General features: G+C 29.8%; 51 protein-coding genes and 1 pseudogene (2 of these 52 only partly in view). 23 read left to right on the top strand and 29 right to left on the bottom strand.

The window, feature by feature from the left end:
- Positions 1-836 carry the 5' end (the start) of a TonB-dependent receptor gene (locus CSUB8523_RS03990; protein WP_039663447.1) on the bottom strand. It extends 1,285 nt beyond the left edge of the window, so only the first 836 of its 2,121 coding nucleotides appear in the window; the start codon lies at positions 834-836; its stop codon lies off the left edge, out of view.
- A gap of 174 nt (positions 837-1,010) precedes the next feature.
- On the opposite strand from CSUB8523_RS03990, the gene CSUB8523_RS03985 reads away from it, so the two are divergent.
- Positions 1,011-1,760 (top strand): HugZ family heme oxygenase, encoded by a 750-nt coding sequence (locus tag CSUB8523_RS03985; RefSeq protein ID WP_043019693.1) that lies wholly within the window; start codon positions 1,011-1,013, stop codon positions 1,758-1,760.
- A 13-nt stretch (positions 1,761-1,773) separates the two neighbouring features.
- Here the strand turns inward: CSUB8523_RS03985 and CSUB8523_RS03980 are convergent, their stop codons facing one another.
- On the bottom strand, positions 1,774-2,097 hold the full coding sequence (locus CSUB8523_RS03980; RefSeq protein ID WP_039663442.1) for an ArsR/SmtB family transcription factor: 324 nt from the start codon (positions 2,095-2,097) through the stop codon (positions 1,774-1,776).
- Between the two features lie 8 nt (positions 2,098-2,105).
- Complete coding sequence (locus CSUB8523_RS03975; protein ID WP_043019692.1) at positions 2,106-3,071, bottom strand: arsenic resistance permease; 966 nt, start codon at positions 3,069-3,071, stop codon at positions 2,106-2,108.
- A gap of 154 nt (positions 3,072-3,225) precedes the next feature.
- On the opposite strand from CSUB8523_RS03975, the gene tatB reads away from it, so the two are divergent.
- The 3 genes from tatB to queA are packed head-to-tail and all read left to right on the top strand — an operon-like array spanning position 3,226 to position 5,376.
- Positions 3,226-3,618, top strand: coding sequence for a Sec-independent protein translocase protein TatB (gene tatB / locus CSUB8523_RS03970; RefSeq protein WP_039663436.1), 393 nt, complete (start codon positions 3,226-3,228; stop codon positions 3,616-3,618).
- A 2-nt stretch (positions 3,619-3,620) separates the two neighbouring features.
- Positions 3,621-4,361, top strand: a complete 741-nt coding sequence (tatC, locus tag CSUB8523_RS03965) for a twin-arginine translocase subunit TatC (RefSeq protein WP_039663434.1) — start codon at positions 3,621-3,623, stop codon at positions 4,359-4,361.
- Positions 4,354-5,376: a tRNA preQ1(34) S-adenosylmethionine ribosyltransferase-isomerase QueA gene (gene queA, locus CSUB8523_RS03960; RefSeq protein ID WP_039663431.1), complete on the top strand. Its 1,023-nt coding sequence runs from the start codon at positions 4,354-4,356 to the stop codon at positions 5,374-5,376. Before tatC ends, queA begins: the two co-directional genes overlap by 8 nt.
- Here queA and mrdA read toward each other — a convergent pair.
- The 12 genes from mrdA to CSUB8523_RS03900 all read right to left on the bottom strand — a co-directional run bounded on the left by mrdA (position 5,373) and on the right by CSUB8523_RS03900 (position 16,061).
- On the bottom strand, positions 5,373-7,193 hold the full coding sequence (gene mrdA / locus CSUB8523_RS03955; protein ID WP_043019691.1) for a penicillin-binding protein 2: 1,821 nt from the start codon (positions 7,191-7,193) through the stop codon (positions 5,373-5,375). The genes queA and mrdA overlap by 4 nt on opposite strands.
- Positions 7,194-7,550 carry a hypothetical protein gene (locus tag CSUB8523_RS03950; RefSeq protein ID WP_235362571.1) on the bottom strand — a complete coding sequence of 119 codons (357 nt, stop codon included), beginning with the start codon at positions 7,548-7,550 and terminating at the stop codon, positions 7,194-7,196.
- 124 nt (positions 7,551-7,674) lie between these two features.
- Entirely contained in the window at positions 7,675-8,274 is a 600-nt protein-coding gene (gene yihA, locus CSUB8523_RS03945; protein ID WP_039663425.1) for a ribosome biogenesis GTP-binding protein YihA/YsxC, read from the bottom strand.
- Positions 8,271-8,729 carry a lipopolysaccharide transport periplasmic protein LptA gene (gene lptA, locus CSUB8523_RS03940; RefSeq protein WP_039663423.1) on the bottom strand — a complete coding sequence of 153 codons (459 nt, stop codon included), beginning with the start codon at positions 8,727-8,729 and terminating at the stop codon, positions 8,271-8,273. The genes yihA and lptA overlap by 4 nt, the downstream gene beginning before the upstream one ends.
- On the bottom strand, positions 8,711-9,217 hold the full coding sequence (locus CSUB8523_RS03935) for a hypothetical protein (protein WP_039663421.1): 507 nt from the start codon (positions 9,215-9,217) through the stop codon (positions 8,711-8,713). The genes lptA and CSUB8523_RS03935 overlap by 19 nt, the downstream gene beginning before the upstream one ends.
- Complete coding sequence (locus CSUB8523_RS03930; protein ID WP_039663419.1) at positions 9,208-9,696, bottom strand: 3-deoxy-D-manno-octulosonate 8-phosphate phosphatase, YrbI family; 489 nt, start codon at positions 9,694-9,696, stop codon at positions 9,208-9,210. The genes CSUB8523_RS03935 and CSUB8523_RS03930 overlap by 10 nt, the downstream gene beginning before the upstream one ends.
- A gap of 4 nt (positions 9,697-9,700) precedes the next feature.
- Complete coding sequence (locus CSUB8523_RS03925) at positions 9,701-10,537, bottom strand: septal ring lytic transglycosylase RlpA family protein (protein WP_043019690.1); 837 nt, start codon at positions 10,535-10,537, stop codon at positions 9,701-9,703.
- On the bottom strand, positions 10,476-11,624 hold the full coding sequence (locus CSUB8523_RS03920) for a membrane-bound lytic murein transglycosylase D (protein WP_043019689.1): 1,149 nt from the start codon (positions 11,622-11,624) through the stop codon (positions 10,476-10,478). Before CSUB8523_RS03920 ends, CSUB8523_RS03925 begins: the two co-directional genes overlap by 62 nt.
- Entirely contained in the window at positions 11,624-12,421 is a 798-nt protein-coding gene (locus CSUB8523_RS03915) for a TatD family hydrolase (RefSeq protein WP_043019688.1), read from the bottom strand. Before CSUB8523_RS03915 ends, CSUB8523_RS03920 begins: the two co-directional genes overlap by 1 nt.
- Entirely contained in the window at positions 12,412-13,656 is a 1,245-nt protein-coding gene (gene cbrR, locus CSUB8523_RS03910) for a bile resistance response regulator CbrR (RefSeq protein WP_043019687.1), read from the bottom strand. Before cbrR ends, CSUB8523_RS03915 begins: the two co-directional genes overlap by 10 nt.
- 60 nt (positions 13,657-13,716) lie before the next feature.
- Positions 13,717-15,231 (bottom strand): DNA repair protein RecN, encoded by a 1,515-nt coding sequence (locus tag CSUB8523_RS03905; RefSeq protein ID WP_043019686.1) that lies wholly within the window; start codon positions 15,229-15,231, stop codon positions 13,717-13,719.
- Positions 15,231-16,061, bottom strand: coding sequence for an NAD(+)/NADH kinase (locus CSUB8523_RS03900; protein WP_039663406.1), 831 nt, complete (start codon positions 16,059-16,061; stop codon positions 15,231-15,233). Before CSUB8523_RS03900 ends, CSUB8523_RS03905 begins: the two co-directional genes overlap by 1 nt.
- An 85-nt stretch (positions 16,062-16,146) precedes the next feature.
- On the opposite strand from CSUB8523_RS03900, the gene aspS reads away from it, so the two are divergent.
- The 9 genes and pseudogenes from aspS to CSUB8523_RS03855 all read left to right on the top strand — a co-directional run bounded on the left by aspS (position 16,147) and on the right by CSUB8523_RS03855 (position 26,508).
- Positions 16,147-17,898, top strand: a complete 1,752-nt coding sequence (gene aspS / locus CSUB8523_RS03895) for an aspartate--tRNA ligase (RefSeq protein ID WP_043019685.1) — start codon at positions 16,147-16,149, stop codon at positions 17,896-17,898.
- Complete coding sequence (locus CSUB8523_RS03890; protein ID WP_039663402.1) at positions 17,895-18,467, top strand: adenylate kinase; 573 nt, start codon at positions 17,895-17,897, stop codon at positions 18,465-18,467. Before aspS ends, CSUB8523_RS03890 begins: the two co-directional genes overlap by 4 nt.
- A gap of 10 nt (positions 18,468-18,477) precedes the next feature.
- Positions 18,478-18,996: an inorganic diphosphatase gene (gene ppa / locus CSUB8523_RS03885; protein ID WP_043019684.1), complete on the top strand. Its 519-nt coding sequence runs from the start codon at positions 18,478-18,480 to the stop codon at positions 18,994-18,996.
- A gap of 38 nt (positions 18,997-19,034) precedes the next feature.
- Positions 19,035-20,147, top strand: coding sequence for an OmpA family protein (locus tag CSUB8523_RS03880; protein WP_043019683.1), 1,113 nt, complete (start codon positions 19,035-19,037; stop codon positions 20,145-20,147).
- 74 nt (positions 20,148-20,221) lie between these two features.
- Positions 20,222-22,834: a valine--tRNA ligase gene (locus tag CSUB8523_RS03875; RefSeq protein ID WP_039663397.1), complete on the top strand. Its 2,613-nt coding sequence runs from the start codon at positions 20,222-20,224 to the stop codon at positions 22,832-22,834.
- Positions 22,835-22,838: 4 nt separating this feature from the next.
- Positions 22,839-23,795, top strand: coding sequence for a methionine ABC transporter ATP-binding protein (locus CSUB8523_RS03870; RefSeq protein ID WP_039663395.1), 957 nt, complete (start codon positions 22,839-22,841; stop codon positions 23,793-23,795).
- A gap of 23 nt (positions 23,796-23,818) precedes the next feature.
- Positions 23,819-24,454, top strand: a pseudogene (locus CSUB8523_RS03865) (methionine ABC transporter permease); the annotation flags it as partial.
- 9 nt (positions 24,455-24,463) lie between these two features.
- The gene (locus CSUB8523_RS09520; RefSeq protein WP_052243667.1) at positions 24,464-25,669 is read left to right on the top strand and encodes a glycosyltransferase; all 1,206 of its coding nucleotides are present in this window, start codon (positions 24,464-24,466) and stop codon (positions 25,667-25,669) included.
- Between the two features lie 68 nt (positions 25,670-25,737).
- Positions 25,738-26,508 carry a MetQ/NlpA family ABC transporter substrate-binding protein gene (locus CSUB8523_RS03855; protein WP_039663392.1) on the top strand — a complete coding sequence of 257 codons (771 nt, stop codon included), beginning with the start codon at positions 25,738-25,740 and terminating at the stop codon, positions 26,506-26,508.
- A gap of 28 nt (positions 26,509-26,536) precedes the next feature.
- Here CSUB8523_RS03855 and CSUB8523_RS03850 read toward each other — a convergent pair whose 3' ends face one another.
- Together CSUB8523_RS03850 and pta are read right to left on the bottom strand one after the other, a co-directional pair.
- Complete coding sequence (locus tag CSUB8523_RS03850; RefSeq protein ID WP_039663390.1) at positions 26,537-27,721, bottom strand: acetate kinase; 1,185 nt, start codon at positions 27,719-27,721, stop codon at positions 26,537-26,539.
- Between the two features lie 14 nt (positions 27,722-27,735).
- Positions 27,736-29,199: a phosphate acetyltransferase gene (gene pta / locus CSUB8523_RS03845; protein ID WP_082019366.1), complete on the bottom strand. Its 1,464-nt coding sequence runs from the start codon at positions 29,197-29,199 to the stop codon at positions 27,736-27,738.
- Between the two features lie 85 nt (positions 29,200-29,284).
- Here pta and flgH point away from each other — a divergent pair, with 85 nt between their 5' ends.
- Positions 29,285-29,986: a flagellar basal body L-ring protein FlgH gene (flgH, locus tag CSUB8523_RS03840; protein ID WP_039663388.1), complete on the top strand. Its 702-nt coding sequence runs from the start codon at positions 29,285-29,287 to the stop codon at positions 29,984-29,986.
- An 11-nt stretch (positions 29,987-29,997) separates the two neighbouring features.
- Here flgH and CSUB8523_RS03835 read toward each other — a convergent pair whose 3' ends face one another.
- From CSUB8523_RS03835 to CSUB8523_RS03810, 6 genes are read right to left on the bottom strand one after another with little or no spacing between them, the layout of a single operon-like run.
- Positions 29,998-31,398, bottom strand: coding sequence for a Mur ligase family protein (locus CSUB8523_RS03835; protein ID WP_043019682.1), 1,401 nt, complete (start codon positions 31,396-31,398; stop codon positions 29,998-30,000).
- Positions 31,395-32,135: an alpha/beta fold hydrolase gene (locus tag CSUB8523_RS03830; RefSeq protein ID WP_043019681.1), complete on the bottom strand. Its 741-nt coding sequence runs from the start codon at positions 32,133-32,135 to the stop codon at positions 31,395-31,397. The genes CSUB8523_RS03835 and CSUB8523_RS03830 overlap by 4 nt, the downstream gene beginning before the upstream one ends.
- 2 nt (positions 32,136-32,137) lie before the next feature.
- Positions 32,138-32,353 (bottom strand): type II toxin-antitoxin system Phd/YefM family antitoxin, encoded by a 216-nt coding sequence (locus CSUB8523_RS03825; protein WP_043019680.1) that lies wholly within the window; start codon positions 32,351-32,353, stop codon positions 32,138-32,140.
- A gap of 2 nt (positions 32,354-32,355) precedes the next feature.
- Entirely contained in the window at positions 32,356-33,396 is a 1,041-nt protein-coding gene (locus tag CSUB8523_RS03820; protein ID WP_043019679.1) for a D-alanine--D-alanine ligase, read from the bottom strand.
- Positions 33,397-33,411: 15 nt separating this feature from the next.
- Complete coding sequence (gene ruvA / locus CSUB8523_RS03815; protein ID WP_043019678.1) at positions 33,412-33,963, bottom strand: Holliday junction branch migration protein RuvA; 552 nt, start codon at positions 33,961-33,963, stop codon at positions 33,412-33,414.
- The gene (locus CSUB8523_RS03810) at positions 33,947-35,815 is read right to left on the bottom strand and encodes a flagellar assembly protein A (protein ID WP_043019677.1); all 1,869 of its coding nucleotides are present in this window, start codon (positions 35,813-35,815) and stop codon (positions 33,947-33,949) included. The genes ruvA and CSUB8523_RS03810 overlap by 17 nt, the downstream gene beginning before the upstream one ends.
- A gap of 121 nt (positions 35,816-35,936) precedes the next feature.
- Here CSUB8523_RS03810 and murJ point away from each other — a divergent pair, with 121 nt between their 5' ends.
- From murJ to rseP, 9 genes are read left to right on the top strand one after another with little or no spacing between them, the layout of a single operon-like run.
- Positions 35,937-37,391, top strand: coding sequence for a murein biosynthesis integral membrane protein MurJ (murJ, locus tag CSUB8523_RS03805; protein WP_052243666.1), 1,455 nt, complete (start codon positions 35,937-35,939; stop codon positions 37,389-37,391).
- Positions 37,391-38,773 carry a cysteine--tRNA ligase gene (gene cysS / locus CSUB8523_RS03800; RefSeq protein ID WP_043019676.1) on the top strand — a complete coding sequence of 461 codons (1,383 nt, stop codon included), beginning with the start codon at positions 37,391-37,393 and terminating at the stop codon, positions 38,771-38,773. The genes murJ and cysS overlap by 1 nt, the downstream gene beginning before the upstream one ends.
- The gene (locus tag CSUB8523_RS03795) at positions 38,766-40,529 is read left to right on the top strand and encodes an ABC transporter ATP-binding protein (RefSeq protein WP_043019675.1); all 1,764 of its coding nucleotides are present in this window, start codon (positions 38,766-38,768) and stop codon (positions 40,527-40,529) included. The genes cysS and CSUB8523_RS03795 overlap by 8 nt, the downstream gene beginning before the upstream one ends.
- 50 nt (positions 40,530-40,579) lie before the next feature.
- On the top strand, positions 40,580-41,638 hold the full coding sequence (locus tag CSUB8523_RS03790; protein ID WP_043019674.1) for a quinone-dependent dihydroorotate dehydrogenase: 1,059 nt from the start codon (positions 40,580-40,582) through the stop codon (positions 41,636-41,638).
- A complete protein-coding gene (locus tag CSUB8523_RS03785) occupies positions 41,635-42,876 on the top strand; it encodes a M16 family metallopeptidase (protein WP_043019673.1) in 1,242 nt (413 codons plus the stop codon). Before CSUB8523_RS03790 ends, CSUB8523_RS03785 begins: the two co-directional genes overlap by 4 nt.
- A gap of 2 nt (positions 42,877-42,878) precedes the next feature.
- Positions 42,879-43,775 (top strand): 4-hydroxy-tetrahydrodipicolinate synthase, encoded by an 897-nt coding sequence (dapA, locus tag CSUB8523_RS03780; RefSeq protein ID WP_043019672.1) that lies wholly within the window; start codon positions 42,879-42,881, stop codon positions 43,773-43,775.
- A complete protein-coding gene (locus CSUB8523_RS03775) occupies positions 43,775-44,554 on the top strand; it encodes an enoyl-ACP reductase (RefSeq protein WP_043019671.1) in 780 nt (259 codons plus the stop codon). Before dapA ends, CSUB8523_RS03775 begins: the two co-directional genes overlap by 1 nt.
- Positions 44,555-44,603: 49 nt before the next feature.
- Positions 44,604-45,134 carry a CDP-diacylglycerol--glycerol-3-phosphate 3-phosphatidyltransferase gene (gene pgsA / locus CSUB8523_RS03770; protein WP_043019670.1) on the top strand — a complete coding sequence of 177 codons (531 nt, stop codon included), beginning with the start codon at positions 44,604-44,606 and terminating at the stop codon, positions 45,132-45,134.
- 1 nt (position 45,135) lies between these two features.
- The gene (gene rseP / locus CSUB8523_RS03765; RefSeq protein WP_043019669.1) at positions 45,136-46,242 is read left to right on the top strand and encodes an RIP metalloprotease RseP; all 1,107 of its coding nucleotides are present in this window, start codon (positions 45,136-45,138) and stop codon (positions 46,240-46,242) included.
- Here the strand turns inward: rseP and CSUB8523_RS03760 are convergent.
- The 6 genes from CSUB8523_RS03760 to CSUB8523_RS03735 form a co-directional block, all read right to left on the bottom strand.
- Positions 46,239-47,069 carry an inverse autotransporter beta-barrel domain-containing protein gene (locus CSUB8523_RS03760; RefSeq protein WP_043019668.1) on the bottom strand — a complete coding sequence of 277 codons (831 nt, stop codon included), beginning with the start codon at positions 47,067-47,069 and terminating at the stop codon, positions 46,239-46,241. The genes rseP and CSUB8523_RS03760 overlap by 4 nt on opposite strands.
- A 148-nt stretch (positions 47,070-47,217) precedes the next feature.
- Positions 47,218-49,065, bottom strand: coding sequence for a ShlB/FhaC/HecB family hemolysin secretion/activation protein (locus CSUB8523_RS03755; protein ID WP_043019667.1), 1,848 nt, complete (start codon positions 49,063-49,065; stop codon positions 47,218-47,220).
- A gap of 137 nt (positions 49,066-49,202) precedes the next feature.
- Complete coding sequence (locus CSUB8523_RS03750; protein WP_043019666.1) at positions 49,203-52,205, bottom strand: two-partner secretion domain-containing protein; 3,003 nt, start codon at positions 52,203-52,205, stop codon at positions 49,203-49,205.
- A 19-nt stretch (positions 52,206-52,224) separates the two neighbouring features.
- A complete protein-coding gene (locus CSUB8523_RS03745; protein WP_052243665.1) occupies positions 52,225-54,831 on the bottom strand; it encodes a hypothetical protein in 2,607 nt (868 codons plus the stop codon).
- A gap of 230 nt (positions 54,832-55,061) precedes the next feature.
- Positions 55,062-56,897 (bottom strand): bifunctional tRNA (5-methylaminomethyl-2-thiouridine)(34)-methyltransferase MnmC2/FAD-dependent 5-carboxymethylaminomethyl-2-thiouridine(34) oxidoreductase MnmC1, encoded by a 1,836-nt coding sequence (gene mnmC, locus CSUB8523_RS03740; RefSeq protein WP_043019665.1) that lies wholly within the window; start codon positions 56,895-56,897, stop codon positions 55,062-55,064.
- Positions 56,894-57,671, bottom strand: partial view of an N-acetylmuramoyl-L-alanine amidase family protein gene (locus tag CSUB8523_RS03735; RefSeq protein WP_043019664.1) — the 3' end only. 1,082 nt of this gene lie beyond the right edge of the window; 778 of the gene's 1,860 nt are visible here — the last part of the coding sequence; its start codon lies off the right edge, out of view; its stop codon occupies positions 56,894-56,896. The genes mnmC and CSUB8523_RS03735 overlap by 4 nt, the downstream gene beginning before the upstream one ends.

Raw genomic sequence — 57,671 nt, 5'->3', positions numbered from 1 at the left:
CTATTAGTTTGTGTGATATTCTCCGAACTACCTTTTTGTCTAGGGTTACTTTCAATTTGTGCTTTAGTTAAATAACCGCTATTATTATTTGTACTTTTAAAATGATTATAATTTAATGCAATATTGCTATTTTCATTAAGATCACTCATTATGCCTGTATTAAGATGAAAGCCTTTTTCATTGTAACCTTCTTGAAAGCCATTTTTGTCAAATTTTTGCGCACTCAAAGACAAAACCACATCATCATGAAAAACCCTATTAAAATTAAAGCCAAAATTACCTCCATCAATGACATTTTGGTAAGATTGTGTTTGACTAAAAATAGAAAAATGATCTTGTTTTTGCTTTTTGCTTATGATGTTGATCACACCACCTCTTGTGCCATTTCCATATAAAATTGACCCTCCACCTGGTATGATTTCTATACGTTCAATATTGTTTATATTGATCCCATTTAAAGGGGTAACGCCATGAGAATTATCTAGCATATTAATTTGGCGACCATCTAGCATTACCTTAACAGCAATATTAGATTTACTTCCTTGTCCTCTTATATCAACATTACGACCTAGTCCAAAATTAACAAAATTGATTTCAGGTATGCTTTCTAGCACTTGCTCTATAGAACTAAAACCTTTTTTCTTTAAAGATGAATCATTTATAACAATGACATTTCTCAAATTCTTATCCGCATCTTGCTCAAATCCACTCGCAGAAACCACAAGTTCATCTAAATATACTTTTCCATCTTTTGCATTTAGTGCATTAGCCCACGCATGATTTAAAAACAATACGGTATAAAAAGAAAATGAAATAATCCTACTTGTAGAATTCATTATACACACTCCTTAGTGATTACTATATAATAATGATAATTCATATCATTATTAAAAAAAGAGAAATATACTCTCATTTAATTTAAAAAAAGATAAAATAATAAGCGATTTAAGATAAAATTAATTTGATAATTGATATTGTTTTTCAAAATTTTATAAAAAGGATATTATTCAATGAATTTTAATACTATCATAGATCATATGAACTCACATCATCAATCCAACCTTATAGATTTATGCAAAAAATTTTCTAACTCCAAGAAAATCGAAAAAGCTATACTTCAGAGTGTAGACTTTGAAGGGCTAGATATAATCTATAATGATGATCAAACACTACGCATTAATTTTCCAATAAAAGCTGATGTAAACACCATTAAAGATATCATCATCGAGCTTTGTGTGAATGCAAAAAGCGATGATTTAGAAAACATTCATCAAGAGATTGATGAATTTATCGCACAATATAATTCCATCATTTTAGCAACACTCACTGAAAATGGCGAAACCACTTGCTCTTATGCTCCATTTTTTAGATTTCAATCTGAAAATTATATTTACATTAGTCAAATCAGTGAGCATTTTCATAATATCAAAACAAATCCAAACAACATTGAAGTAATGTTTTTAGAAGATGAATGCAAAGCAAGTTCAATCACCCTAAGAAAAAGACTACGCTATAAAGCAAGTGCATCTATTCTTGAAAGAGGTGCAGAATTTGACAAAAAATACGATGAGTTTGAAAAACAAACAAAAAATGATAAAGCAGTAAAGATGATTAGATCTATGCTTGATTTTCATTTGATTAAACTTGATTTTCACAATGGACGCTTTGTGAAGGGATTTGGCAAAGCTTATGATATACAAGATGGAAAAATTATTCACATCGAAGGCAAACACCCTCATCAATTCTCACACAAAAAATAGCTTGCTAGGTAAATTACCTAGCATTAGCACATTCACAAGAAAATCTTTTTAATTCAGGAAGCTTCAAAGAAAGACTGTTGATATTTTTCAATATATCTTTACAAAAAATATCCAAATTCTCCCTAACCCCATAATATGCCCAAACGCCTTGTCTATCTACTTCTAAGAAGTTAGCTTCTTTTAAAATTTTTAGATGTCTTGAAAGTCTTGATTGACTCATATTTAACGAACTTTGTAGATCACACACGCAAAGCTTTCCGTGTTTTTGTAAAAAAGCTAAAATTAAAATTCTACTTTCATCATTAATCGCACTTGTTATTTTTAAAAATTCTTGCATAAAATTCCTTATATAAAAAACATTAAAAATCCAAAACTAATAGCAATGACAACAATCATACTTGCAAATAAAACTAAAAAGTTTGTTTTAAAAATTCTTTTAAGTAAAATAAGTTCAGGTAAAGAACACCCAGCCCCTGCTATTAAAAAACTCATCATTATACCAAGTGGAATTCCACTAGCGGTTAAAGCTAGTGCCACAGGAATCATAGCTGTGCAGTTCATATAAAGCAAAACTCCTATAAAAGCTGCTATAAATACACCTAAAACTCCATAATCTGCAAGATATGTTTCAAAGAAATTTTGCGGAAAAACACCATTTATAATGGCTCCTATAGCCATACCCACAAAAATATAAGGAAAAATTTTTTTGTATTCTTTAAAGCTTTGAGTGAAGTATTTTTTGAATTTAGTTTCAGATTTCACAAACTTAAAAGGTGGATTATTGATCAAACAACAAGCACTTTGTGTGGTAGGCTGAGCTATTTTAGAACTAGAGCAGCAAGAATTTACTTGTCCTTCTTTAATATCATTGCTTAAAAAATCATCATTAAAAAATACTTTTGTGTTGATTTTTGATATTCCCAAAGCAAGAAGTAAAATAATCCCAAACAAAAAACCCACATAAGACAAGGTAATCTTAACCCCAAAACTCACTATAAACATCACAATAATGATAGGATTGATTAAAGGCGATGTGATTAAATATGCCATACATACACCAAGCGGAACACCTGCTCTTAAAAAAGCATTTAAAAGTGGGATACTCGAACATGAACAAAAAGGCGTCAAAGATCCTAAAAATATAGCTTTAATATAACTACCAAATCCATCACTTTTCAAATGATCTTCAAAAAATTTAGAATATCTTTCATTCGCAAAAGCAACAAGCATACTCACAAAAATAAATAAAATAGAAATTTCACCAAAAAGAACTAAGAAATCTTGCAAAATAATTAAAATTTTATCCCACATATTTTTCCTTTCGAAGTTTTATTTTTATGATTGTAATTAAGATATATTAACATGTCAATATATCTTGATATATTAATATTATAAAAGTAATAATATTTTTAAGTATTTTTATGTAAAATGCAAACCATATATTCAAGCGAAAGAAGATAAAATAATGAGTTTTGGTGAAATTTTAGTTATTTTAGTTGTAGCTATTTTAGTGCTTGGACCTGAAAAATTACCTTCAACCATAGTTGAAATTGCAAAAATTTTAAAAGCTATCAAGAGTAATATCGATGAAGCAAAAGCAAGCATTAATAAAGAACTAAAAATAGCAGAGTTAAAAGATGAGGCACAAAAATACAAAGATGAATTTTCACAAACTAATGAAAATATTAGAAAAAAACTAAGTTTTGAAGAATTTGATCAACTCAAAGAAGGTATTTTAAATAATACCAAAGAGTTAAAAAACGAAATTAATGATTTAGAAAAAGATATACAAGAACTTTCTAATCTCGAAGAAAAAACTCAAAAAGATGAAAAAAATACTCAAAAAATGGAAAGCTAAGCATGTTTGAAGAATTAAAACCACATTTAGTAGAACTTAGAAAAAGATTATTTATAAGCGTAGCTTGTGTTATTGTAATGTTTTTTGTATGTTTTAGTTTTAATAACTATATTATCGATATACTTAAAGCACCTGTTGAAGCAGCTTTACCTGAAATTTCTAGACAAATGACTTTCGTTGAATTACAAGAGCCTTTATTTACAGCGATGAAAGTTTCATTTTTTACTGCTTTTTTAATTTCTTTACCGGTTATTTTTTGGCAATTTTGGAAATTTGTAGCACCAGGACTTTACGACAATGAAAAAAAACTAGTAGTGCCTTTTGTAAGCTTTGCGAGCATTATGTTTGCACTTGGAGCTTTGTTTTGTTATTATATAGTTATACCTTTGGCTTTTAAATTTTTGATTGATTTTGGGGTGCAAACTCAAGATTTTAAGCCTTTAATTAGTATAGGTTTATATGTAGGCTTTTTTACTAAATTAGTAATAGCTTTTGGTTTAGCTTTTGAAATGCCGGTTATAACCTTTTTCTTTGCTAAACTTGGACTAGTTGATGATGCTTTTTTAAAAAAGCATTTTAGGGTTTCAGTTTTAGTGATCTTTGTTTTTTCTGCAATGATGACACCTCCTGATGTGATTTCACAATTTTTAATGGCAGTGCCTTTGTGTGGGCTTTATGGAATTTCTATTTACATAGCTAAAAAAGTTAACCCAAGCAAAAAAGAAGATGACACAGATGAATGATAAAGATCTTTTGCTCTCTAGCTATGACTATAACTTACCTAGCGAACTCATAGCAAACTTTCCTATTTTACCTAAGGAAAATGCCAAGCTTTTAGTATATAAAAGATGTAAAAATCAAATAACACATTTGCATTTTAAAAATCTCGCTCAAATTTTACCACCTTGTGAGATCATTTTCAATGACACCAAAGTCATCAAAGCAAGAATTTATGGAAACAAAGAAAGTGGTAGCAAAATAGAACTTTTCATCAACCACCCTTTAAAAAATAATGATTTTTTGGTTCAAATTCGCGGTAAGGTAAAAGAAGGTCAAATTTTATACTTTGAAAATAAATTACAAGTTAAGATTAAAAAACTTCATCAAGATGGCACCAGGGAAGTAGAATTTTATAATGAGCAAAAAACACTTACACATCATGAAGTTTTTAAAATACTAGAAGAAATTGGCCATGTACCTTTGCCTCCATATATCAAAAGAGCAGATGAAGCACAAGATAATATTAACTATCAAAGTATTTTTGCAAAAAATCAAGGAGCAGTCGCTGCACCCACCGCTAGCTTACATTTTGATGAAGCAATGATCAATGAGCTTAAAAAAAATCATAGTATTCATACCATAACCCTACATGTTGGTGCAGGGACTTTTAAAAGTGTAGAGTGTGAAGACATCAGAGAGCATAAAATGCATTCTGAATTTTTTTACATCAGCGATGCGACACGCGCCTTGATTGACTCCTCTAAAAAAATACTAGGCGTAGGTACTACTGTAACTCGTTGTATAGAGTATTATTATCAAAACAAAATTCAAGAAGGTTATTGTGATTTATTTTTACATCCACAAAATACCCCGCAAAGATTAGATTACCTGCTGACTAATTTTCATCTACCTAAATCAACCCTCATCATGCTAGTGGCTTCTTTTATAGGAAGAGAAAAAACTTTAGAGCTTTACCATGAAGCTATAAAAAATCAGTATCGCTTTTATTCTTATGGCGATGGAATGCTAATCATTTAGTTTTTCTTAATATATTTTTTATCAATATAGCCTAAATCTATCAGCTTTTCATAAATTTTAGCAAGCATAGGTCCACCTGCACTACTTCCACTTTTACCATGCTCAATCAATACCACGACAACATACTGTGGTTTTTCATAAGGTGCATACGAAGTAATCCATGCATGAGATCTTAAAAAATACTCCAAATCTTCTTCTTTAATACGTTTTTTTTCACTTTGTGAAATTCCTACCACTTGCGCTGTTCCTGTTTTAGCTGCTATGGTTATAGGAGAATGCTTTAAAAATCTTGCCGTAGTTCCCCCATCAACATTAGCTACTTCATACATAGCACGTCTTAAAAGCGGGAGTTTTGATAATTCAAAAGTCGTAAATACACTTTCATTGTTTTCAAAACTAATCTTAGTTATATTATCATCCACACTGTGTAAAAAATGCGGTGTGATATTTTTAGAGGTAGCTATCATAGCCGTAAATTTAGCTACTTGCATAGGTGTTGCAAGGAAATTCCCCTGCCCTATGCTTGTGTTTAAAGTTTCACCTTGATACCATGGTTGGTTGTATTTTTCTTTTTTCCAAATTCGACTAGGCACTGTGCCTATAAATTCATTTGGCAAGTCCACTCCTGTTTTTGCTCCAAAACCTATTCTTTCAAAAACCGAACTAATTGTATCAATACCTACTTCCAAAGAACCTTTGTAAAAATACACATCACAACTTTCCTTAATGGCATCATTCATATCTACATAACCATGGCCTATGGTTTTCCAGCATCTAAATTTTCTATCTCCAAGTTCAAAATTTGAATCACATAAATATTTATGATTTTCATGTACTTTACCACTATCTAAAAAAGCTAAAGCTGTACCCATTTTAATAACTGAACCTGGAGGATAAAGTCCATTGATAAGCTTATTTGTAAAAGGGTGGTTTAAATCATTTGACAACTTATCCCATTCTTCTTGAGTAATACCTGTTACAAATGGATTGAGATTGTATTCAGGAAAACTACCTGCTGCTAAAATAGCCCCAGTTTTAACATCCATGACAATAGCAGCCCCTGCTAAATTTTTAAAAAGCGAGGTAAGGTATTCTTGTAAATCAAGATCAATACTTAAGGTAATATTGCTTGAAGTAGGTTTTTTATAAGAAAGTTCTTCTATTTCTTTATTGAGTGCATTTACCTTACTAACCTTTTCGCCTTTTTGTCCTTGTAAAATTTCATTATAAGAACGCTCAATACCACTACGACCCACATAGCTTGTTAATCTTGCAATTTCATTTTCATTCATATCATTTAAATTAGCCTTACCTACATAACCTATAACATGGCTAGCTAAGGCATTATAAGGATAAAATCTTTGTGTGGTAGATTTTACCTGCATATTTTCACGTAAATTTAACTTAGTAAAATGCTTAATCATTGCATCATATTCTATAAATGGCACCACTTCAATATAATCTTGATTATAGTAAGAATCAGCTTTTGCGTAAGCTCTTTTTAATCTAGTAATATTCAAATCAGGAAAAGCATTTACAATCGCTTGTAATTCTTGATCTAAAAGTGGTCTATTTTTCTTTTTAATATACAAATAAGGCTTAACCGATATGGAAAACCCTAGCTTATTAACCGCTAAAGGTCGGCCTTTAACATCTAAAATTTGTCCCCTTACAGGTGCTAAAAACTGAGTTTTTATAGCATTTTGCTTGGCTATTTCTTCATAGTATACATTAGATTTTATACTAATATAATACACTCTAGCGAGTAATAATATAAAAAAACAAGCTATAAAGCCCATCACCAAGCGCATACGCATTTAAATTTTTCCTCTAAAAATAACAAATGATATCAATGCTTCAATAGTAAAAAACCACAAATACTCTAAGCCAAAATTTAAAATTTGACTATTATCTAAATATGCCAAAAACACATCAAAAAAATAAATAAAAATATACGCACAAAAAGTAAATATAACGAGCAAATAAGGCCCTAACTTCAGCTTACTTTTAAACCAATACACAAAAAAATGATAAAAAATAAAAAATGCAATCCAAGAGCTAAAAAGATAAAAACCGTGTATGATATCTATAATAATGAGATAAAACAAAGAAAAATACCATCTAAAGTCAAGCTTATTCAGTGTTTTTTCTTTTTCTTTTAAAAGTACAATCATATAACAAAAAAATACACCAAATAAAGGTGGCATCCAGTAATATACCGAACTTAATACTTGATAAAAAATCAAAGATAGATAGAAAAATAAATAAGAAAAATCAAATCTATTTTTTACTAATCTCCTACTCCTCATTCAAACCCAAACTTTCTAAAATAATTTTTTCTTCTAGTTTTTCAATACCTATTTTTTTTAAATTTGAAACCATAATAGCATTTTTATGAAGATTTAAAATTTTAGCTTTTTGACTTTGATTGAGCTTGTCTGATTTTGTGAAAACAGTTATTTTTTTTTGATCTGCTCTTATAAAAGAGTCTAGATATGCTTCCGAATTTGCGTCAATATCTAAATTTTCATGCCTTGAATCAACAAGATGTATAAAGAGTTTGATAGAACTGCGTTCTTTTAAAAATTCATCTAAATTTTTATTCCAAATAGCTTTTGTTTTTTTGCTTACCTTTGCATAACCAAAACCAGGTAAATCAATAAACATCAGTTTAAATTTATCCTCATTTTTTTTGCAACTTACTTCAAAAAAATTAATCAACTGGGTTTTACCCGGAGTTGATGAGCTTTTTGCTAGATTTTTATTTTTACAAAGTGCATTGATCAAAGAACTTTTGCCTACATTAGAACGACCCAAAAATGCAATCTCTGTATATATAGGCTGTGGTGCTTCACTAACCTTGGAAGCCGAAGTTAAAAACTGCGCATTAAGGATCATTCCTTAACCTCAAATACAAATTTTGCAGGTTTTTTGTCTTTACTAAGCACCCTATAAGTCATATTTTTTCTATCTACGATGATTTTATCCCCTGTTAGTTCTTTTTTGCTTTGCACTTCGATGATTTTTGCATGACCATTGATTTCATAGGTATCTTTAGCTACATTATAAACAAACTCATCTCCGCTTCCATGATAAGTTTTATCTTTCATACTAATTTTAAACTTAGCATTGTGAGTGGCAATATACTTCACAGGTTGTTTATTTTTCATATAAATAACTAGTTTTTGAGAATTTAAAATATCCCCGCCTTTTTTTACTTCCACATCACCTGTTAAAGTGCTAGTTTCATTTTTCTCATCTAAATAAAAATCTTTAGCATATACTTCTATTTTTTGCGCACCCAATGCAAATAAATTCAACAAACACAAAAAAATTACTGTTCTAAAAACCATGCTTTTATTCCTTGAATTTTTAATTCTTTTTGATCTACATTATATAAAAAGCTATTTCCAAATACCTCATTAACTCCTATATAAGCTTTAAAGGTATCATTAGAAAATAAAATTTTATCTTTCATGTTATAAACTGCTTTTTGGGTAAAAATAGAAGTTTGATTTTTATCAAAATAACTAACATTACCTTCTAAAATAGATTTTTCATCGTTTCTGATTAATAATTTTGAACTTAAATTATAATCAAGTGCTTGCACTTTAAAATCATCAAAAATATCTTTATCTTGGTATTTAACCCAACGACTAGCTTGATAACTTGCCTTTGTAGTGGTGGTATTAAGCTCATAATCAAGCACATCAAAAGCTTGCATATTTGCCACATCAACCTTTTGTGGTTTTATAGCAAAAAGATAAGGATCTTGCGTACTTAAAATCACCATCACAAAAGCAAACAATCCCATTAAGATTGCAAAAATTTTTATCGCCAAAGCTTATCCCATTGCGCTTGCATATTGTTGTATTCTACTAAAATTTCTATCATTTCACTCACCGCACCATTGCCGCCTTTTCTATTTAAAACCTTATCGGTTTTTAAAGCCTTGTGTGCATCTTTTGGTTTAAAACTATACTCCACCGCTTCAAGTAAACTCATATCATTATAGTAATCTCCAATAGCTGCGCATTGAGAGAAATCTAAATTTAATTTTTCTAAAATTTCTTTTGCACAAGCAAGTTTATCGCTAATACCTTGATATACTAAATCAATCTTTAAATCCCTAGCTCTAAAATACACGCACTCACTTGTCCTACCTGTAATGATAGCAACTTTTTTGCCAAGCTTTTGCCAAGCTTCAATCGCAGCACCATCTTTTACATTAAATTCTTTAATCTCGCCATAATTTTGAGTGTAGATGATTTTACCATCTGTTAAACAACCATCTACATCTAAAAAAATCAATTCTATCATTATTTTACTCTCTTACTATAAACGCACCTGGAAAAGATCCATTATCAACAAAGTCTCTTGCTTCTTGCTCGCTTCTAAAGCCTTTTAGAAATACTCTATGTAAGCCATCTTTAACACTTGTTTGTATTGTTGAAGTGTAAGAATTATAGTTTTTATATCTACTTGCTATTAACTCTGCACCGTTTTTATTTCTAAATGCTCCAATTTGCACCATAAAAGATCCGCCTTGGAAAATATGACCACTATCAGTAATCTCTCCACTACTACCTAAATTAGAATTAGTATGAACTGAACCCGAACTTGCACTTGTTCCAAAGCCAATTACTTCAAGTCTTACAGGAGCTGTTCCTGCTTGTATCATATCTATATCTCTTGCAGCCATATTAGATAAATCAATAATCCTACCTGCGACAAAAGGACCTCTATCGTTAATTCTAACTGTAGTTTGGCGGTGATTTTTCAGGTTAGTTACTTTTACAATAGTATTCATTGGTAAAGTTTTATGTGCAGCAGTGTATGCATGCTGATCATAAGTTTCACCATTAGAAGTTTTTTTTCCATGAAAACCTGGACCATACCAACTAGCTATACCATCAGCAGTTTCACCTACTTCTACTACAGTTGGATAATATGTTTTACCATTAATAGTATAAGGCTTCATAGTTCCTTTTAAATTCGTGTTATTATGCTTTACGCTTTTAAAATCTCTTTCCGGATAATACACCGTAGGCGTACTAATAGGCACCACGCTACAAGCACTAAATAAAACACCAACACAACTAACGACTAACGACTTTTGTATGAGAGTCTTTTGGTAATTTTTGAGTTTTGATTTTTGCATTATTATTCTCCTTAATTTTTAACACAAGTTTTTGATTGATATTGATCAAATTTCCTTTGATTTTATTATACTCTTTTATGCTTTCTACACTGATTTTGTGTTTTCTAGCAATAGCATAAAGACTATCTCCTTGTTTTACTATATAAATTTTAGTATGCGGGATAGTTGTATCCACCTTAGCTAATTTGACTTTTTGCATTGCATTTTCTACTGCTACACTTTTACTTAAAGGCACATACATGTAATAGTCTTTTTTATCAGGTGGTGTAAAATCATGGTTAAAATGTGGATTATAGCGTTTAAACTCACTATAAGATATTTTAGCAACTTTAGCTAACTGCCTTAAAGAAACACTAGGTGGTACAGGTATTTTTTTAACTTCACTTGATAAAGCATAATTTAGCAAGGCACTATCTTGTGAAATTAAAAAATCATTATTATTAGCCAAAAACGCCATGGTTAAAATTTTTCTAATAAAAATTCGTGTTTCTAAAGGCAAATATTTTTTATCAGGATCAAGTAAAACTCTTAAATCATCACTTTTTGCCTTTTTTATAGCTTGACGCAATTTACCATCGCCACAATTATAAGCCAAAATAGCTAAATACCATTTCCCAAACTGCTCTTTTAACTGCTTTAAATAAGCAATCGCAGCATGAGTAGATTTCACCAAATCTCTTCTTTCATCAACATAAGGATCGATCCTTAAACCTAAAGTTTGCGCTGTTGGTTTCATAAACTGCCATACACCCACTGCCTTAGTTCTTGAAACACTATGAATTTTTAAACCTGACTCTACAACAGCAAGGTATAAGAATTCTTGCGGGATATTTTCTTTTTCTAAAATTTTACGAATAATTGGAGTAATTTTGTAAAATTCCCTCATCGTATCCACTAAAGTTTTAGAGTGCATATCCATAGAAGATTCTTTAAATTCTAGAAAAATCATATCACTTAAATAGTTTGCTTCGATATCTAAATTTCTTAAAATTTGAGCTTGCTGAGTGTAATGCTCTGGTGTAAACTGCAAAGCTTTAGCATTTAAACACAACAAAACTAAAGTAAAGAATAAAAACTTTTTTTTCATTACAAACCTTGAAAAAATAAACGGTTAGCGTTTAAATTAGTCAGCTTAATAATTTCACTTTTGCTAAGATTTAAAAGATCAGCTATTTTTTGTGCAACAAAATGCGTTAAAATAGGATCATTAACTTTACCACGATGTGGCTCTGGGGTCAAGTATGGACCATCTGTTTCTAAAACAAGCTTTTCTTTTGGTATCTTAGGTAAAATTTCTACAAGCTTTTTAGCGTTTTTAAAGGTTAAAACCCCACCTATACCAAAATAAAACCCATCATCTGCCAATGAAAGCAAAAGCTCACTTGCATTAAAGCAGTGTAAAACACCGCCTTGTAAATCTTTTACATAATTTTTTAATATCTTATAACTATCTTCATTTGCATCACGCACATGTACAATCAGTGGTTTTTTGTATTCAATAGCTAGCTGTATTTGAGCGATAAAAACTTCTTTTTGTTTTGCCTTTACCGCCTCATCATCAGCATTTAAACGATAATAATCAAGCCCGCATTCACCAACCGCGATACATTTTTTATCGTTAATAAATTCTTTCAAAATATCTAAATCAAAATCATCAATATCATAAGGATGCACCCCGCAAGAAAAAAACACCTTTTTATAACGATGTGCAATCTCCCTTGCTCTTGGTAGATCCTTAATATCTGCACCTGGTATAATGATTTTATCTATTCCATTATCAAAGGCATGATTGAGCATTTCATTTAAACACCCAAAATAAGCTTGGCTGTCTAAATGACAATGCGTGTCTATGATTTTTTCAGAAAAATCACAATCTAAAAACATACCTCTACCCTATTTTTTCCATTTGCCTTTGCTAAATCCAAAGCTTTTTGGGCATTGTTTAATAGTTCTTGCATTTGACTAGATTTACCTCCAAAAGCAACACCCACAGAAACACTATAATCTACTTCATCTAGTGTTATCAATACGCTTTCTTTAGCAATGTTAACTCTAATATTTGAAAAAGCTTTTAGTGCTTCTTTATTGCCCGTATTTTTCAAAAGTACATAAAATTTACCATCTTCGATTTTTGTAGCCAAGTCCATACCGCGAATTTGATCCTTGATTTTTTTGGCAGTATATTTAATCACACCATCACCACAATCATAACTTAACTCATAATTAATAGTCGCCAAATTATCAATATCTATCAAAGCTAATGCTAATTCTTCACTCTCTTGCATATCTTCTAAATAGTCTAAAAATCTTTTTTCAAAGCTAGCATAATCATCAAGTCCGGTTAATAAATCCTTACCCAAACTATATTCATCTAATAAAACACATTTTTGCATATAGTCTAAGCAGTTATTTACCCTACAATTGAGTGATTCTTTTTGAAAAGGTCTAATAACATAATCATTCACGCCTTTTCTAAAAGCTCTTGCTTCTAAAGCATCATCTTTATCTCCAACCATAATCACACCAAGTTCTATTTTGGAGTACTTTGAGCGAATTTCAACAAGCAAATCTTCTCCATTAATTACTGGCATAGTCGCATCACAAATAACCAATCTAGTATCAGGATTGTCACTAAGATAACTCAAAGCTTCTTCTCCATGTGCTGCTGCTAAAACGTTAAAAAGTTGGTTATTTAGATTTTTTTTCATTTCTGCACGTAAAGTCACATTAGCAATTGCTAGAATAATTTTAGTTTTATTGTTTTTTTGCAACATTCTAATAGAACTTAACATCTCATCGATACAGCTTTCGCTCTCTTTTTGAATATAACCTATGATGTCTTTTTCCATAAATTTTTTACGTGTTTGCCCATCGCTACTTCCTGTAAGAACAATAGCAGGGATATTTTTTTCTAATATCACATCCACCACTTCTCCATTAGGAGCATCTGGCAAACAAAGATCCACAAAAGCCATAAAATAATTATTCTTTACTAATTCTTTAGCACTATTCATATCAAAAGCAACATCTACTTTTAAACCTAAGGTACTCTCTACTTTTTTTGCTAAAAGTTTTGTAAGCATTTTATTATCATCAATAATTAAAATTTTTTCTTCCATAGCTAACCTCTTTATGACTTAAAATTATAATTATAGCATATAGAAATTTACTTTTTGTTTTTAAAGTAAAGTTCTAGTAAATTCTAAAGCTTCTTGGGTAATATTTTCTCCGCTTACCATTCTAGCAAGCTCTCTTACCCTCTCTTCTTTTTCAATTTTTCTCACTCTACTTTCATCACCTATTTTTTCCACTAAAAAATGATTACTTGCTTTTGATGAAAGCTGTGGTAAATGTGAAATGGCAAAAATTTGATAAAAACACGCAAGTTCTTTTAGTACTTCAGCAATACTCATTGCTTCTTTACCGCTTAAGTTTGCATCAATTTCATCTAGAAAAATTATTCCGCTAGCTTTATTTGTTATATTGCATTCAGTGGCAATAAATGAAAGTCTTAAACGATTGATCTCACCTGAACTTAAATTTTTTAAACTAGCCTCGTTGATATTTAAACCAACTTCATCTTTCCCCAAAAGATTTAAAGCACACTCTTTAAGCTCTAATTTTACTTCTTTCATATACAGTTTTTGGAGGTAAAAATTTAGTAACTTTTCAAGCTCTTTTAGCTTTTTTTGGCGTATAAGAGTAAGTTTTTGACATTTTTGCTCTAAAATACCTTGAGTATTTTGTACTTTTTCTTCTAATGCTTTTTTTTCAAAACTTAAATTTTCATAATGAGCCAATTCTGTTTTTTTCTTTTCTAAAGCTTCTAAAGCTTCTTCTATACTCCCATATTTTGAAATCAAAGAAGAAAGCTTTTCTATCCTATCAAGCACTTCTTCAATATCAAAATCAAAATCATCAAAACTTTGATTTTCCCAAACTACTCTTAACTCATTAAGGCATTCTGAAAAAAATGAACTATCAACATCACTAATTTGTAATGCATCGATTACCGCTGATTCTAGTTCAAAAATTTTACTCGCTTTATTCCATGCTGCATCAATTTTATCTTTTTTTGAAAGTCTTTTTTTAAGACTCATCAATTCATCAAATTCACCTATTTTTGGATTAATACTTTGAATTTTTTGTATTTCAAAGCTAGTAAATTCTTTTAACTCTTCTACTTTTTTTTCTTCTTCTTGAATTTGCTCTAGTTTACTTTTATTTTCTAAGTATTCCTTATAAGTGTTTTTATATTCACTTAAAAAATCTTGAAAATTTTTATCTTCTTTACTTTGCATAAAATCAAGCACATTCAAAAATCTTTCATTGCTAAATTCGTTATTTTCCTTGGCAGAGAGATATTTCACAAAACCTTTAGATAATAAGGCTAAATTTTTCTTTGATATCATTTGATTATTGATAAAATAGCGTGTGCTTTTATCTTTTAAAAGTTTAAATATATTTATTTCTTCATTTTCTATACCAAACTCATCTAGTTCAAGTTTATCATTAAGTAAAATTTCTACCATTTTTGCTTCACTTTCACTAAGTGCAAAGGCAGCCAAGATAGCTTTAAACAAAACCGACTTTCCAGCACCACTTAATCCAGTAAAAACTGTCAGTCCTTTTTCAAGATCTAATTTTGCTTGTTTAAAACCTAAATTTTCTTTTATTAAAATACTTTCTATCATCACTTACCCCAATTTAACTTTTCTTTTAAAACTTGGAAATAATCTCTATCTTTTTGGTGTATAAAACTAAGTTCTTTTTTACTAAGGCCTATAAGAATTTTATCATATTCTTTAGGATTAATCACTTCTTGTCCATCTAAATACAACAAACATTGCTCCACTTTTAATTCAAGCTCAAAACCATAAGGCAAAACAATAGGTCTTTGGGTTAAAGAATGCGAACAAACCGGTGTTAAAACAAAAATTTCACTCCAAGGATGCACGATAGGACCGCCTGCGCTGATATTATACGCGGTAGATCCACTTGAACTTGCAATGATTAATCCATCTCCATAATAAGCGTTAAAAAGCTTATTTTCAAAAAATACTTCCACATTTGCCATTAAGGCATTATCGCGAGAAAAAACCGCGTCATTAAAGGCGAACTTTTTAATGATTTTATTTTTTTTATATAAGGTAATCTGAAGCATTTTTGCCGTTTCTATTTTAAAATTACCCCTAAAAAAATCTTCAAAAAAAACTTCCACTTCACTCAACGAAAAAGCAGTCAAAAAACCTAAATTTCCAGCATTTATCCCTAAGATAGGTTTTTTAGCTTGATATGCTTGCCTACATAAAGATAGAAGTGTTCCATCTCCACCAAGAGAAATAAGAAAATCCAAATCTGATAAATCTTTTAAATGAATTTTATCTTGGCTTAACAAAACCACTTCAATATTTTTTACATCAAAAATCTTTCTTAATAAAGCAATTTGCTCATTTAGGTTGGTATTTAATCTACAAAATAAGCCAACTTTTTGAATTTTTTCTATATTAATCTGTTTTTTCATAGAAAAATTATAACAAAACTTAGCTAAGCAAAAGAATAAAATACTATAATTACAAAATTAAACAAAATTAATCTAAGGAAAAATTTTGAGAACACATTATAATACAGAGCTTAACATACAAAATGTTGGCGAAGAAGTAACATTATGTGGTTGGGTAAATTCATACCGCGACCATGGAGGTGTAATTTTCATCGATCTTAGAGATCGTAGCGGATTAATACAACTAGTATGTGATCCTACAGATAACCAAGAAGCACACCATATCGCTTCAACCGTAAGAAACGAATACGTTTTAATCGCGCAAGGTAAAATTCGTCCACGTGGCGAGGGATTGGCAAATCCAAAACTTAAAACCGGAGAAATAGAAGTTGTTATAAACAAACTTACTATTGAAAATGAAAGCGCAGTGATACCTTTTGCTATAGGCGATGAAAGTGTTAATGAAGAATTAAGATTAAAATACAGATTTTTAGACTTAAGAAGTAAAAAACTTTATGATAATTTCGCACTCAGATCTACAGCATGTATTGCAACAAGAAACTCTTTAGCTAAAATGGGATTTTTAGAGGTTGAAACTCCTATTTTAACTAAAGCTACTCCAGAAGGTGCAAGAGATTATCTAGTCCCATCGCGTGTACACCAAGGTGAATTTTATGCCCTACCTCAAAGTCCTCAACTTTTCAAGCAACTTTTAATGTGTTCAGGCTTTGATAGATACTTTCAAATAGCAAAATGCTTTAGAGATGAAGATTTAAGAGCAGATCGCCAACCTGAATTTACTCAAATAGACATAGAAATGAGTTTTTGTGAGCAAAAAGACATCATAACCATGGCTGAAAACCTACTTAAAGATATCTTTCAAGCTTGTGGAAAAGAAATTAGCATTCCTTTTAGACAAATGAGTTATAAAGAAGCGATGGAGTGTTATGGTTCGGATAAACCTGATTTAAGGTTTGATATGAAATTGATCGATGTAATCGATATTTTTGCAAAATCAAACAATGAAATTTTTGCAAATATCGCAAAAGATACAAAGAAAAATCGTATCAAAGCCTTAAGAGTTCCAAAAGGAGATACGATTTTCTCAAAACGTCAAATGCAAAGATTTGAAGAATTTGTACGCAAATTTGGAGCAGCAGGACTTGCATTTATTCAAATGAAAGAAGATGGTCCTAAGGGTCCACTTTGCAAATTCTTTAACGAAGAGGATTTAAATGCTTTAATCCAAAGATGTGAATTAGAAGTGGGCGATGTGGTATTTTTTGGTGCAGGAGCTAAGAAAACTGTGCTAGATTACATGGGTAGATTTAGATTATTCCTTGCCGATGAAATGAAAATTATCGATGAGGATAAATTAGAATTCTTATGGGTTGTTGATTTTCCTATGTTTGAACAAAACGATGATGGTAGTTATTCTGCAATGCACCATCCATTCACAATGCCAAAAAATATTGACGAGCAAGATTTAGAAGAGATTAACTCAATCGCACACGATGTAGTTTTGAATGGTGTTGAATTAGGTGGCGGTAGTATAAGAATTCACAAAAGTGCTATCCAGCAAAAAGTTTTCAAACTGCTTAATATTGACGAAGAAGAGCAAAAAAAGAAATTCGGTTTCTTACTAGATGCGTTAAGTTTTGGAGCTCCTCCACATGGCGGTATAGCAATAGGCTTAGATAGACTTATCATGCTTTTAACTAAATCATCAAGCATTAGAGAAGTAATTGCCTTCCCTAAAACACAAAGAGCACAATGTCTTATGACTCAAGCTCCAAGCGAAGTAAGCAATGAACAAATGAGAGAATTAGGTATAAGATTAAGGGAGAATACTAAATGAAACAATTATTTTTAATCATAGGCGCACCAGGCAGTGGTAAAACAACTGATGCAAGCATTATTGCAGCAGATGATGCAAACATTACTCATTATTCTACAGGAGATTTATTAAGAGCAGAAGTTGCTAGTGGTAGTGAACTTGGAAAAACCATTGATAGTTTTATTTCTAAAGGGAATTTAGTCCCACTAGATGTAGTTGTAAATACCATTATCACGGCTTTAAAAAACGCTCCAACTAACACGATACTTATCGATGGTTACCCAAGAAGCGTGGAACAAATGCTCGAGTTTGATAAAGTATTAAAAAATCAAAATGAAGTAAATTTAAAAGGTGTTATAGAAGTAAAAGTTAGTGAAGAAGTTGCCAGAGAAAGAGTTTTGGGGCGTGCTAGAGGTGCTGATGATAATGAAGAAGTTTTCAACAATAGAATGAAAGTTTATTTAGAACCTTTAGAAGAAATAACAAATTTCTATACCAAAGAAAATATCCACCATATAATCAATGGTGAAAGAAGTATCGAAGCTATCGTAGCGGATATGAAAAATTTAATTAATGATTTATTAAAATAAAGGATAAAAAATGGATATTAGCAAAATTAAAGTTGGAGAAGTACCAAACAAGCTAAATGCGGTTATTGAAATTCCTTATGGATCCAATATCAAATACGAACTTGATAAAGAAAGCGGAGCTATTATGGTTGATCGTGTGATGTACTCAGCGATGTTTTATCCAGCAAACTATGGTTTTATACCAAATACTCTTGCAGATGATGGTGATCCTATTGATGTTTTAGTATTAAATGAATACCCTATTCAAGCAGGTGCTGCAATCCCTTGTCGTTTAATAGGTGTGTTGCTAATGGAAGATGAAAGTGGTATGGATGAAAAATTACTAGCTGTTCCTGTAAGCAAAATCGACCCAAGGTATGATAGCATTAAAAGTCTAGATGATCTTCCAAAAGCAAGCTTAGACAAGATCAAAAATTTCTTTGAAACATACAAAATGCTTGAACCAAACAAATGGGTAAAAGTAAAAGAATTTGCAGGTATCGAAAAAGCAAGTGAAATTTTAGAAAATTCTATTAAAAATTACAAATAATCAAAGTCCTTTAAAAAAGGACTTTTAAAAGGATAAAAATGAAAAGTATTATTGCTTTAAGTGTAGCTTTTGTTGTATTACTAGGTGCTAGCATAGGATTTTATATATGGTATTTTGATGATTCTTCAAATACTTATGTATATGATTATAAGAAAAATAATTCTTATCAAAGCTATAGTTCATCAACCAACCAATATAATCACGAAGAAAATTACTTAAGTCATAATACTTATGAAAATCACACTCAAACAAACGAAGAAAAACCTTATGAAAGTCAGGCTAACTCTTTAGCTAATAACACAATTACATCAGAGCCAAACACCACTAATGTAAATATACAAAAAGAAAATACCACTACACAAAAAGAAAGCGTTAATACACAAGATAACAACACTAGCACACAAGAAAAAAACACAACCGCTGAAGTAAAGAAAGAAAAAACTCAATCTCATGCTCAAATAATCCAAACAAAAACAACCCAAACTATACAAAACAAAAACACACAAGATGTAAAACAAACTCACAAAAAAACCAATACTTATAAAAATACCATGCAAGAATACATAGCAAAAGGTAAAACAAGTCGCTATGAACCACAACTTAGTAATGATTTTGTCAAAGTTTATGTTTTAGATGGTAAAAATTTAAGTGATTATAGGATTGGGGTTTTAAAAGAGATGATCAACCCTATCAAAAACAACTCTCAAGATTACAATCTAACTATTTTTATTGATATGCTTTCTAATGATAATATGAAACTAAGTATATATAATAAAGACATCGTATTTGAAAAAAACAAGAAAAAATATAACTACGTAGATGTAAAAATTTCAAATCTGAAATTTTTATTTGACAAAAACGGCTATAGCGAATATAGCAATGAAGATTTATTAGAAAAAATCAATCAAAATCTAGCTAGAGAAGATATCATTAAAAAGGTTAAAATTCAAGGTTATGCAGATGATAGAGGAAGCGCTTTTGCAAATTATATGATAGGATTGAATAGAGCAATGAATGTAGCTAAACACTTCTTTAGTTTTACCGAAGTAATCGAGATCGAATCTTTGGGAAAAGATACTTATCCTACTAAAGATAAATCTGACTCTCAAAGACAAAACAACCGTAAAGTAGAAATTAGTTTTTATAACTAATTTCTAAAATTAAAAACTTCTTTAACAATTTTAAGCTAACATAACAATTTATTTTCATTCTCAAGGTAATAATCATGTATGATAAATCACTAGAAAAAGAATACTATAAAATTTGCGAAGAACGCGGATATTTTGAAATCAACGGTAATGAGAAAATTCAAGAAAAAGGCAAAAATTTTTGTATCATGATGCCACCACCTAATGTAACAGGTGTTTTACACATAGGGCATGCGCTTACTTGTACTCTACAAGATATCACCACACGCTATAAAAGAATGGATGGTTATAAAACACTTTACCAACCAGGACTTGATCATGCAGGTATTGCTACACAAAATGTCGTAGAAAAACAACTTTTAGCTCAAGGTATAAAAAAAGAGGAGCTTGGAAGAGAAGAATTTATAAAAAAAGTTTGGGAGTGGAAAGAACAAAGCGGTGGTACTATAGTTAAGCAAATGCGAATTTTAGGCATTACTCCTGCTTGGAGTCGCTTACGCTTTACTATGGATGATGGTTTGGTTAATGCGGTTAAAAAAGCTTTTGTTGATCTTTATGATAAAAAGCTTATTGTGCGCGGCAACTATATGGTAAATTGGTGCACCCACGATGGAGCTTTAAGCGATATAGAAGTAGAACATAAAGAAAATAAAGGAAAATTATATCATCTTAAGTATTTTCTAGAAGATTCTCAAGAATACATCGTAGTAGCCACAACAAGACCTGAAACTTACTTTGGCGATAGTGCTGTGATGGTTAATCCAAATGATGAAAGATTCAAACATTTAATTGGTAAAAATGTTATTTTACCTTTAATAAATAGAACAATTCCTATTATTGCTGATGAGCATGTAGACATGGAGTTTGGAACAGGCTTTGTAAAAGTAACACCTGCACACGATCACAACGACTATGAGGTAGGTTTAAGACATCAGCTAGAATTTATCACTATCTTTGATGAAAAAGGTATTTTAAATGAACATTGCTTGCATTTTAAAGGCTTAGAAAGATTAGAAGCAAGAGATGTTATCATCAAAGAATTACAAGAAAAAGGTTTTGTTGAAAAAATAGAAGATTATACCAATCAAGTAGGATATTGCTATCGTTGTAAAAATGTAGTAGAACCTTACATCTCCAAACAGTGGTTTGTAAAAAATGAAATTGCAAAAGAAAGCATAGAAAAAGTAAATCTTGGCGGAAGTCAGTTTTACCCTGCACATTGGATTAATAGCTTTAATGCTTGGATGAGAGACTTAAAAGATTGGTGTATTTCAAGACAACTTTGGTGGGGTCATCAAATTCCTGTGTATTATTGTGAGTGTTCTCATGAATGGGCAAGCGAAGAAACTCCAAGTCAATGCCCAAAGTGCCAAAGCACTAATTTCAAGCAAGATCCTGATGTTTTAGATACTTGGTTTTCTTCAGGTCTTTGGGCAATGAGCACCCTAGGTTGGGGCAATAAAGACTGGGGTAAAAATACACTTTGGTCTGAAAATGATTTAAAAGATTTTTATCCTAATTCTTTATTAATTACCGGTTTTGATATTTTATTTTTCTGGGTTGCTAGAATGATGTTTCAAAGCACTAATGCCTTAGGTGAACTTCCTTTTAAAGATATATATTTACACGCTTTGGTTAAAGATGAACAAGGTAGAAAAATGAGTAAATCTCTAGGTAATGTCATCGATCCAGTGCAAAGTGTGGATGAATACAGTGCTGACATCTTGCGCTTTACTCTTGCGCTTTTAGCTATCCAAGGTAGAGATATAAAACTAAGCAATGACAAACTCATACAAGTTAGAAATTTCACCAACAAACTTTATAACGCAAGTAAATTCTTGCTTTTAAATGAGGAAAAATTTGAAGATTTAGACAAAAACAAAATTCAATCCAATTTAGCAAAATACATGCTATCTCGTTTTGAAACATGTGTAAAAGAAGCAAGAGAAAATCTAGACAACTATCGCTTTAACGATGCAGCAAATACTTTATACAAATTCTTTTGGGATGAATTTTGTGATTGGGGTATTGAACTTAGCAAGGCTGAAAAATCAAGCATAAAAGAGTTAGGAAGTATCTTCAAAGAAGCTTTAAAACTTCTCAATCCTTTTATGCCATTTATTAGTGAGTATTTATATCATGAGTTAAGTAAAACTTCTATCCATACTCACGAATCTATCATGGTTTCAAGATATCCTCAATGTGACATCAAAGATGAAAAAATTGAAAAACTATTCAACATCATTATAGAAAGCATAGTTAGTTTACGTCGTGCAAAAACCTTAGTAGAGCTTGCAAATACAAAAATTCAAAAAGCTTGTATAAAATTAAATGATAAAAGTTTAATAGCTGAATTAAAACATTATACCAATTTCATCTCTATGCTTGCAAAATGCGAAAATATTGATTTTATCACTACAAATTTAGAAAAATCCATTAGAGATGTAAGTGAGAATTTAGAAGTATTCATACCAACTCAAGATCTTGACTTAAGTAGGGTTTTAAATAGACTTAATAGCCAAAAAACAAAACTTGAAAAAGAATTTAACAAACTTGATGCTATGATGAAAAATGAAAAATTTGTTTCTAATGCACCTGCTGCGGTTGTGGAGCAAAATAAAACTCAACTTGAAAACATCAAAGCCCAACTTGAAAAAATTAACGATGAAATTTTTAATTTAAAAGGCTAGATCAGTGATAAAAATACAAAATCTAAAAAAATACTATGGCAAAGAATTAGTCATCAATGATGTGTCATTAGAAGTAAAAGAAGGTGAAATTTACGCCCTTGTTGGACACAGTGGGGCAGGAAAATCCACCCTATTAAGATGCATCAATGGTTTAGAAAATTATCAAAGTGGTAGCGTACAAGTTTTTGGTAAAGAAATAGCTACTCTAAAAGAAAAAGAGCTTAGAACTTTTAGAAAAGATATTGGAATGATCTTTCAGCACTTTGCGCTTATGAGTAGAAAAAGTGTATTTGAAAATGTTGCCATGCCTTTAGAAATTCACAATTATGATAAAAGTAAAATCCAAAAAAGAGTTAATGAACTTTTAGATCTTGTGGGGCTTTTAGCTAAAAGCAAGGCTTATCCCAATGAGCTTAGCGGTGGACAAAAACAAAGAGTTGCCATAGCTAGAGCCCTTGCTTTAAATCCCAAAATATTACTAAGTGATGAGGCTACTTCTGCATTAGACCCAAACACCACTAATAATATTTTAGAACTTATTGCTAAAATCAATCAAGAATTTAACATCAGCGTAGTATTAGTAACCCATGAAATGGAAGCAGTAAAACAAATCGCACAAAAAGCAGTTTTACTAGAGCATGGGCAAATCATAGGCCAAGGAAATATAGAAGATTTATTTTTAAAACCGAGTGAAAAAATGCGTGAATTCTTGGGAGAAAGTGAGTTTTTACCACAAAGTGGGATTAATGTACGTTTATATTTTTGCAAGGAAAAGGCAAACCAAAGCATTATTACCCATATGGCCAGAAATTTAAACATTGATTTTAATATCGTTTGGGGTAAAATAGAAAAATTAAATAATAATGCTTTAGGAAATTTAGTTATTAATATAGAACCTAAAGATCAAGAAAAAGTTTTAAACTACCTACAAGAAAATGGTGTTATTTGGGAGCTTGCATAATGAACATAGAGGCAATTATAAGAAATTTTGAAAATATATTATATCCAGCATTATTAGAAACTCTTTATATGAGTTTTACAGCTACTTTTTTAGCATTTTTAATCGCACTAATCCCTGCAATTGTGCTTACTGTTACCGATAAAGGTGGTTTATGTGAAAACAAAGGTATTTATAGTGTTTTGGATTTTATCATCAATATCTTAAGATCTTTTCCATTTTTGGTCCTTATTGTGGTTTTAAGTCCTTTTACAAAATACCTCATTGGCATTAGCATAGGCACAACTGCTACGATAGTACCACTTACTATAGGAATTGCACCTTATTTAGCTAAAATGATAGAAAGTGCATTTAAAGAAATAGATCCTGGTATTATAGAGGCGGCAAGATCTTATGGTGCTAGCAAAACTCAAATTATCTTTAAAGTAATGTTTAGTGAGGCTTTGCCAAGCATTATTAACGGTATCACTTTAATTTTAATCATCGTAATAGGATTTTCTGCTATGGCAGGAACTGTTGGTGGCGGTGGCTTAGGGGATGTGGCTATCCGCTATGGTTATGAGCGCTTTAGAACTGATATTATGATTCAAACTGTTGTGATTTTAATTGTCTTAGTGCAAATCATACAATTTATAGGAAATATGCTTTATAAAATCACAAAAAGATAAAACATGAAATACGAATTAGGTATCTTGTTAGCAGCGACTAAAAATTCAAGCTTTACCATAGGGACTTTGCTTATTAACATTATGGATGTGATGAAGCAACATGTAGATGTATTTTACATCCTACATGATGGTTTTAGCTTAGAAGATCAAAACATTATGCGCAAAATAACTCAAGGCAAAAACATACACTTTATCTCTTTTACCCAAGAAGAGTTTTTACATTCGCTTGGAAAAAATCAAAAAGACGCTGCTAGTTTATTTTTTCTAAAAAGATGGACTCATATGGCTTTTGCTAGATTTGAAGCCTTTAAATTCTTACACGAGTGCAAAAGCATTATTTATCTTGATTTTGATGTTTTATTATTAAAAAGTATTCATGAGTTAAAAAAATTACAAAATAAAAAATACCACTTTGGCGCAAGATTAGGTAAAACTTTACTCCAAACAGCCCTGCCCTTAGAAAAAGAATACTCTAAGGAACGAGTTTATCAAACAGGAATTTTAGTCTTTACCGATCATATATCTAATCCTTTACAATGTTATCAATTCATTTATAACCAACTATCACAACACACAAAAAACTGGCAAGATCAGGGTATTTTTACTCTTATGGTTTTAAAAAATCATTTCAAGGTTAAAGATTTCAAAGACAAATACACAGGAAGTACTCATTATCTTACCAATTTAATGCAAAATGCCTCTATTGTCCATGCTTGTGGCACTAATAGTCGTTTTTGGAATAGTAAATTTTGCAATCAGACATGGCCTAGATGGCAAGAATATTATGAAAAATGGTTAAAACTTGGAGGAAGTAAATATATAGGTTCTTTTCACAAAGACAACAAGCAATCCATCCAACGCACAAGATATCATTTATCATACAAACTGGGTTACGCCTTTATAGAGTGTACTAAGGATAAGAAAAAAATTCCTTTTTTACCTTTTACTCTACTAAAAATTTATTACAAACACACAAAACTTGCCAAGCAATACCAAAAAGATTTAAAAACAAAACCTTACCTTAAGCTTCCACCTCTATCAAGCTATGATGATTACAAAAGTGAGGGTATTAAAAATCAAAATACTTATTCTTACAAAATCGGACAAGCCCTCATTAAGGCTCAAAAAAATTGGCACAAAGGTGGTTATATAAAATTTATAAAAGAACTTAAACATCTTGCCAAAGAATACAAAAACAAACAAAAATAAAATTTTTCTTATTTTATTAATATTTTTATAATATAATCAAGCATTTTAAACTATAAAAAGGAGTTAAAATGAAATTGTTAAAATTGCTCACTGCAAGCACAATTTTAGGTGCAAGTTTATTTGCTAATGAAGTTATCACTGTAGGTGCGACACCTATTCCACATGCTGAAATTTTAGAACAAACTAAAGATTTGCTAAAAAAAGAAGGTTATACTTTAAAAATCAAAGAATTTAGTGATTATGTTTTACCAAATCTTAGCACAGATAGCAAAGAACTAGATGCAAATTTCTTCCAACACCAACCTTATTTAGATGAATTTAATGCCAACAAAGGAACCAAACTTATAAGTGTAGCAAAAATTCATATCGAACCTATGGCTCTATACTCAAAAAAATACAAAAATATTCAAGAGCTTCCGCAAAATGCTACTATAGCTGTACCAAATGATCCGACAAATGAAAGCAGAGCTTTGGATATTATCGCTAGCACTAAGCTAGTTAGTTTTGACAATGCTGCATTAAAAACTCCACTTGATATTAAAGATAATCCAAAAAATATCAAATTTAAAGAGTTAAAAGCAGCACAACTTCCAAGAGCTTTAGATGATGTTGATTTTGCAGTGATTAATTCAAATTATGCCTTATCAGCAAATTTAAATCCTGTAAAAGATTCTATTTTAATAGAAAGCAAAGAAAGTCCTTATGCAAATATCTTAGTAACCACCCAAGATAATAAAGACAATCCTAAAATCAAGGCTTTAGTAAAGGCTTTACAAAGTCAAAAAGTAAAAGATTTTATCAATGAAAAATACCAAGGTGCAGTAGTCCCTGCATTTTAAAGCAAACCTTGAGTTTTAAAACTCAAGGTTATTTATTTTTAATAAGCTCTGTGGTAATTTTAGCTATTTCTAATTCTTCTTCTGTTGGAATAATTAAAATTTTAATCTTAGAATCTTTTTTACTGATTTCACAATTTCTCGATTGTGCATTTTTTTCTAAATCTATATCAAATCCTAAATGTGCCAATCTTTGACAAACTTTTTCTCTCACAATGCAATCATTCTCGCCAATACCCGCAGTAAAAATCAATGCATCAACCCTAGGTAAAATCGCAAAATATGAGCCGATATATTTACTCAAACGATAACAAAACATATCAAGAGCAAGTCTTGCTTTTTCATTATTTTGTTCAATTTGGGCTTCAATATCTCTAAAGTCATTAAATCCACAAATTCCATAAACACCACTTTTTTTATTCATCATAGTATCTAAATCAGATGGATTTAAATTTAATTCTTTTGCTAAAAATGGCAATACAGCAGGATCAATATCTCCACATCTAGTTCCCATGATTAAACCTTCTAGCGGAGTAAAACCCATAGAAGTATCTACACATTTTCCATTTTCTATAGCACAAACACTCGCACCATTTCCAAGATGAGCACTAATTGCATTAAATTCATTAATATCTTTGCCAAGTATATATGCAGCTTGCTTGCTTACATAAGAATGTGAAGTACCGTGAAAGCCGTATTTTCTTACTTGGTGTTTTTCGTAAAACTCATAAGGCAATGCATACATATAAGCATAATCAGGCATACTTTGATGAAAAGCTGTGTCAAAAACTGTCACATTAGGAACTTTTGGAGCTGCTTTGATCATAGTTTTAATACCTATTAAATGTGCAGGATTATGTAAAGGTGCTATGTGAGCAACTCTATCAATTTCTTTTAAAATTTCATCATCTACTAAACAATGCTTGGTTAAATTTGGCCCCCCATGAACTATCCTATGTCCACATCCATCAAGCTCATTTAAATCATGTAAAATTCCACTTTGAGCAAATAATTCATTTACTAATTCAATACCTTGTTCATGATCTTTAATTGCCAATTCTTTTTTGTATTTTTGACCACTTTTTAGATCTTTTAATTCTATTTTAGAGCTTTGCTCGCCTATTTTTTCCACCAAACCAGACGCTAAAGCCTCATCTTTTTCAAAAAGCTTAAATTTAATCGAAGATGAACCTGAATTTAAAACTAATATTTTCATTTTTCTCCTTATTCTTATGCTTGAATAGCACTTAAAATCACAGTATTAATAATATCTTCCACCAAACAACCTCTACTTAAATCATTAATTGGTTTTTTAAGTCCTTGCAAAATAGGACCAATCGCCAAAGAATTAGCAGTTCTTTGAACAGCTTTATAGCAAATATTTGCTGCATTCAAATCAGGAAACACATATACATTTGCCCTTCCTGCAACTTTAGAATTTGGCATTTTACTTTTTGCTGTGAGTATATCATAAGCAGCGTCAAATTGTATAGGTCCTTCTACTTCAAGTTGTGGGTATTTTTCTCTAGCTATTTTAGTAGCTTCTTTGATCGCATCTACACTAGCTCCGCTTCCGCTATCTCCGCTAGAATACGAAAGCAAAGCTACCTTAGGATCAAGTCCAAAAGACTTTGCACTATTTGCACTCACATAAGCAATTTCAGCAAGTTGCGCAGGAGTTGGATTTGGCATAACAGCACAATCAGCAAAAACCAATACCTTATCTTCTAAAGACATAAAAAACATACCAGAAACCAAACTCACATCAGGCTTTGTTTTGATAATTTGCAAGGCAGGACGAATTGTTTCAGCAGTAGTTGTACTTGCACCACTTACCATAGCATGTGCTTTTTGCGTATGCACAAGCATAGTTGCAAAGTAGGTTTTATCTTGCACAAGCTTTTTAGCTTCTTCTTTGCTCATTCCCTTGTTTTTTCTTGCTTCATACAAAAGTTCTTCAAATTCTTCATTATACTGAGAATTTTTAGGATTTATAATGTGCACGCCATCGATGTTGATATTTAAACTATTTGCTTTAGCACAAATTTCATTGCTATCACCTAGCAATATCAAATCAACAATTTCATTTTGTATCAAAAACTCACTTGCCTTTAAAACTCTCTCATCAAAACTTTCAGGCAAAACCACTATTTTTTTATCTGCCTTAGCTTTTTCAAAAAGCTCATATGAAAATCTTGCTTGGGTTTTATAATTGTATTCTTGTAACAATTCTTGATCAAATGTCTCATTTTCTTTTAATAAAACATATTGATTTAGTTTTTGGCTTAATAAAAAATTCAACATAATATAGTTTTTATCTTGGCATTTTGCATACACTGGAGTATTTAGCTCTTTAGCCAAACTGATATTTAAATTTAAATCTCCCATTAAACCAAAATCATCAACACCAAGCACTACAATAAAATCATTTTCTTTTTTTATTGCTTCAAAATCTTCAATAATTTTTTTGAAAAAATCATTAGAATTTTGAGTTATTTTGGCTTGATAATCATTTTTTTCAAAGCTATAAGAAAAATCTACCTTCAGCTTTTTCTCTGCACTAAATAATGCAATCTTTTCTTTGTTTTTTTCACTAAAAACAGGAAAGTAAAAAGCTATTTGACCCTGCACTCTCTCCAAGCACTGCTGCAAAAAATGCATATCAGTACAATCTAATAAAAACATGGATTTCATTTTTTCCTCTTTTTTAATAAATTAATTGTTTTTTTGTAATATAATAATTTTAAAATTCATCACAATAATATAAGGTTATAAAGCCATGAAATTTAAAAATGTTAATTTTTACTTGTTACCTTTTGTAATGTTTGGTTGTAGTGCTACAGTTGACCCACATATCAATATGAAGCCCCCAACTTATGTAGAAGAACTAGCTCCTAAACAAAATAACAATACTCAAAGCAATCCTGGATCTTTGTTTGGCAAGGGTGACAATCCTTTATTTTCAGATAAAAAAGCTATGAATGTAAATGATTTAGTAACAGTAGTTATTAGAGAAAACGCCACACAAAACTCGCAAGGATCTAAAGCTACAAGTAAAAACAATAATGTCAATTTAGGTGGCGGACAAATCACTACTGGTGCTGGACTTAGCAAAGTTAGAGATTTTGTAAATGACTATACTAACATAGGTTACACTTCATCAAGTACTTCACAGTATCAAGGAACAGGTTCTCAAACTAGAAGTGAAAATTTCCAAACCACCATTTCTGCTAGAGTAATTAAAGTTTTATCTAATGGAAATTATTTCATCGAAGGAAGTAGAGAACTTTTGATCAATGGTGAAAAACAAATCATTCAACTAAGCGGGGTAATAAGACCTTATGATATTTCCCAAGATAATATGATAGACAGTAAATATATAGCAGATGCAAAAATTCTTTATAAAACAGAAGGCGATATTGATAAGTCTACACGTAAGCCTTGGGGGACAAAATTCATGGAAACCATTTGGCCTTTTTAAGCCAAATGGATCTACATAAAACTTGGCGCATCATTAGAAAACAAAATCAAATCTCCATTATGAGTCAATCGCGCTAAAGCTTCTACAAGTTGAGCTTTTTCCTTTAAAACAAAAATTTCCACACTGATATATTTTTGCAAGATCGCACTATTAACCTGCGAAGTAATAATAACAAAATCAAAGCATTCGTTGATGATTTTACATAGTTTTATATTTTCTTCTTCATTTACTTCAACAATACCAGGAGTCACCAAAACTCTTCTTCCCTTATAGCTTTTACAAAGCTCATAGCTTTGACTCATACCTTTAAAATTTCCATTAAACCCATCATCAATAATAAATTTTGGTTCTCTAGAAATTACTTGTAATCGATGCTCCACAGCCTTTAACTTAGACACACTTTGAGTAACTTTTTCAATATTTACATTTAAATAATGTGCAAGCAATATCCCCACGCTGATATTATAAGCATTAAAAGCGCCTAACAAATCAGCATGAAAAGGATAAATTTTGTCATCTAATCTAACTTTAAAGTCTAAACCCTCCAAGCTTGCACAGACATCGTTTAAACACATATCATAAAATTCATTTTCATATAAAGTACTTGAATGTAAAAAGTATTTTTCTAGGCGCTTAGATTTTAACGCCTGCAATTTTGCCTTTCGGATATTATCCTGGGTTTTAAAATACTCCAAGTGAGCCAAACCTATTTCACCCACTATACAAATTTGAGGATTTAAAAATTCTGTAATCTCCAAGATGTCGTTTTTTTCACGCGCACCAGCTTCCACGATATAAATTTGCGTATCATTTTGTAAATTTTCATTGATATCTTTAATTATACCCATGAAAGTATTAACACTTCTTGGGGTTTTATAACACTTAAATTCATCTTTTAAAAGATCATATAAGAAATTTTTAATACTTGTTTTCCCAAAACTTGCAGTAATCAGGATAATTTTTAATTTTGAATTATCTTGAATTTTTTTAGCAGCTTGTTTTATAAAATACTTTTGATTTATTTTCTCTACTATCAAACTTAGCAAAAAAGCTCCAGTTAAAGCTTCTAAACCCGTATAAAAAAAAGGTATAAATACTAAAGTCAACAATATTAAAAAAATAAAATACCGCTTCACTCTAGCAGTAAAAACAAGTTTTTTATCTAAATTTTTATATAAAAACCCACCATAAACTAAAGCTAAAGCCAAAACAACAAAATAAGGATAAAAATTTCCACTATACAAAAAATAAGCAAATGCAAAATATGGAATGATCACAAAATACAAATGCCACCAAGGCTTAGCATAGTGCAATATAATGCGCGAAAACTTATAAGAATACCACTGCAATGCCAAAATCAAATAAAAACCGAGCAAAAAATTTAAACACAAAAACGCTAACATGTTAATCATTGTTTTAGAAATTCCTCGTGTATTTTTTCACCTATAAAATTTGCATGTTTTAAAAAGAAAAAATGATCTCCTTCTAATGCAAAAAATTTTCCTTTTTGTGCTAAAGAGTGTATAATCGCGCCACTTTTTAAAGGTGTAGCTTTGTCTTCATTACCCCAAAAAATCAAAATGGGATTTTTGATTTTTTGAAATTCATTTTCTAAATTTTCATTCACAACTTTTTTAAAAGTTTCATACATCACCTCACTCATACCTTGAGCGTCTTTGCTTATAAAAAACTTTCTCCAAAAATCCCCATAAGGAAGATTTTTTAAGATCTTAAACAATGCTATCTTAAAACGCACCTTAAAACTCTTTGGCAAAACCACACCTGCGCTTGAAAGCAAGATTAAACCTTGATACTGGACATTTTGACACATAATAGTCGCAATTTTGCCCCCAAAAGAATGCCCCATTAAATAATCTATTTTATGATCAATAGTGATTAAAAAATCTTCAACAACTTTTGCATAAGCATATGAGTCCATCGGTGCTTCTATGTTTGAATTACCAAATCCAGGTAAGTCTAAATAAATTTGCTTAAAATTTTTCAAAGGCTTTTCGAAAGCTTGTTTCATAAGCTCTTTATTAGCACCCCAACCATGTAAAATAAGAATCGTTTTTTCACATTTTGGATTGATTAATTCATAACTTAAATTATAAAAATATCCATTTGAATATACTCTAGTTTTTGCCATTTCTAGCCTTTTTTATCCTTATAAATCTTCTCTAAAAGTGCAACAGCCTCGTTTAAACGCTCATATTCTTCAAAACTCAAAAGCACTGCTTCAAATTTATTGTTTTTTACGATCACAAGTCTACCATTTTCACTCTTTTTTGTTTTTTCAAGCATAGTGCTGAAATTTCTTACCACTTCAGTAGCAGTATAAATTTCATCTTTGCTAAAAGTCGCCATGATTATAACTTACCTTTTTGCCCATTAATACTATGAATAAAAGCATAATCAATTTTTATTTGTCTTTCTAGTTCTATATTTTCAGCCAAATTATTAATCACGCTAGTAAAATCTTCAAACAAATAATTTGCTAAAGATCCTGGGTTTGAATTAATCTCATTTAAATAAACCTCATCATCTATCACAAAAAAATCACAACGTATTAAAGCTCCTTTAAATAAAGGATTGTAAATTTTCATAAAATTATCTTTTAGTTTTTGTTTTAATTCTTCGCTAATATCAGCCTCGCCTACTTTAGAACTTTCTGAAAAACCTAAGTACTTTTGCTCAAAATCTAAGATTTCATTTTTTCTAGGTTCTTCTATGATAGAAAATTCCATCTTATTATCTATCATACAACCTGCAAGATTGTATTCTTTGATATTACTCACAAATTTTTCTACCACAATATCCTCATCAAATTCAAAAGCAACATCTTTAGCATACTTAAAATCTTCCTCATCTTTTACAACACTAATGCCTATACTACTACCCAATCTTGCAGGTTTTAAAATACAAGGAAATTCTAAAGCGACATCTTGCTCTTGATGCAAATTAAATACTGTATAATCTAGTGTTTTTACTCCTACACTTTGGGCATAAAGTTTAGTTAAGATTTTATTAAACGATAAAACACTAGCTTCTAAACGCGGTCCAATGTATTTTACACCATAAAAATCAAGCAAGGCAGCTATTTTGCCATCTTCGCCATCTTTGCCATGTACGATATTAATCGCCACATCTATTTCTATTTTTTTTTCACCTAGCATTGTTTTATAAAAAAACCCACCTTGCTTTAACACCAAAGCTTTTTCTTTTTTATAAGCACCACTGCTAAAAGTTTTTGCATTCATTTTTTCATCATCTATTAGAAAAAATTCCTTATTTTTATCACAAAATATAAATTGCTTTGGAGCCTTAAGTACTTTTTTTAGCACCACCGCACTTACAATACTAATTTCATGCTCATAAGAATTTGCACCAAAAATCACACCATATGTCATTATTTTTCCTTTTTATTATCCTAGTTTCTTTAAAGCTTCTTTGATTAATTCGCTAGTATTTTTACTTTCACAAGTTCGTAAAACTTTTAAAATGTTTTCTTGTTTAAACCCTAACGAAAGCAACGCTGCTAAAGCTTGCGCTTGATCTTGATTAGAATTTTCTATATGAATTTTAGCATCGCTTAACTCAGCGATAATTCTCTTTGCGCTTTTTGGACCAATACCAGGAACTTTTTTAAACACACTTTCATCGCCATTTTGCAAAGCTGCGTAAAAAGTATTGGTATCTAAGCTTGAGCAAAGCGCCATAGCAGTCGTCGCCCCTATACCGCTTATTTTAATTAACAATTCAAACATTTTTTGTTCATTAATATCTAAAAAACCATACAATTTATGCGAATCTTCTTTTATAATTTGTGTGATAGATAATTCTATCTTTTGATTTACTTCAATACCACTTGAGCAAAATAATGATACATAAACACCATAACTTACACCATTAGCAGTTTTTAATACTATAAAAGTAAGTTCTTTTTTACTTACAACACCTTCAATTGCCACTATCATCTACCTTTTCCTTATAGTTACTTATAGACTGAATTTCATAAGCACTCACGTCTTCTTCGGTTTCAATTTTTTCAAGTGTAAAGCATTGGATTTTTTCTTCATTATTTGGGTGATAACTTAACTCTTTTCTAGGATTAAGCAAGTTAAATTTAACCTCATTTAAATCCAACCATTTTCCACTTTTATTGATGATTTTTGATTTTAAAAGCTCTTCCTGAATTTGTTTTAACTTTTCTACGCTTGCTTTTTCTTCTTCTTTTAATACCTCTACTTTATTACTTAAAATACTTAAGCTTTCAACTTTTTGATTAAAATCTTTAATAGTGGCTTTATAAGCTTGCGGCACAGCTCTTTTTGTACTTAATAATTCTTTGGCTTTTTGTTGCAAAATTCGCACAGAGTCTTTACTTACTTGAATAGTATGCTTAACATCTTCTATTTCTTTAGCTACATTTTCTTGTTCTTTTTTTAACTCATCAATATGAACCAAAATTTCCTCACCACTTTTTTCTTCTCCAAAAGCTTTAAGATCTTGGATTATAAGCTTATTTCCACTACCTTGAATTTTCTCAATATGTATCAAACTTTTAGCACTACAAATACAATTATCCACAAGCTCTTGTATATAAACTTCATCAGCAATAATCTCGCCACCAACTGCTTTTTTGATATTTACTTTTTTAGCTCTAATTACTCCATTTTCTAAAGTTTCAACGTTTAATTCTTGCGCTTGGCAATAACCCCTTAAAATATTTACATCAACCTTTTGTCCTATAATGGTGCTTTTGTGATGCATATTACCTTTAAGAGTTACTTTTTTACCTCTTAAAACAGAATCTTGAGCCATATTACCCACAACTTCCAATTCCTGTGCTTCAACAGTGATCCTAGGTCCTATAGCATCTTCTAAGGTATTTGTGTTTTTTATCACGATGATTACTTGTTTATCAAAACCCGCCCAAATAGATCCTGTACTTTTAAAATCAACCTTATTAAATTCCAAATAATTTTCTATTTCATAAATAGACTTTCTTTGTATAATAAAACCATCTTTTTTGGCAATGTATTTCACGCTCTCATCATCTTCTTTGATTTCAAATTTGTCTGAACAAATTACCTTGTCTTTGTTAGATTTAGGCGGAAGTGCTTTTAAAATTTTAAATCTTAAATCCTTACCATCACTCCCCTCTTTGGGTTTTATCTTTTCAATAGCCACCTCATCTTTTCCTATAGGCGCTACATAATTTCTATTCATCACGTCATTGTGTTTTTTTAATTTATCCAAATAATGAAATTTAATCTCTTCATTAGTAGGTTCTTGAGGGTCAAGCCCTTTGCTTACTTCAAATTCAACTTCAAAATCAAATTTTTGCTTTTCTTTGACCTTAGCGTTAAAATCTATAATTTGTTTTTTAAAATCAAAATTTCTAAAGCCTAGTAAAAATTTCTCTTTAATCATCGCTTTATATATGGCTTCTAAAAGCTCCAAAGCTAATTTATCATAAAATGCAATACTATCTTTAGGTTTAACATTTGCTTTTAATAAAGTACAAAATTCATTTGTTTGCAAGCTAATATCAAATTCTTGAAGATGAGCCATTTTTTTAAAAAAAATCTCGATTTTATATTCTTGTTTGATATTTAAATTTTGAATTAAAAACTTCTCATCTTCTTCAAAAATTTTTAATTCCTTTTCATTTGCCTTTATCCATTCTTGATTATCATAGGTATAAGAAGTGCTAAAACTCAATAATCTAAAATCTAACTCTTCTACCTCGCATTGATTTTCAGAAGCAAATACCAAAAGCTCTTTATAGGGATCTTTAGTGTATAAAATTTTCTTTTCTTCCATATCCTAAGCTTCCTTATTGTATATAAAATTTTGATTTTAGCAAAAATAAAATCAAAATTTCGTTAAAATTATTATTAAAAATTTTATAATATTCAAACTAATATAAAAAGAATGAAATCACATGAAAAAAAATATTATTTTTAAAAATTTTATCATTAATGCTTTGGGAATTTTATTTTCTAGAATAATGGGAGTTTTAAGAGATATTGTTTTAGCTTTATACTTAGGAGCTGGAATTTATAGCGATATTTTCTTTGTGGCCTTAAAAATGCCTGCATTTTTTAGAAGAATTTTTGCCGAAGGAGCTTTTGGGCAAGCATTTTTGCCTAGCTTTATTAAAGCAAGTAAAAAAGGTGCCTTTTGTTTAAATGTATTATTGCAATTTAGTATAATTGTCTTTTTAACCTGTGTGTTAGTAAGTTTTTTTGCTGAATTTTTTACAAAGATTTTTGCTTTTGGTTTTAACAAAGAAACAATTATTTTAGCCGCTCCTTTGGTTTCTATTAATTTTTGGTATTTATTTTTTATCTTTTTGGTTACCTTTTTAGGCTCTTTACTAAATTATAAACAAAATTTTTTCATTACATCTTTTTCTGCTTCTTTTTTTAATCTTTTTGTTGTGATTGCGGGATTTTTTGTTAGCCAAGATCAACCACTAGAAGCCTTGTATTATTTTTCATATGCGACTGTTTTAAGTGGTTTAGCTCAGCTTATATGGCATATTTTTGCTCTAAAAAATACTAAAATTTTAAAAAGCATGTATTTAAGTATCAAACTAAAAAAAGCTAAGGCAAAATTAGATCAATTTCACTCCACATTTACCCATGGACTTTTAGGCTCTTCAGCTAATCAAATCAGCTCTTTACTAGATACTACCATCGCGAGCTTTTTAATGGCTGGTAGTATTTCCTATTTATATTATTCTAATAGGGTTTTTCAGCTTCCTCTAGCACTTTTTGCAATCGCCCTAAGTCAAGTAAGTTTTCCAAAAATACTAAGACATTTAAAAGCAAATGAAGAACAAAAAGCCTTAGCTTTTATGCAAAAAGCCTTTGAATATTTAAGCGTGCTTTTAATTTTAGCTAGTATAGTAGGGATTATTTTAGCAAAGGAGATTGTTGAGTTTTTATTCCAAAGAGGAAATTTCAACCAAGAAGACACGAAAATCACTGCATTTTTATTACAAGCTTATCTTTTGGGACTTTTACCTTTTGGTCTACAAAAATTATTTTCATTGTGGCTTTATGCTAAATTTAAACAAAAAATAGCCGCTATAATAGCCTTTAAAACACTTTTTATATCAGCATTTTTTAGCATAGTAATTATTTTACTTATCAAAGAAGAAGCTTATAAGAGTTTAGGTATTGCACTTGCTTCGTCTATCAGTGCTTTTTATTTATTATATGCTAATATTAAAGAATTTGGCTTTAAAAATCTTTGGGGCATTTTTAGGGTTAAATTTTGGCTTATTAGTATAATGTTTTTAAGTTTATTTGCTTTAGGCTTATTTGAAATTAAAGATATTTTAATACAATTTTTAATTGAAAATTATCATTTTTTTAAAGGTTTATTTTAATGGTTTTTTTTGATAGTGTTTTAAAAAAGAAGTGCGAATTTATCCCACATGAGACAAAAAAAGCAAATATTTATTTATGTGGGCCTACCGTGTATGATGATGCACATTTAGGGCATGCAAGAAGTAGTGTGTGTTTTGATTTTTTAAGAAGAGTTTTATTAGCAAGTGATTATGAAGTAATTTTTGCTAGAAATTACACTGATATTGATGATAAAATCTTAAAAAAAATGCGAGAGAGTGGTAAAAGTTTAGAAGAAATTACAAATTTTTATATTAAAAGATATGAAGAGGATATGCAAGTACTTAATATCTTAGAGCCTGATTTTAAACCAAAAGCTACAGCTTATATTGAGCAAATGATTACTTATATAGAAAAACTTTTAGAATTAAACTTAGCTTATAAACTTGAAGATGGAATTTATTTTGATACTAGCAAAGATGATAAATACTTTTATATCTCTAAAAGAAATTTAGAAGATAATCAATCGCGCCTAGAAGAAAGTGTATCTAAAAAAAATGATAGTGATTTTGTTTTATGGAAATTTGATGAAAAATTTTATCCTGCAAACTTTGGCAAAGGAAGACCGGGCTGGCATACTGAATGCGTTGTGATGATAGAGAGTATTTTTAAAGATAAACTTGATATTCATGCAGGGGGTATAGACTTACTTTTTCCTCATCATGAAAATGAAGCTTGTCAATGTCGGTGTAAAAATAATCATGAATTAGCTAATTTTTGGCTGCATAATGGCTTTGTGCAAATTAATGGTGAAAAAATGAGTAAAAGCTTGGGAAATAGCTTTTTTATAAAAGATTCTTTAAAACTTTTCAGTGGTGAAGTTTTGAGATTTTATCTTTTAAGTGTACATTATAGAGCACATTTTAACTATGCTTTAGAAGACTTACAAGCTGCTAAAAAAAGACTTGATAAATTTTATCGCTTAAAAAAACGCTTAAATTTAAATGCTTTTATAGATGAAAAAACTATTATAGAAAGTGAAGTGGCCCAAAATATCTTAGAAGTTTTAAATGACGATTTAAATGCCTCTAAAGCCTTAGCTTTGCTTGATGAGTTTATCAACGAAAGTAATATTTACTTAGATCAAAATCCAAAAGATAAAGTTTATAAAATACAATTAGAAAAAACCCTAAAAGAACTAGCTTTTATTTTTGGTATAGGTTTTATAGATACTATAAAATATTTTCAATTTGGTATTAGTGAAAAAAAATGTCAAGAAATAGAAGAAAAAATCACTCTACGCAACAAGGCAAAACAAGAAAAAAACTATGCCCTAGCAGATCAAATTCGTGATAATTTAGCTAAAGAAAATATTCTTTTAATGGATACATCAAATGGTGTGATATGGGAGAAAAATGGATAAAAATTACAAAGAAATGAAGCTTAAAGAGGTTTTTACTCGCTTTAAGCCTTATTATAAAGATTATTGGTTTTATTTTGTTTTAGCTATCATTGGCATGCTTTTAACTAGTGGTGGCACAGCTGCTAGTGCTTACATTATAGAGCCGATTTTAAATAAAATTTTTATTAAAAAAAATGTTGAATTGCTTTATTATATGCCTTTATTAGTGATTTTAATTTATGTATTAAAAAACCTTGGCGCTTATATGCAAGTTTATTATATTTCTTATGTTGGAACAGATATTTTAAGAAGATTAAGAGAATTGGTTCTTGGAAATCTCTTACGTTTAGATATGGGTTTTTTCCATAAATACAGAAGCGGGGAACTAATCAGCAGATGTACTTCTGACATTGGTGCTTTACAAAATATAGTTTCTACTATAATACCTGAAATTTTAAGAGAAGGCTTAACTGCCATTGGGCTTTTAAGTGTGGTGATTTATCAAAGTCCAAAACTTGCTTTTTTCGCTTTAGTTATCTTACCTTTAGCGATTTACCCTCTTGTTCTTTTTGCAAAAAAAATTAAAAAAATAGGACGCAATACTCAAGAAAAAAATTCTGATCTTACTTCAAGATTAAGTGAAATCTTTTCTAATATAGAACTGATCAAAGCCTCCAATGCAAGCAAAAATGAAATGCAAAAATTCAGTCAAACCAATAGCGAAGTTTGTAAGCTTTCCCTAAAAGGTATCAGAATAGAAGCTTTAAGCAGTCCTTTAATGGAATCTATGGGTTCAATCGGATTTGCTGTAGTGATTATAGTGGGTGGTAAAGAAGTGATTGATGGGAGTTTAAGTATAGGATCTTTCTTTAGCTTTACCACAGCTTTGTTTATGGCTTATACTCCTATCAAAAGACTTTCTTCACTTTATACGAGATTGCAAAATGCAGTAGCTGCAAGCGAAAGAACTTTTTATTTAACCGATTTAGAACCACAAATTAAAGGTGGTAATGAAAAACTTACAGAAAATATCCAAAATATTTGCTTTAAAAATGTCTCTTTGAGTTACCAAGAAAATAAAATAGTCCTAAATGATGTAAGTTTTTCTTTTAATAGAGGAGAAATTTTAGCCCTAGTAGGCTCAAGTGGTGGTGGAAAATCTTCCATCATTAATCTTTTAATGTATTTTTTTGAAAAAAATAGCGGCGAAATTTTAATCAACCAAAAAGATATTAGTTCTTTTGATATTACTAGTTTAAGAGAAAATATTTCTTTAGTAACTCAAAATATTTACATATTTAACGATACTATTGCTCAAAACATTGCCTACGCTAAAGAGTATGACGAAGCACGCGTGATAGAAGTTTTAAAACAAGCCAATGCGTATGATTTTGTTCAAGAACTTGGAGGTATACATACTGAATTAAAAGAGCATGGTAAAAATCTCTCAGGTGGACAAAAACAACGTATCGCTATAGCAAGAGCTTTATACAAAAATCCTCAAATTTTAATTTTTGATGAAGCCACTTCAGCACTTGATAATGAAAGCGAAAAAGCCATTGTAAGAACAATAGAAAATCTAAAAAAAGATCGTTTAATACTCATCATCGCGCACAGACTTAGCACAATAGAAAATGCAGACAAAATCGCTGTGCTAGATAAAGGTGAAATCGCCTCTATTGGAAACGATGCATATTTGATGCAGCATTGCAAAATTTATCAAAAACTAAAACAAAAAGCACAAAAAACCGATCAAATTCAAGCAAATGAAAACTAAAAATTATCATTTTTTTAGTAAAATATGCTATTTCGCATAAAAGGAAAAAAATGACTTATGAGAGCTTAAAACCTTTAATATATAAATTAGATCCAGAAAACGCCCATGCTTTAGCTGAATTTAGCATGCGTACTTTAGATTGTATTTTTCCCGGAGGACTTAGTTTTTTTGCAAAAGACTACATAGTAAACGATGAAGCCCTAAACCAAGAAATTTTCAATCTACATTTTTACAATCCAGTAGGTTTAGCAGGTGGATTTGACAAAAATGCAACCATGATAAGACCACTAAGTGCATTGGGTTTTGGATTTTTAGAGTATGGAACTTTTACTCCAAAACCACAAAGTGGCAATGAAAAACCTAGACTTTTTAGGCTAGTTGAACAAGAAAGCATTCAAAATGCTATGGGTTTTAACAACAAAGGCAAAGATGCTGTCGCCAAAGAAGTTAAAAAAGTCTATCCTTTTAGCATACCTTTGGTGGCAAATATAGGCAAAAATAAAATTACCTCAAATGAAGAAGCAATAAATGATTATATTATTTTACTAAAAGATTTTAAAGACTTATGTGATTTATTTGTAATCAACATTTCCTCACCAAACACTAAAAATCTACGAGATTTACAAAGTGAAGAATTTGTAAGCACCTTATTTAATCAAGCAAAAGAAATCACAAGCAAACCAGTCATTTTAAAAATCGCACCAGATATGAATATCGATAGTGCTATATCACTTTGCAAAAGCGCTATTAATGCAAAGGCAGATGGTATTATTATGGCAAATACTAGTATTGATTATTCTTTGATTGATAATGCAAGAACTTTTGGTGGAATTAGCGGTAAATTAATCACTCAAAAAAGTGCAACCTTCTTTAAGGAAGTAGCAAAAGAAATTTATCAAGATACTGTTTTAATAGCAAGTGGTGGAATAGACAGTGCTGAAACCGCTTATGAGCGTATCAAAAATGGTGCTAGCTTAGTTCAAATTTATACTGCTATGATCTTTAAAGGGCCAAGTATAGTCAAAAATATCAACCAAGGTTTAATTGAACTTTTAAAACAAGATGGCTTTAACCATATCAGTCAAGCTATAGGAGTAAATTTTAAATGATTCATTATAAAAACACTACCCTTGAGAACGGACTTGAAATTTATACCCTACCTGTTAACAAAAAAAGCGGGGTAATTAGTGTAGATATTTTTTATAAAGTTGGCTCAAGAAATGAAAAAATGGGAAAAAGTGGCATAGCACATATGCTAGAACACTTAAATTTTAAAAGTACTAAAAATTTAAAAGCAGGTGAATTTGATGAGATAGTTAAAGGTTTTGGCGGAGTGGACAACGCAAGCACAGGCTTTGACTACACACATTATTTCATCAAATGCTCCAGTGAAAATTTAGATAAATCTTTATGGCTTTTTGCAGAATTAATGCGTAATTTAAATCTCAAAGATGATGAATTTCAACCTGAAAGAGATGTAGTTTTAGAAGAAAGGCGATGGAGAACTGATAATAACCCTTTGGGTTATTTATACTTTAGACTATATAACCATGCCTTTTTACACCACCCATACCATTGGACTCCGATAGGATTTTTCAAAGATATACAAAATTGGAGTATAGAAGATATAAGAGAATTTCACCAAACTTTCTACCAACCTAAAAACGCCATCTTACTTGTAAGTGGCGATATTAATGAAGATGAAGTTTTTAACCTAGCCAAAAAACATTTTCATGATATTAAAAACACCAAAACAATTCCCATAGTCCATGAGAAAGAACCTGAACAAGATGGTGCAAAACGCATTATTTTACACAAAGAAAGCGATACGCAATTATTAGCGCTTGCATATAAGATTCCCGCATTTAATCACGAAGATATACCAAAGCTTTGTGCTTTAAGTGAGCTTTTGGGAAATGGAAAAAGCTCTCTCATAAGTAAAATTTTAATCGACAAACTAGAGCTAATCAATGAATTTTATGCTTATGCTAGTGAAAACATAGATGAGAATTTGTTTATATTTATTTGTGTTTGCAATGAAGGCATAAAAGCAGAAGATGTTGAAAAAGAACTTTTAAAAATTCTTGATGATGTAAAAAATGCCAAATTTGATGATACCATCATGGAAAAAATCAAAAATACCGTAAAAAGTGATTTTATTTTCTCATTAAGCAATGCAAGTAGTGTGGCAAATATTTATGGTTCTTATCTTGCAAGAGGAGACTTAAAACCTTTACTTGATTATGAAAAAAACATCAAAAATCTAAGTAAAGATGATTTAATTCATTGTGCTAAAAAATACTTCAATGAAAATAAATCTACTACAATAATCTTAAAAAAGGGGTGAAAATGGACAATAAAATTATCATAGGAGCAATGACAGCTTTAATTACTCCATTTAAAAATGGAAAACTAGACGAACAAACTTATTATAAACTCATCAAAAGACAAATTGCAAATGGTATTGATGTAGTAGTACCTGTTGGAACAACTGGAGAAAGTGCAACTTTAACTCATGAAGAGCATAGAATTTGTATAGAAATTGCCCTTGATGCATGCAAAGGAAGTTCTTGCAAGGTCTTAGCAGGTGCAGGAAGTAACGCTACGCATGAAGCTGTAAGCTTGGCTAAATTTGCCCAAGAACATGGTGCTGATGGTATTTTAAGTGTTACGCCTTATTACAATAAGCCTACACAAGAAGGTTTATATTTACACTATAAAGAAATAGCAAAAAGTATTGATATACCTGTGCTTTTATATAATGTCCCAGGAAGAACAGGATGTGAACTTCAAACAGAAACCATTATAAAATTATTTAGAGATTGCGAAAATATTTACGGGGTTAAAGAAGCTAGCGGAAACATTGATAAGTGCGTAGATTTATTAGCACATGAACCTAGATTGATGCTTTTAAGCGGGGAAGATGCAATTAATTATCCTATACTTTCAAATGGTGGTAAAGGTGTGATTTCAGTTACTTCAAATTTACTTCCTGATATGATTTCAAAATTAACTCATCTAGCTTTAGAAGAAAAATACATTGAAGCTAAAAAAATCAATGATGAGTTGTATAATATTAATAAAATTTTATTTTGTGAAAGCAATCCTATACCTATTAAAGCGGCAATGTATATAGCAGGTTTAACCCCTACTTTAGAATATCGTTTGCCACTTTGCAAACCTAGTGATTGTAATTTAACAAAAATAGAAGCAATAATGAAAAACTATAATATAAAAGGATTTTAATGAATACTTTTTTTCAAAATAAAACTTTGGTAATTAGCGGCGGAACAAGAGGAATTGGCAAAGCTATTGTATATGAATTTGCAAAAGCTGGAGTAAATATAGCTTTTACTTATAATTCTAATGCTGACTTAGCTCAAGAAATTGTAAAAGATTTAGAGTCAAATTATAAAATCAAAGCAAAAGCATATAAGTTTAATATACTTGAACCAGAAACTTATAAAGAATTATTTGAAAAAATTGATCAAGATTTTGACAGAATAGATTTTTTCATCTCCAATGCTATCATTTCAGGTCGTGCTGTAGTGGGCGGATATACCAAATTTATAAAATTAAAACCAAAAGGTATTAATAATATTTTCACAGCAACCGTAAATGCTTTTGTAGTTGGAGCACAAGAAGCGGCCAAAAGAATGGAAAAAATTGGTGGAGGTAGTATACTATCTATTTCTTCTACAGGAAATTTAGTCCATATTGAAAATTATGCTGGACATGGTACTGCAAAAGCAGCGGTTGAAGCTATGGCAAGATATGCTGCAACTGAGCTTGGTGCAAAAAATATCCGCGTAAATATAGTAAGTGGTGGACCGATTGACACTGATGCACTCAAAGCATTTACAAACTATGAAGAAGTAAAAAACGCAACAATTAATCTTAGTCCGCTTAATCGCATCGGTGAACCTCAAGATTTAGCTGGGGCATGTTTATTTTTATGCTCTGATAAAGCAAATTGGATCACAGGTCATACGCTAATCGTTGATGGTGGTACCACTTTTAAATGATTTATTGCCCTTTTTTGGGGTATTTATATCACATAAGGATTAAACAAACATGAATTTACCCAACGCTTTGGCATTTATAAGGATACTATTAGCTCCTATTTTATTTTATTTATTAATTCATGATTTTGAAAATATCCATCCTAGTTGGGTAAATTATTTTGCATGTGTTGTTTTTGGCATAGCGGCTTTGACTGATTTTTTTGATGGTTATATTGCACGTACTTGGAACCAAACCACCAAACTTGGAGCCATTATAGATCCTTTAGCAGATAAAATGCTTGTTTTGGCTGCTTTTTTAGGATTATTACTCACTCAAAAAGCTGATCCGTGGATAATTTATATTATTTTAGTAAGAGAGTTTTTCATCACCGGATTTAGAGTAGTGATGGTCAGTGAAAAATTTGATGTAAGTGCTTCTTTTGCGGGTAAAATAAAAACAACCTTTCAAATAATAGCCATTATATTTCTAATCATGCAATGGCCTTTTGCTAATACATTATTATTTATTGCCTTAGTACTCACGCTTTATTCAGCTTTTGAATACATACTAGCTTATATAAGACATTTTAAAAAGGTATAATTTGAGATCATATTTATTTTTATTTATTATCTTAGCCATTGGCTTTAAATTTTATTCTTTTAGTTTTTTAATAACACTTCTAGTCATATCCTTTTTAATTTTTTTTCACGAACTAGGGCATTTTTTAGCTGCAAAACATATGAGGGTTGATGTAGAAATTTTTAGTATAGGTTTTGGAAAAGCTATTTTTAAAAAAACTCATAAAAATACAGAATACCGCTTATCTGCTTTACCTTTTGGTGGTTATGTTAAGCTTAAAGGACAAGACGATTTAAATCCTAGTGAGAAAAAATATGAGCCAAATAGCTATAATACTCTAAGTCCTTTAGCTAGAATTTATATACTTTTTGCAGGACCATTTTTTAATTTCTTCTTAGCATTTTTGCTTTACATAGCTATTGGTTTTTTAGGTGTGCAAAAACTTGCACCTGTTATTGGAGATATAGCGCCAAATTCAGCCGCAGAAAAAGCAAATTTGCAAATTGGAGATAAAATTTTATCCATAGATGGAGTTAAAATCCAAAGCTTTGAAGAAATTGGCAAACTTGTTCATATAAAACCAATTTTACTTGATATAAAACGCGATAATCAACTCATCAATATCACTTTAACGCCACAAATTGATCAAGGATATAATGAGTTTTATCAAAAAGTTCAAAAACCATTAATTGGTATAGCACCTAAAGGTGAGTTTGTTACTATTTATCATCCAGGAATTAGTAGTTTAAAATACGCTTATGAAGAAAGTATAGAAGCCTCTATGCTTATTTTTAAAGGACTTGCTAAAATCATCAGCGGGGAATTAGATGCTAAAAATATGGGCGGGATCATCACTATGGTAGATATAACCTCTAAAGCAGCAAACACTAGTATAGTAGTTTTGTTTTTAATCACTGCTTTAATTTCTATCAATCTTGGAGTATTAAATTTACTTCCCATCCCAGCACTAGATGGAGGACATATACTTTTTAACCTTTATGAGTTAATCTTTAAAAAAGAAGTTCCAAAAGTATGCTTTGAATATCTTAGTTATTTTGGCATGGCTTTGCTTTTAAGTTTAATGGTATTTGTAACCTATAATGACATCACTCGTTTTATGAACAATTAATAAGTCCTAGTAGCAAAATCATAACGATTGAATTTCCCTATATGATTTTTATGGTAAAGACTATTGTAAAATTGTTTACTTAAACTTTGTTCATAATTGAGTCTAAATCTTACCCACATTGCGGCTTGATCTTTAGCGCTAGTTTTTTCATCTTGATAATTAAGCGATAAATCTACAATAGAAATAGGAGAATAAGTAATGTTATACTGATATTGCAATTCTTTCATATTAGAATTAACACTTAAAACATTCAAATAAGGTAAATCAAACATTAAACCAAGTTCTGTACTATCTTCACTATCGTTTTCTTTTATATTATAATGATTAGCGTATACTTTAAAATAATGACTAAATTGAAATTCGACACCAAAACTATTTTTTCCATAAGCTTCTTTATACTGATCATTAAAATAATTAAAACCTAAATTAAAGTCATCAAATTCATAACGATTGATAAGTCCTAAAGAATATACTTGTTCTAATTGCCCTATTCTTACTTGCTTTTCCAAAAGTAAAGTAGTATTTTCATAATCTAGTATTGAATTAATATTTTTTATATTTACATTTAAAGTATTATAGTCTAAATTGGCCTCTGTTTTATCTTTAGAACTTAAATTCAAAACTTGTCCTAAAGATTTACTAGCAAAGGTTCCAAAATCAATATTTTGAGTTTGATATTTTTGTGGTTTTTGAAAAAATACTTGTTTAGAAATAATGTTTGATTTTTGATACTTACTAATATCAGCTTCACCTTCAATCAAGCTTTCTTCTAAATTTAAAGCAAATGAACTTATATATATACAACTTAAAAAAATGTATTTTTTCACTCATCCTCTATTTGTATCATATTTCTTATGAATGCAAAATTTCATTACTTATTATAAAATATTACCAATAACACTTAATGATAACATTATATTTTATGATACAGCTAATGAGTGATTTACAAATCACTCATTCCTCTTTAATAATTTTTCAAAAATACACCCCACCACTTAAATATAATTTCATTCTATGTTCATCATCATATTTATACTGATGTAGCGCTCTTGCTGCATCTAATTTTATATAATACTCATTTGCTTTATTATAAAGTATTTGTAAACCTATTGCATCTAAGAAATGTTCATTGCTTCTTCTATCTGATGATTTTTTTTCATACCAAGCATAACCTATATCATAAAAGGGAGTAAAATAAAAATTAGTATTTGGTAGATTAATTCTTATACCAAAATTAGCCACTATAGTATTATCTCCATCACCCTCTCCATTATCATAAGCTCTTACTCCATAAGCTCCACCCAAAGATGAACTCTCTGAAGAATCAAGTTCAAAATTCCCTAATACCTTTTGATAGTTAAGATTAAGTGTATGAGTAATGTATTCATTAATACTATAATAATTATTCACACTAGCATTTAATTTTCTAAACCAACCAAAGCCTTTATTAGATATAATATCTACACTATCATTATTAACCTTACCTATGCTTATTTTGCCAGCATAAGCAAGAGTATTGTTTTCAAAGCCTCTAAATAAACCTTCTAAACCCATACTCCCTACATTAGAATGCTTATCAAAGCTTATAACATCTAAACTAGTATCACTTAATATCTTATGATATATACTAGAAGTAAAGTATAAAGAAGAATAAGTATTAATCCACACAGGATAAGAAAAGTCTATACCAATATTTCTTGATTTACCACTAAAACCTAAACCCTCATAAATTCCACCTAAAGAATAAGTTCCTTGAGAAATACTTGGAGTAATTTTTAAATTTCCTAAAAAGAAAGTATAACTTGCTCCATAATTGATTTGTTTTTCATTGCTTGATTGTAAGTAAAAATTATAATAATCCCCCATATTAAGTATAGAATTAAAACCCATACTAATACCTGCTCTAATATCCCCTGCACTTTCAATACCATAATTATCAGCATATAATAATACATTAGCCTTGGTATCAGGCATTACTTCTATGACTACATCAGTCTCTCCTATATTCTCTCCTGCTTGTAATCCTGCTAGGGTTGTTATCCCATACATTTCATTGACTTTATATACACTATCTTCTATTAATGCAGTAGAAATGATTTTACCTTTGATTCTTTCATTAAGTTTATTTTCTATGAAATGATCTTTTATGCTAGTTTTATTCTTTACTACATATTTACCTAGTGTTCCTAAGGCTATATTAATTTGTACACTATCTTCAAATTCTTGTTGGGGCACATAAGCTGTTGCTGCAGGATAGCCATTAACTTGAAAATAATAAGCAATAATATTAGATATATCTTGTAAATCTTGTAAGTTTAATTTTCTTGTACTAAACTCACTAATGAGTAATTGTAAATCTTCTTCTTTAATACCTAGTTTTTCAAAGCTAGTATTTTTATTAGAGATGACAAATTTGTATTTGGTTTTTATTTTTTTGATGGTAGGGGTGTTATTGTTAGAATTAGTATTGGTTTGGTTGTTTGTATTAGTAGTATCATTAGTTGAGTTAGAATTATTATCATTTATACTAGTATTAGTTTTATCATTGTTTGTATTAGTAGTTTCCTCATTAGCTTCCTCTTCTTGTTGTAGTTTTTCTTTTAAAGCTTTCTTTTTTTCTTCAAAGTCTTTTTTAGCTTCTTGGCTTTTTATATAATCATCTTTGGTTTTTAGATTTTCTTTCAAAGCTTTGTTTTGAGGGAGGTTTCTATCAGGGGATAGCTCTATAGCCTTTTCTATATCATTTTTTACTATGGTAATACTTCCATTATTAGCATAAACTAAAGAGCTAATAGCTACAATACAAAGAGAGAGTTTTTTCATGATGGTTTTTCCTTTTTATTCTTAAAATCAAGAATTTTTGTTTTTATATTTATTGATCAATCAAAATAGTATTTAATATGAGCATTTATTAATATGCTCATTATTATTGCCAGGATATAGCTATCCTAGCAAAATATTTACATTCCACTAACTAAACAAGAATTCATAGTTTTATAATTATCACTTACTATACAAATTTTACCTTTTTGCGTCAATGAAGTTTCTTCTACTACTTCAACTTGTTCTTCTTCTTTAATAGCTTCATCTCCTTTTAGATTGAAAGATGAAGTTTGTTCAAAGCTTAGACTAGAACTACCTGTATCAGGGATTGATGGTTGATTAGGTATTTGCATATTAGAATAAAACAAATCATTTTTGATGGTAAAATCAGTATATTTAAATTGTTCTTTTATTTCTTGATTGTATTTTGTTGCAATTTTATCATTAATATCACTTATATATCCATCAAGTTGATTTTTATATTCTTTTATTTTTTTAGCACTTTCTGTAAAATCAAAATTATCAATTGATTTTCCTTCATTGAGTAAATTTACATAGTAATTGTATTTTTTCAATTCTTCTTCATATGCTTGTTTTATTGCATTAAATTCATTAACAATTCCTTGAGTTTCACTTTTAATAGTTGTTTGTAAATAATCTTTTAATGCTAAAGCTTTATCATACTTGTTTTTTAAATCACTTTCAAATTTATTTAAAAGTTCTTCCATTCCTTCTTGTTTGAAAAATTCATTTAAGAAATCTAAACTTTGTTTAACAGAATCAAGAGTGATTTTATCAGTTGGAGTAAATTTGATATTTCCTAGATCATCTATACTTACAGAATATTTTCCATTTAATATATCATTTAATATATCATTTAATACAGGAATATTTAGATCATCTTTATCTAGTTTAACATCACTACTAACACCTTCAGAAACATCTGGTTGTTCTGGTTTGCTTGGTGGGGTTATGGTTGGCGGGGTGATAGATGCACCAGTAACATGTTTTGCTTTATCTAGGAATTGTTTATAACCATCTGCTTCATCTGTATAAGTATGGAGGTTGATTTTATCATTCTGAGCTTCTTTATCATTCTTAACTTCGTTTTCATACTTACTACTAGCAGTTGCATTACTTAATGTTCCATCTTTATAATAAATGTGGATGTTGTTGAAGGTGGAAGTTACAGAATTTTTATTATCCTCATGGCCATAAAATTTACCTGCTTTATTTTCACGATTACGATCACCACCACTAGCTGTAATTTTTGCATCATCTTTAAAATACATGTAGATGTTTTCAAATTTAACGTTTCCAGTATAACTATAATATCCAGAAATACGCCCGACAAAACCACCTGCATAGGAATCATAGGACTCATCATTACTACTACTAATATTACCTATATCATTTAAAGAGATATTGGAAAATGTGGTATTATCAACAATAATATACCCAGCAAAACCACCTGCATAGGAATTATTACTACTACTACTAATATTACCTATATTATTTAAAGAAATATTGGTAAGTGTGGCTTTATCAACAACAACATGCCCAGCAAAACCACCTGCAGAGGAATTATTATTACTACTACTACTAATATTACCTATATTATTTAAAGAAATATTGGTAAGTGTGGCATTACGAACAACAACATGCCCAGCAAAACCGCCTGCAGAGGAATTATTATTATTACTGCTACTAATATCACCTATATTATTTAAAGAAATATTGGAAAATGTGGCATTATTACCAATCCGCCCAGCAAAACCACCTACATAGGAATAATCATCATTACTACTACTAATATCACCTATATTATTTAAAGAAATATTGGTAAATGTGCTATTATAAGATTCCCCAACAAATCCACCTACATGAAGATTACCATTGTTATTTTTTGCCTTTATACCACCACCCATATAATCTACATTGATATTTTTAAATGTAGCTTTATTAGCACTTCCAAATATACCAACATATTGTGGTTTATTGTCTAATGTTGTTGTATCTATATTAATATTTTTTAAAGTATATCCTTGTCCATCAAAAGTTTTGTTAAAAGCATTATTGTAATAATCTGTCCCAACTATCATAGAAGTACAACCAAGACCATCTATACAATAATTTGTATAGTTTTGACTACCTTCTTTGTTTTGTCCTTGATTACCACTAAAATCTATATTACCTACTAATCTAAATTCATCTATACTTCTAGTTTCTCCTTGATTTTCATTCCAACCCTTAGCAAAATAAAACCACTCTGTAGCATTAGCTTTTTCATCTCCCATATTACCTATGGTTAAAATCTTTTTGAAGTTAGAAGAATTTCCATTGCGTATTTGTCCATTAGTTTCTGTGTAATTTACATTGTTTATTGTTGCATTTTCACCAAATTTATAATCATCATTAGCAAATTTATTCATTTGTCTTTGTATATGGCCACCATTCATAGCAGTAACATCTATGGTTGAATTTAATTTTACATTATCTGCATCTATATACACATCATTACCTACTAAATGTGTTTTAGAATTTTCTTTACCTATTTTACCACTCTGTATATCCACCTTATTCCCTATAAGCAATACATCATTTGCATTAATATTACCCATATTTACTACATTACCTGCTTTTTGTGAGTTAAACACAGGAGAAAAGCTTGTTCCTGCACTTAAATCTTTTAAATTAGCAAATGTTTTCATATCAGCATCACTCATAGAAGAAGTTGAAGTCACAAAGCGATTAGCATTAATAGTTCCTGTTTTAGTAATGATTACTCCATTAGGATTGATTAAAAAGACATTATTACCACCTGCATTTAATATACCTTCTATGGTAGATTTACTTGTTCCATGAGCAATGTTTAAATAGTTTTTATTCTCACCTTTAAAATTAACTTGAGCTTTTTCTCCTATACTAAAACCACCACCCCATTGGATAACAGAGTTTGTTTTATCACCCGTTATATTCATAATATTATTGTTAGTGTTTATACTTCCACTTGTTCCATGTGTAAATTTACCTCCACTAGGTAATTGATTTGGTTTAATCTTAGTTGTTGCCATTAGTGGAGAGAAAAGTAAAGATACTGTTATACCTGAGAGCATGATATGATGTGTTAACTTTTTCATGTTAAATCCTTTCTAGCTTTTAATTTAAATTAACATAAATACTTTTAGCATCTTTGCTAACACTTAGGGTGCAATTAGCCTTTTGAGTTTTTGCTTTGATGTTTTGATGTAGTTTGTAATTGTTTTTGCTTATAGTGTTTAAAAGTTGTTGTAAATCTTGTTGATTTAATCTTTTATTATTAGCATTAACAAAGCCTTTTTCACTTTGCATTAGAACAAAGCTTTTGTTTTTTATCTCATTATTTGTATACACATTAATAGAACTATCTTTAGAAAGATAAATAGCTTCTTTAGCACTTAAATAAGCTTGAATATTATCTTTTAATATAAAGCTATAATGATCAAAGTTATTGATAGTATTTGTTGTTATGTTTGTATTTAGCACTAAGTGATTGTTAGTACCACTTTGATGCGTTAGAGCTTGTGATTTAAAGTTATTATCTTCTTGAATTCGTAAAAAGCTACCTGTTACTAATACTTTTGCATCAGTATGGTTAAAAATATTAATATCACCACTTAGATATAAAGTATTATTATAGCTTTTATCATTCTTACCATATACACCAGAAGCTGCTATGACAATACTAAAATTGTCTTTATACTCATCTATATTTAGATTATGTATATGTGTATAATTATCATGCGTATTCTTAGCTATACCTGCACTAATTACTATTTCACCTTCTCTTTTATTAGAAGCTGTGCCTAGGGTTATATTATCAAATATTATATTATTATTAGTGCTTTCATCTTTAGCCTTAATAATATATACATTATCCCTAGCCTTACTAGAATAATCTTTAATATTTAAAGTATTATCATTAGCCTTTTGATTAGCTCTTAGTATAACTTTAGAACCTTTATCTATATTAGAAGCATTGGTTAAGGATTGCACAAGATTATAATTAATAGTATTTTTTTCTAAATTATCAGCTTCTATAATAGCAGTTAGATTTCTACCTGATTTTACATTATCTAAAACTATGCTATTAGCATAAGCACTACTTGCATAATAATCTTTATTATCTAAATTAGCTTTAGAAACTGCATATAAAAATAAAGGCATAGCAATATTTGAGTTGTTAATAACAATGCTATTATTATTTGCCTTAGAACTTAGAGTTTGTGCTGCTATGATTTGAATTTTATCTTGGTTATCTTCAACAGTAAGTCCTTGGGTTAAATCTCCATCAATATGAATGCTATTTCCACTAGCTCCTTTAGTCGCTACCCCTCCATAAATATTAAACTCATTTTTTCCTGTAAAATTAGAATTAATCTCAAATGGCTTTTTAAGATGAATTCTAACACTATTATCATTAGCTATACCATTATTAGTTACACCTGCATAAAAGTCTAAGAGTGCTTTTACTTCTATATTATTATTAAGTTCTAATAAGGTTTGTAAGTCTTTGATATCTATGGTGTTTTTATAAGCATTACCTTTCATAATCCTACCACCAAATATCTCACCTACTAATACAGCATTATAAGCTAAAGGAGTATTTTTAGCATCTACTCTTAAGTCTAATTGTAAATCATTTATAATAACACTATTTCCTCTTACCTCATAGCTTTGATTATTATTAACATCCACAAAGCCACCTGCCATATGTGTAGCAGCTGAAGTAGAATATGATCCACTTGGACCATGCACAATTAATGAAGCACCATTAATAAGTAATTTATTATTATTTGCATTAGCATTATAAGCTATAGCTCCAACCACATGAGTCATTCTTTCATCAAAAATATCACCATCATTTAAAGCACTTTGCTGATAAGGAGTAGTATGAAAGTCTATCTTTACTCCATCATTTAATATTACAGTATTATTATTAGTATTAGCATCTATACCAAAAGCACCTACTATATAAGGTGCTCCATTTAAGGCTAAGGTATAAGTGTTCTCAACACCCATATTCACATAGGCATCTTTTAAGAAATTTAAAGTATTATTGCTCGCTTCACCTTTTCTAGCTATAGCAGGAGTAATTAAAAAATTATATTTATTATCCAAACCACTAGCCTTAGGATTGATTACTTCTTTATTGGTTGGTTTTAAATAATATACTGAAGATAATTCTCCTGCTTTTAATACTAAGGTATTATTATTTGCTTTAGCATTAAAAGCATAAGCAGAAACTAAAAAAGGTATATAGCTGATTTGATTCATGGTGGTGTTAGAAGAATAAGCTCCATGAAAGCCATTAATTACAAAAATATCTTCTTTAATGCTTGGAGTGAGTATGTCTTGTCTAAAATGCAATGCACTAGTATTATCTTTAGGATTATCATAAATTAAAGTAATATGAGATAGATTTTTATTACTAGCCATTTGACCATAGAAGTTTTTACCATTTAAAAACTTATAAGTATTGTTTGTATAATCATATACATCATTATTATTAAATTTATGCTTTGTGATAATATAAGCATTAGAACTTTTATCATAATCTGCCTGAATAGCTGCTTCTAAAGAACTTAATGAAAAAATAGTAAATAAAGAAAGTTTTAAAAGATTGAAGTTTTTAAAGTTTTTTAAAGAAGCTAAAGCACTTAAGCCAAAATGAAAATTATCGTATCCCCCCCCCGTGAGGTGATTTTTAGGTGTGTTTATATACATTGAAAAAGTCCTTTCAAAATAATTAATATATTTAATCAGCCTGTGTTTGTTTATATATGTTGCAGCAATTACTACAAATATATTATTAATAACAATGCAATACTAACATTGAAATTATAAATTTTTAATTAAAGAAAATTTATAAAATAAAATATTAACATAATACCTAAAGTATTATAATGGTTTGTATGTCTTGGGAGATAAAGTATAAAAGCATTTAAAATAATAAATTATTTTTTTCCTTTTTTTAACATTCTGATTAAAAATCTTGCAGGATGAATAGCATGTAAAAAATCTTTTTCTATTTTTGGCTCATCAAAGATTAGCGCACTAAGTATTCTTGCTCCAATAATAGCACTAGCAAAAGCCCTAGATCCATGAGCAATAGAAAAATACAGAGGAATAAAATCATTTGGTGTTGCTTGACTTTTATTTTTATGCCATAAAAGTGCTTTGTAATTTTGTAAATAAAAATCTTCATCATACGCTTGACCTATTATAGCAAATCTATCGTTAGAATACGATCTAAATCCTACTTTCCCACTCATAATTTCTAAATTTTCATCATGCAAAAATTCTTTTATATTTTCAATATTTTGCAAATCATCATTTTTTAAAAGCCTTGCATTTTGATTAAGCCTGTCATAACTTGCACCAATGAGTTGTAAATTTAATTCATCATTGATAGGGCAAATATAGCCTTTTGAAGATAAGGCATGAGTATTTTTTAAAAATGGTTTTAGGTGAGTACATTGACCCCTAACACTACTTAATTTCATATACTTATACTCTAAAAATTTCCTAACATCAGCACCTTGAGCATAAATTAATATATCATAATCTTTTAATTTTTTTTTATGACTAAATTGTAAAGAAAATTTTTCATTCTCATAGGAATAATTTAAAAATTCATACTCAAAAAACACCCTAGCCTTACTTTTTTGCAAAAGTGTTTTTACAATATCTTGGGGTTTTATACATGCTCCATCCTTTAAAAAAGCTTGATTATTGGTAATTTCAAATAAAATATTATTTTTTTGACTATCAAAACGCTCTTGCATAAGCTCATTATGAGCAAATTCATAAACCCCTTGTGGATTTAAATTTAAAATTTGTCTATAAAACCTACTCGCTTCTAAAAAAGTATATTGCGAAAACTCGCCCAATACAACATCAGGTTTTAAAATCAAAGAACTTAAAATTCCATTGATATTTCCAGAAGCACCCTTACCTAATGAATTTTCTTTTTCAAAAACATCAACTTGGACATTTCTTAAAGAAAGTTCATAGGCTATACTCGCACCAGCTATACCTGCTCCAATAATAGCTATTTTTTGAACACTCTTCTTTAAATACGGGGTATTGAAATAAGCAAATTTATCTTCAAAATTAAGGCCATTAAAAATAGCTTGTATCATTTCCCTTTTTCTGAAACCTTTTATCTTTTGAATTTGAAAATTATTGTTAATTAAAGCTTTTTTTAAAACACTTGCAGAAGAAAACGTTAAAACCTTAGCGTTTATTTTTGAATTTCTAGCAACTTTATTTATAATATCCTCATTAAACATCTCTTGATTTTTAGCAGGTGCAAAACCATCTAAATACCAATAATCGGCTTTAAAGTCTAAATTTTGCAACTTTTCTTTAGCATTACCAAACACCAAGTCCAAAAAACAATCTTGAAAATAAAACCTATAAACTCCATCTTTACAAGGAGGATAAAATTTTAAAAACTGTTCTAAAAAATCTTTAAATTCCTCATAAAAACCAAGGTTTTTATAAATTTCTCTTAACTTATCTTTTTCTATGTAAAAATTTTCAAAACTAATATAAAACAGTCTTTGATTTTCTTTTTTTTCTTTTACGAAACGTTTTAGAGTAAGAAAAAAATTCAAACCTATACCAAAACCAAGTTCTGCAACAATAGTTTGTTTTGCTTGAAATTCAAAAGCATTAGTATAGATAAATTCACTTTCACTCAAGCCATCACTAGAATTAAAGTAATAATCATCAAAATCCAAAGAAAAAGGTGTATTGTTTTTGATGATAATATTTGCCTTTTTCATTGATTTTTATAAAAATAACTTTCTATACCATTGGCAATACCAATAGCCAATAATTCTTGAAAATTTTTATTTAACAATCGATTTCTTTCGCTAGGATGACTAATATAACCTGTTTCAATTAATATAGCAGGCATTTGTGCACCCACTAAAACCCAAAAAGGAGCTTCTCTGACTCCACCATCAACAACTTTATATTTTTTTCTTACATTACTTAAAATCTTTTTTTGTACATCAATAGCTAATTTATTTGAAGCAACTATTTTTTCGCGATTTAAAAAATTCAAAAAGGTTTGCTTGGAAAAATAATTCATCTCTTCAAAATCTGATTGGTTTTCTAATTCGGCAGCCTTTTTACTTCTTTCACTTCTTGCAGGCGATAAAAAGAAAGTTTCAATACCTTGTAAAGTTTTAGCTCTTTGTTTATTTGGAGCTGCATTTGCGTGAATAGAAATAAATAAATCTGCCATTTTTTCATTAGCCATAGAAGTCCTATCTCTTAAATTTATAAATTTATCTGTACTCCTAGTATAATAAATTTTATATCCGCGTTTTTTAAGCTCATTACCAAGTTTTAAAGCCACACTTAAAACTACATCTTTTTCTTTAACACCTTTATCTCCTAAAGTACCTGGATCTTTACCCCCATGACCTGGATCAATCACTATGATTTTCCCTGATTTTTTAATGGTAGCCTTTGTCGTTTTTGAAGAAGTTTTATTTAGCGTTTTTTTAGCCTTTTTTTCAAAACCTATAAATAAATCCTCATCATCCAAA

Source organism: Campylobacter subantarcticus LMG 24377, from assembly GCF_000816305.1.
GTDB lineage: Bacteria > Campylobacterota > Campylobacteria > Campylobacterales > Campylobacteraceae > Campylobacter_D > Campylobacter_D subantarcticus.
The sequence above is the reverse complement of the archived record's forward strand: the minus strand, read 5'-3'. Positions and strand labels throughout refer to the sequence as shown.

Coding starts and splice junctions, on each gene's coding strand:
- CSUB8523_RS03775 (WP_043019671.1), top strand. CDS start 43,775: ATGAATACTTTTTTTCAAAATAAAACTTTGGTAATTAGCGGCGGAACA.
- mrdA (WP_043019691.1), bottom strand. CDS start 7,193: ATGCGTATGCGCTTGGTGATGGGCTTTATAGCTTGTTTTTTTATATTA.
- CSUB8523_RS03930 (WP_039663419.1), bottom strand. CDS start 9,696: ATGATAGAATTGATTTTTTTAGATGTAGATGGTTGTTTAACAGATGGT.
- tatB (WP_039663436.1), top strand. CDS start 3,226: ATGAGTTTTGGTGAAATTTTAGTTATTTTAGTTGTAGCTATTTTAGTG.
- CSUB8523_RS03985 (WP_043019693.1), top strand. CDS start 1,011: ATGAATTTTAATACTATCATAGATCATATGAACTCACATCATCAATCC.
- flgH (WP_039663388.1), top strand. CDS start 29,285: ATGAAATTTAAAAATGTTAATTTTTACTTGTTACCTTTTGTAATGTTT.
- CSUB8523_RS03790 (WP_043019674.1), top strand. CDS start 40,580: ATGACTTATGAGAGCTTAAAACCTTTAATATATAAATTAGATCCAGAA.
- CSUB8523_RS03925 (WP_043019690.1), bottom strand. CDS start 10,537: ATGCAAAAATCAAAACTCAAAAATTACCAAAAGACTCTCATACAAAAG.
- CSUB8523_RS03875 (WP_039663397.1), top strand. CDS start 20,222: ATGTATGATAAATCACTAGAAAAAGAATACTATAAAATTTGCGAAGAA.
- mnmC (WP_043019665.1), bottom strand. CDS start 56,897: ATGAAAAAGGCAAATATTATCATCAAAAACAATACACCTTTTTCTTTG.
- pgsA (WP_043019670.1), top strand. CDS start 44,604: ATGAATTTACCCAACGCTTTGGCATTTATAAGGATACTATTAGCTCCT.
- CSUB8523_RS03855 (WP_039663392.1), top strand. CDS start 25,738: ATGAAATTGTTAAAATTGCTCACTGCAAGCACAATTTTAGGTGCAAGT.
- CSUB8523_RS09520 (WP_052243667.1), top strand. CDS start 24,464: ATGAAATACGAATTAGGTATCTTGTTAGCAGCGACTAAAAATTCAAGC.
- CSUB8523_RS03830 (WP_043019681.1), bottom strand. CDS start 32,135: ATGGCAAAAACTAGAGTATATTCAAATGGATATTTTTATAATTTAAGT.
- CSUB8523_RS03980 (WP_039663442.1), bottom strand. CDS start 2,097: ATGCAAGAATTTTTAAAAATAACAAGTGCGATTAATGATGAAAGTAGA.
- dapA (WP_043019672.1), top strand. CDS start 42,879: ATGGACAATAAAATTATCATAGGAGCAATGACAGCTTTAATTACTCCA.
- CSUB8523_RS03950 (WP_235362571.1), bottom strand. CDS start 7,550: ATGATTGTACTTTTAAAAGAAAAAGAAAAAACACTGAATAAGCTTGAC.
- CSUB8523_RS03920 (WP_043019689.1), bottom strand. CDS start 11,624: ATGAAAAAAAAGTTTTTATTCTTTACTTTAGTTTTGTTGTGTTTAAAT.
- CSUB8523_RS03890 (WP_039663402.1), top strand. CDS start 17,895: ATGAAACAATTATTTTTAATCATAGGCGCACCAGGCAGTGGTAAAACA.
- CSUB8523_RS03820 (WP_043019679.1), bottom strand. CDS start 33,396: ATGACATATGGTGTGATTTTTGGTGCAAATTCTTATGAGCATGAAATT.
- CSUB8523_RS03795 (WP_043019675.1), top strand. CDS start 38,766: ATGGATAAAAATTACAAAGAAATGAAGCTTAAAGAGGTTTTTACTCGC.
- ppa (WP_043019684.1), top strand. CDS start 18,478: ATGGATATTAGCAAAATTAAAGTTGGAGAAGTACCAAACAAGCTAAAT.
- murJ (WP_052243666.1), top strand. CDS start 35,937: ATGAAAAAAAATATTATTTTTAAAAATTTTATCATTAATGCTTTGGGA.
- CSUB8523_RS03900 (WP_039663406.1), bottom strand. CDS start 16,061: ATGAAAAAACAGATTAATATAGAAAAAATTCAAAAAGTTGGCTTATTT.
- CSUB8523_RS03755 (WP_043019667.1), bottom strand. CDS start 49,065: ATGAAAAAACTCTCTCTTTGTATTGTAGCTATTAGCTCTTTAGTTTAT.
- pta (WP_082019366.1), bottom strand. CDS start 29,199: ATGAAATCCATGTTTTTATTAGATTGTACTGATATGCATTTTTTGCAG.
- cbrR (WP_043019687.1), bottom strand. CDS start 13,656: ATGGAAGAAAAAATTTTAATTATTGATGATAATAAAATGCTTACAAAA.
- CSUB8523_RS03825 (WP_043019680.1), bottom strand. CDS start 32,353: ATGGCGACTTTTAGCAAAGATGAAATTTATACTGCTACTGAAGTGGTA.
- cysS (WP_043019676.1), top strand. CDS start 37,391: ATGGTTTTTTTTGATAGTGTTTTAAAAAAGAAGTGCGAATTTATCCCA.
- CSUB8523_RS03850 (WP_039663390.1), bottom strand. CDS start 27,721: ATGAAAATATTAGTTTTAAATTCAGGTTCATCTTCGATTAAATTTAAG.
- ruvA (WP_043019678.1), bottom strand. CDS start 33,963: ATGATAGTGGCAATTGAAGGTGTTGTAAGTAAAAAAGAACTTACTTTT.
- tatC (WP_039663434.1), top strand. CDS start 3,621: ATGTTTGAAGAATTAAAACCACATTTAGTAGAACTTAGAAAAAGATTA.
- CSUB8523_RS03915 (WP_043019688.1), bottom strand. CDS start 12,421: ATGTTTTTAGATTGTGATTTTTCTGAAAAAATCATAGACACGCATTGT.
- lptA (WP_039663423.1), bottom strand. CDS start 8,729: ATGGTTTTTAGAACAGTAATTTTTTTGTGTTTGTTGAATTTATTTGCA.
- CSUB8523_RS03810 (WP_043019677.1), bottom strand. CDS start 35,815: ATGGAAGAAAAGAAAATTTTATACACTAAAGATCCCTATAAAGAGCTT.
- CSUB8523_RS03750 (WP_043019666.1), bottom strand. CDS start 52,205: ATGAAAAAGTTAACACATCATATCATGCTCTCAGGTATAACAGTATCT.
- queA (WP_039663431.1), top strand. CDS start 4,354: ATGAATGATAAAGATCTTTTGCTCTCTAGCTATGACTATAACTTACCT.
- CSUB8523_RS03975 (WP_043019692.1), bottom strand. CDS start 3,071: ATGTGGGATAAAATTTTAATTATTTTGCAAGATTTCTTAGTTCTTTTT.
- CSUB8523_RS03880 (WP_043019683.1), top strand. CDS start 19,035: ATGAAAAGTATTATTGCTTTAAGTGTAGCTTTTGTTGTATTACTAGGT.
- CSUB8523_RS03745 (WP_052243665.1), bottom strand. CDS start 54,831: ATGTATATAAACACACCTAAAAATCACCTCACGGGGGGGGGATACGAT.
- CSUB8523_RS03785 (WP_043019673.1), top strand. CDS start 41,635: ATGATTCATTATAAAAACACTACCCTTGAGAACGGACTTGAAATTTAT.
- CSUB8523_RS03905 (WP_043019686.1), bottom strand. CDS start 15,231: ATGATAGAAAGTATTTTAATAAAAGAAAATTTAGGTTTTAAACAAGCA.
- CSUB8523_RS03835 (WP_043019682.1), bottom strand. CDS start 31,398: ATGATTAACATGTTAGCGTTTTTGTGTTTAAATTTTTTGCTCGGTTTT.
- yihA (WP_039663425.1), bottom strand. CDS start 8,274: ATGATCCTTAATGCGCAGTTTTTAACTTCGGCTTCCAAGGTTAGTGAA.